The sequence below is a fragment of the Croceicoccus ponticola genome, assembly GCF_004004515.1.
GTDB lineage: Bacteria > Pseudomonadota > Alphaproteobacteria > Sphingomonadales > Sphingomonadaceae > Croceicoccus > Croceicoccus ponticola.
Genome location: NZ_RXOL01000003.1, coordinates 225,140 through 282,810 on the forward strand (window position 1 = coordinate 225,140; position 57,671 = coordinate 282,810).

Here is a 57,671-nt window from a genome sequence, read left to right on the forward strand (position 1 = left end):
CGCCGACGAGGCGTCCGCAGCGCCGACAACGGTTTCCAACGAAGCCCCCGAACGCCCGACGCCGCCCCCTGCGCCGTCTTCTGCTCCCACACCGACGCCCGCTCCGGCGAGCAAGCCTGCTGCGCAGCGCCCCGCGCCCGCACCGACCGCGACTGAACAGGCCTGCTTCCCGCTCGCCGCGCCGGCCACGCGCCGCCGTGCGGCAAAGCTGGGTATCGATCTGTCGAAAGTGCCCGGCACCGGTCGCCATGGCCGGGTCACGCCCGACGATATCGAAAATTACCTCGGCGGCGGCGATCCGCGTTTCGCGATGCGCGGCGGGGTGGACGAGATCAAGATCATCGGCCTGCGCCGCAAGATCGCAGAACGGATGGAAGAAACCTGGCGGCGCATTCCGCACATCACTTACGTCGAGGATTTCGACGTTACGGCGATCGAGGAACTGCGCGAAGTGCTGAACCGGGAGCGCAAGGACGGGCAGCCCAAGCTGACCTTCCTGCCCTTCCTCGTGCGCGCGATCGCCCGCACCGTGCCCGACTTCCCGCACATCAACGCGCATTACGACGATGACGCGGGCGTGCTGCGCCAGCACGGTGCGGTCCATGTCGGCATCGCCGCCGCAACACCGGCGGGCCTGATGGTTCCTGTCGTGCGCCATGCCGAATCGCTCGACGCGTGGCAGACGGCTGAAGAAATCGCCCGGCTTTCCACCGCCGCCCGCGACGGCAAGGCCAGCCGCGAGGAACTGTCGGGTTCGACAATCACGATCACCTCGCTCGGCCCCATCGGCGGCGTGGTGACGACCCCGATCATCAACCGCCCCGAAACCGCCATCGTCGGCCCCAACAAGATCGTGGAGCGGCTCGAACGCCGGAACGGCGAGATCGTCACGCGCAAGGTGATGAGCGTATCGTCCAGCTTCGACCATCGCATCGTCGACGGATACGAAGCGGCGAAGTTCATTCAGGCGCTGAAGCGGCTGATCGAGAACCCGGCCCTGCTCTATATGGACTGACCAAATCGGACTAAGCGGCACCGGCGGGCCCATCGCACTTTTCAAACGCGCGCGCGAACGCTAGGGGCTGCGGCTCCCAGTCACGCAGGAGCCCGACCCTTGTCCGACGTCAACCTGATTCTAGTTCGCCACGGCCAGTCGCAGTGGAACCTGGAAAACCGTTTCACCGGCTGGTGGGACGTGGACCTGACCGAATTGGGAGAGGCCGAGGCCAAGGCGGCCGGCGAATTGATGGCGGCGACCGGCATGATGCCCGAAGTCGCGTTCACCTCCTACCAGACCCGCGCGATCCGCACGCTGCACATCGCGTTGCGCGCCGCCGACCGGCTGTGGATTCCGGAGACAAAGGACTGGCGGCTGAACGAGCGGCACTATGGCGGGCTGACCGGCCTCGACAAGCAGGAAACCCGCGACAAGCACGGCGACGAACAGGTGCACATCTGGCGCCGCAGCTTTGACATTCCGCCGCCGGTGCTCGAACGCGGCAGTGAATTCGACCTGTCGAACGACCCGCGTTACGCCGGGATCGACGTGCCGATGACTGAAAGCCTGAAAGACACGATCGCCCGCGCGTTGCCCTATTACGAACAGGCGATCCAGCCGGTCCTCGCAGCGGGCAAGACGGTCATCGTTTCGGCCCACGGCAATTCGCTCCGCGCGCTGGTCAAGCACCTGTCGGGCATATCCGACGACGATATCTCCGCGCTGGAAATTCCGACCGGGCAGCCCATCGTCTATCCCTTTGCCAACGGTCAGGCATCGGGCGAACGCTATTACCTTTCGGACGCCTGAGGGCGGGAAACGGGGAACGAAGACATGACGGCACCGGTCGCAATCGTAATGGGCAGCCAGTCCGACTGGCCGACCATGCGCCATGCCGCCGACATGCTCGACGCGCTGGGCGTGGCAAGCGACTGTCGCATCGTGTCGGCCCACCGCACTCCCGAACGCATGTTCGATTTCGCCAAGGGCGCGGCTGACGAAGGGTTCAAGGTCGTCATCGCGGGCGCCGGCGGCGCGGCGCATCTCCCGGGCATGATCGCTTCGATGACGCATCTGCCCGTGCTGGGCGTGCCGGTGCAGTCCAAGGCGCTGTCGGGTCAGGATTCGCTGCTTTCCATCGTCCAGATGCCGGGCGGAATTCCCGTGGGCACACTGGCCATCGGCGACGCCGGGGCCAAGAACGCGGGCCTGCTTGCCGCCGCGATCCTTGCCATCGGCGACGACGCGCTGGCCGAACGGCTGAAGGCTTGGCGCAAGGCCCAAAGCGACAGCGTGGCCGAACGTCCGTCGGACGGGAACTGACATGCCGCAAATTCCGGTGATCAAACCGGGCAGCACGATCGGCATTCTGGGCGGTGGGCAACTGGGCCGGATGATGGCGATGGCGGCTGCGCAACTCGGCTATCGCTGCCACATCTATGCGCCGGAATCGGAAAGCGTTGCCGCCGACGTTGCCGCGGACTTCACGCAAGGCTCTTATTCCGACGAAGCCGCGCTGGCCGCTTTTGCCGCGCAGTGCGATGTTGTCACCTACGAATTCGAAAACGTGCCCGTCGGCCCGCTTGCCGCGTTGGGCGATGTGCCGTTGCGTGCCAATGCGCGCGCGCTGGAAATCGCGCAGGACCGGCTGGCCGAAAAGAATTTCGTCGCCGATCTTGGCGGCACGCCCGCGCCCTATCGCGCGCTTGCGGACGAAACCGGATTGTTCAAGGCAATCGCGGCGATCGGCACGCCCGGCATCCTGAAAACCCGGCGCGACGGTTACGACGGCAAGGGACAGTGGCGCATCCGCGATGGCTGCGACGCCGACGAACTGACCGTTCCGCCCATTCCGATGATCTACGAAGGGTTCGTGCGCTTCGCGACCGAATTTTCGGTCATCATGGTCCGCGGTCTCGACGGGCAAGTGCGATTCTGGGACAGCGCCGCCAACGAACACGATGGTGGTATCCTGTCCCGCTCCACCGTCCCTGCGGGCCGCGTCGTCGTGGCGCAGGTTCCCGCCGCGCGAAAACTGGCTGCCGCGGTGGCCGAAACGCTAGACTATGTCGGCGTGCTCACGCTCGAATTCTTTGCGACCGACGATGGGCCGGTGTTCAACGAAATGGCGCCCCGCGTGCACAATTCCGGGCACTGGACGATCGAGGGTGCGATCACCAGCCAGTTCGAAAACCACATCCGCGCGATTTGCGGTCTGCCGCTTGGCGATTGCGGTTTGCGCGTTCCCGGTGCAGTGATGGACAACCTTATCGGAACGACGGCGGAGGAAGCCCTGCCCATCCTGAAAGACCCTGCCGCCCACCTGCACCTTTACGGCAAGGGCGAAGCGCGCGAGGGGCGCAAGATGGGTCACGTCACGCGCCTTATCCTGCAAGAGGCTGACGAGTGAAGGGGCCCGAACTGTTCATCGTCGTCGCGCGGGCAGCCAACGGCACCATCGGTGCACAAGGGCGCCTGCCGTGGCACATCCCGGCGGACCTTGCGCATTTCAAGCGACTGACGATGGGCGCGCCGATGATCATGGGGCGCAAAACTTTCCAATCGTTGCCCGGCACACTTCCGGGACGCCGCCACATCGTGCTGACCGGCAATCCCGATTGGACGCCCGGTGACGAAAACGGCGACGGTGAAGACGACGACGTCGAGATTGCGTCGAGCCTCGATGCGGCGATAGCCCGCGCCAACGGTTCGCGGATCGCGGTGATCGGCGGCGCGGCGGTCTTTGCCGAAGCGCTGCCCCGCGCCAGCCGGATCGAAGTGACCGAAATCCACCGTGAATACGACGGCGATGTCGCCATGCCCGCAATACCCCAGGACGAATGGGAAGAAGTCGCGCGCGAACATCATCCCGAAGTTGGAAAGCACCCGGCCTACAGCTTCGTTACACTGCGCCGCCGGGCCTGACCAGCCGCAAACGGACGACATGGACGCTCGACACGCGATGATGCGGCTCTCCTCACTCGATCCCATGCCCCCGCAATTGCGCGGCGCGGTGATGGCTCTCGGCAATTTCGACGGTGTCCATGCCGGACACCAGGCCGTGATCGGCAAGGCGGTCGAACTTGGCCGCGCCGCCGGTCGCCCCGTCATCGTCGCAACGTTCGATCCGCATCCCGTGCGCCATTTCAAGCCCGATGCCGCACCGTTCCGGTTGACCTCTCTGGACCAGCGGCAGGACCTGTTCGCAATGCTGGGCGCTGATGCGATGCTGGTCTTCACTTTCGATGCGGCACTGGCCCAGACGAGCGCGGAAGATTTCGTCGGCGTGCTGCTCGCCGAAAGGCTGGGCGTTTCTGCCGTCGTCACCGGCAGCGACTTTACCTTTGGCAACGGCAAGCGCGGCGATGTCGCGATGCTGGCGCGGCTGGGCGCGGACAGCGGGATCACCGCCCATGCCGTCTCTCCGGTTGTCGAACATGGCGAAGTCATATCCTCCAGCCGTATCCGCGACGCGCTTTGGGCGGGCGATCCGCAGGAAGCCGCGCGCCTGATGACGCGTCCTTTTGCGATTCGCGGCCCGGTCCTGCACGGCGACAAAGTGGGTCGGACCATCGGCTATCCCACCGCCAATCTCGACCTCGGCAGCTATATCCGCCCGAAATACGGGATCTATGCGGTGACTGGCCACTTGCCCGACGGGCGCGTGCTGAACGGCGCGGCCAATCTTGGCATCCGGCCCACGTTCGACCCGCCCAAGGAATTGCTGGAGCCCTATTTCTTCGATTTTTCGGAGGATCTTTACGGTCAGGAGATCGAGGTCGCGTTCCACCATTTCCTGCGGCCCGAAGCGAAGTTCGACGATCTCGACGACCTGACCGCGCAGATGGAACGCGATTGCGCCCGCGCGCGCGAATTGCTGGGCGCATAAGCGCGCTTTATCCGCGCGCCGCTTTGTTCTAGGTGCGCCGGTTATGACCGATAAGCCCAGCGCCGAAACCAGAGATTTCAAAGATACGGTTTTCCTGCCGAAGACCGATTTCCCCATGAAAGCCGGGCTCCCCGCAAAGGAGCCGGGCATTCTGGCGCGCTGGCAGGACATGGACCTTTACGCCAAGCTGCGCGACGCGCGCCGGGGCCGCGAGAAATTCGTGCTGCATGACGGCCCGCCCTACGCCAACGGCGACATGCATATCGGTCACGCGCTGAACCACGTGTTGAAGGACATGGTCGTGCGCACGCAAAGCCTGCTGGGCAAGGACGCGCCCTATGTTCCGGGCTGGGACTGCCACGGACTTCCCATCGAGTGGAAGGTAGAAGAACAGTACCGCAAGAAGAAGCTCGACAAGGACCAGGTTCCGGCAAAGGAATTCCGCGCCGAATGCCGCGCCTATGCGCAGCACTGGGTGGACGTGCAGCGCGAACAGCTGAAGCGGCTCGGCATCAATGCCGACTGGGACAACCCGTACCTGACGATGCAGTTCGAAAGTGAGGCGACGATCGTGGCCGAACTGCTCAAGTTCGCCACCAGCGGCCAGCTCTATCGCGGCGCGAAGCCGGTGATGTGGTCGCCGGTCGAAAAGACCGCGCTGGCCGAAGCAGAGGTTGAGTACGAGGACATCACCTCGACCCAGATCGACGTGGCGTTCGAGATCGTGGAATCGCCGATCCCCGAACTGATCGGCGCGCATGCGGTGATCTGGACAACGACGCCGTGGACGATCCCGGTGAACCAGGCGCTCGCCTATGGACCGGACGTCGATTACGAGATCGTGGAGTGGGGGGCACCGACGAAGCGATATCTGGTCGCATCGCCTCTGGTCGATGATTTCATCAAACGCCTTTCGGCCGAGATGAACCGCGACGAGGCGATGGATATTCCAGACGTCCCGGAGGATGACCTGCTTGCCCTCGGCAATATGCTCGACGACATGCCGCCTCCGCCGCCAGCCCGGCGCTGGAAAGGCCGCGAACTGGCGGGCACGATGGCGCGCCATCCGCTTGCCGTGATGTTCGACGATACGATCATGGATGGCGATGCGCAGGAACGGTTCGAACGCGAGCGCGTCGACGAAAGTTTTGCCCGGCTGGTCAATATCCGCGAGCATGCCCGCTATTGTTCCGAACTGTTCGACGGCGTGCTGTCCCCAGATTCGCCCAAAGCCGAATTCTACCTTCGCCCTCGCCCCTTCCTGCCCGGCGATTTCGTAACCACCGATAGCGGCACCGGCCTCGTCCACATGGCGCCCGACCATGGCGAGGACGATTTCGACCTGTGCAAGGCGCACGGGATCAATCCGGTTTTCGCGGTAGAGGGCGACGGCCGCTATCGCGAGGATTGGGCCTGGCTCGGCGGCATGGGCAGCGTGATAAACCCCAAATTCAACGCTCCTGATGGCCCTATCTGCCAGACGCTTCGCGAAGTCGATGCGCTCGCCTCGGCCAGTGCCGACTACCGGCATTCCTATCCACATAGCTGGCGGTCGAAGGCGAAGATCATTTTCCGCTGCACGCCGCAGTGGTTCGTGCCGATGGATCAGCAGCGCGGCGACGATGGCACCTTGCGCGAAACCGCGCTCAAAGCGATCGACGACACGCGCTTCGTGCCCGCAAAGGGGCGCAACCGCATCGGTTCGATGGTCGAAGGGCGGCCCGACTGGGTGCTTTCGCGCCAGCGCGCGTGGGGTGTGCCGATCACGCTGTTCGTGGATCGCAAGACCGGCCAGTACCTTAACGATCCGGCGGTCAACGAACGCATCGTCGCCAACATCCGCACCCACGGCGTCGACGGGTGGGACGAAGAATACGCCGCCGACCTGCTCGGCCCCGATTACGACGTGGACGATTACGAACGCGTCGCCGACATTCTCGACGTCTGGTTCGATTCGGGTTCGACCCATGCCTTCGTGCTCGAATCCGGCCGCTGGCCCGACCTGCAATGGCCGGCCGACCTGTACCTCGAAGGCAGCGACCAGCATCGCGGCTGGTTCCAGTCTTCGCTGCTCGAATCGTGCGGCACGCGGGGTCGTGCGCCCTATAACGCTGTCCTTACCCATGGCTTCACCATGGACGGCAAGGGCGAGAAGATGTCGAAGTCGAAGGGCAACACGATCAGCCCGATCGACCTGATGCGCGATTACGGCGCGGACATCATCAGGCTCTGGGCGCTGTCGGTCGATTATACCGAAGACCACCGCATCGGGCCCGAAATCCTGAAGGGCGTGGCCGACACTTATCGCAAGCTGCGCAACACTTTCCGCTATCTGCTGGGCGCGCTCGATGGGTTCGATGACGCCGAACGCGTCGACGTGGCCGATATGCCCGAACTGGAACGGTATGTGCTGTCCCTGCTCGGCGCGCTGGATGCGAAACTTCGGCAGAGCGTCGACGATTTCGACTTCAACACTTACACTCGCGCGCTTTCGGATTTCTGCAACGAAGACCTGTCGGCGTTCTTCTTCGATATCCGCAAGGACATGCTCTACTGCGACGCGCCGACGGACATGAGCCGCCGCGCCTATCGCACGGTGCTCGACACGCTGTTCCATGCGCTCGTCCGTTACGCCGCGCCGGTGCTGGTGTTCACGGCAGAAGAAGTGTGGGCCACGCGTTACCCGCAGGCGGACAGCGTCCACTTCCTCGAATGGCCGGAAGTGCCGGCGGCGCAGGCCGATGCCGCCCGCTGGGATGGCTTGCGCGCCCTTCGCGAAAAGGTGAACGAGGCGATCGAGCCTTATCGCCGCGAAAAAACCGTCCGCTCCAGCCTTCAGGCCGAAGTCGAAGTGCCCGCCGCGGCTGTGCCCGATGGTTTTTCGGACAATGATCTGGCCGAACTGTTCATCACCGCGACAGTCACGCGCGGGCAAGGCGACGGCGTGATCGTGAAGCCCACCGACATGGCCAAGTGTGGCCGCTGCTGGCGCCATCTTCCCGAAGTGGCGGAAGACGGCGACGCTTGCGACCGCTGCGATGCGGCGCTGGCCGGGATGGAAACCGCCTGATGTCGTTCCTGACCGCAAACCGGACCAAAGGCATCGTCCTCGCGCTGGCGGTGATGGTCGCCGACCAATTGCTGAAATGGTACGTCCTTGCCGTGCTCCAACTGCGCTCGGTCGGGGTAATCGATCTCTTGCCGTTCTTCGACCTGCGCTATGCGGAAAACCGGGGCATTTCATACGGTTTCCTCACTGCCGAAAGCCTTGAGAGCCGGATATTCCTGTTCCTGCTGACCGGCACCATCGCGTTGGCCGTGTTGATCTGGATGATGCGGGAACACAAAATGGGCGATATCGCCGCGCTGGCGCTGGTGCTGGGCGGGGCGCTGGGCAATATCATTGATCGCGTACGGTTTACGTTCGTGGTCGATTATGCCGATTTCCACCTTGGCGTATGGCGGCCCTTTGCCGTGTTCAACCTTGCCGATGCGGCGATCACGGGCGGCGTCGTTTTGCTGCTTGCCCGTTCGCTGCTGATACGCGAAAAGCCTTCGGGCGACGACGATACCGATTTTCAGGCCGACCAAGTCACGACGACTTCGCGGCCCACGGAGTGACAATGATGCGTTTGAAATCCGCCCTGCTCGTCCTGGCTTCGTCGGCCACATTGGCCGGTTGCGGCGCCGGTCTGAACATCTTCAACCGTGACGCCCCCGACGAAATGGCCGTTTCGCGGCAGGCTCCTCTGGCTGTCCCGCCCGATTTCGCGCTGGTCCCGCCGACCCCGGGCGCCCCGCGTCCGCAGGAGCCGACAGCCAGCCAGCAGGCTCTCGAAGCGCTGTTCGGCGGCCCCGCCGCGCGCAGCGGCGTGGAAACGAGCGCCCTTTTGAAGGCTGGACAGGCCGAGCCCGGCATCCGCACCGCAGTCGGCGACTTCTCCACGCACACCGTGGACAAGGGGGTCGTGACGCGCGACATTATCGCCGCACCGTCGGGCGATGGCCGCGAAGCACGGGCCGTAATTCCCGGCTGATCCCGACCCGGCCCATCGCGGGCCGGGCAATTCCCGTTCAGATTTCTTCGACTGGCGCCGGGGCAGGCTTTTCGCGCGACGCGAGCAGCTTGTCGATCCGGCGCCCGTCCATGTCGACGATCTCGATCCGCCAGCCCTGTTCGCGGAAATATTCCCCCTCCACCGGCAGCCGTTTCATCATCCATAGGACATAGCCCGCCGCCGTGGCGAATTCGCGGCTTTCGGGCAGGTCGATGCCCAGCCCCTCGGCCAGCCGGTCCGCCGGCAAGGCCCCCGACAGCAGCAGCGATCCGTCCTCGCGCTCCACGATCAACGGATCGTCGCCATCGTCGGCATGGGCCACGAAATGGCCGACCAGCGCCGACAACAGGTCGGCAGGCGTCACGATCCCTTCGAAATGCCCGTATTCGTCGTGCACCAGCGCCATGGCGACATCGCCGTTGCGCATGATGCGCAAGGCATCGAGCGCGTCGATCTGGTCGGGGATGATTTCAGCTTTTTTCATCAGCCGGGTCAGGTTCGGCTTGCGCCCCTTCATCAGCGCGGCCAGCAATTCGCGCACCTTGATCACGCCGATGATGTTTTCCACCGACCCCTGACCCACCAGCAACAGCGAATGGGGGGACGCTGCGATGACCTTACGCATGTCCTCGATTCCGGCACGACGATCCAGCCAGTCGATCTCGGTCCGCGGCGTCATCAGTTCGCGCACCGGCCGATCGGCCAGCCGCAGCACTTCGGCCATGATGGTATGCTCGGCCTCCTCGATCGCGCCGGATCGCGTCGCCTCCAACATGATCATCTTGAGCTCTTCGGCCGTCACGCCCGAATCGCGATCCTTGCCCAGGCCGATCAGCCGCAGCAGGAGGATGGTGCTGTTGTCGAGCAACCAGACCACCGGCGCGGCCACCCGGGCCAGCATGGCCATCGGCGGCGCGGCGACCACGGCGATCTCTTCGCGTGCGCGCAGGGCGATCTGCTTGGGCGTAAGTTCGCCCGCAACCAGCGAGAAATAGGTCGTCAGCACGATGACCAGCGCGAAACCGACGTTGTTTGCGGTATCCTGCTCAAGCGGGAAGCCCATTTGCAGACTTATCACGGCCAGCCGTTCGCCGACCGGGCCGCCAAGGCTGGCGCCCGAATAGGCACCTGCGACAATCCCGATGAGAGTAATCCCGATCTGCACGGTGGACAAAAACTTGCCGCTGTCGGCGATAAGCGACAGCGCAACCTTCGCCCCCTTGCTGCCGTCATCCGCCATGCGGCGCAGCCGGGCGCTGCGCGAAGAGACGATCGCAAGCTCGGACAGCGAGAACAGGCCGTTGAGCACGATCAACCCGGCAATGATAAAAACGTCGGTCCAGGGAAAGGGGGACAAGAGGGTGCCTTGGGCGTTGTTGTCTGGGAAAGTCAGCAGATAGCGACAAACCAGCCCATGCCGCAAGAAAGACCGGTCGCAATCGCGACGGATCGTTCAGGAACCACCAAGCTGCTTCACGCGTTTCTGCTCACGACATCCGGATTGCGGCACGTTTCGTCCTGTCCGGAACCGATTTTTTTGAAGAAGGAATATTTCCTATGGCACGTCGCCGTTATCTTACCGCCGCTCTCGCTGCCGTTTCGCTTATCGGCGTATCCGCTTGCGTTACCGATCCCAACACCGGCGAAAAGAAAATTTCGCGTACGGTCCTTGGCACCGCTGGCGGCGCGGCTGCCGGTTATCTTCTGGGCGGCATCATCGGCGGCAAGACTGCCCGCATTGCCGGCGCAGGCATCGGCGGCGTCGCTGGCGGCGTGGTCGGTTACAAGATGGATCAGCAGATCAAGGAACTGAAGGAGCAGACTGCAGGTTCCGGCATCGATGTCACCGACGAAGGTGAATATATCAAGGTCAACCTGCCCGACGGCGTGACTTTCGCCACCGACAGTTCGACCGTGTCGCCTTCGTTCAGGGCCATTCTCGACGATATCGCCGCATCGCTGCTGCAGTATCCCGACAGCCTGATCGACGTGTACGGTTTCACCGACAGCACCGGTTCGGAAAGCTACAACCTTCAGCTTTCGGAACGTCGCGCCAAGGCCGTCGCCGACTACCTGATCTACAAGGGCGTGCCCGCAGCGCGCCTTGCGACCAAGGGCTTCGGTGAAGACCCGAACTACTTCGTCGCGACCAACGACACCGACGCGGGCCGTGCGCTCAACCGTCGCGTCGAAATCAAGATCGTTCCGATCAGTCAGGAAGAAGTGCAGGCCGCGAAGTAATTCCAGCCGGTACATCGCTTCCCGGTTAACAACCGGAAATACGACGGGTCAGGCGGACAACCGCCTGGCCCGTTCGCTTATCCGCTCCACCGCCGCGGCGTGGATCGCAGGGGCAGTCACCAACAGTCCGAACGAGCGCGGGTCGCGTTTGTTGTAGGCGAGCGGCTGGCCGTGTGCGTCGGTGACCGCGGCGCCTGCTTCCCGCGCTATCAGACCAGCGGCCCCGATGTCCCATTCGTAACCCCAGCGCAACGTGGCGACGAGATCGGCTTCATCCGCCGCGACCATTGCGATTCGCAGCGCGATGGAATTCGGCTTATCGACACAGACGAGGTCGATATCCTCCTTGGGCAGGGCATCGGCAGGCGTTCGCGACCCCGGCAGCGTTTCGCGCCGGCCAACCGCCAAGCGCTGCCCGTTGCGGAACGATCCCTGCCCCGCGCGCGCCGTCCAGTATTCCTGACGCGCTGGCGCGTTGAGCCCGGCGATGAGCGGGCGCCCTGCGCTGACCAGCGCGACGGAAACGGCCCAGCCGGTCCGCCCGCGCAGGAAATCGCGCGTCCCGTCGATCGGGTCGACCAACCAGATTAGCCCGCCGTCCAACCGTTCGGGCGCATCGACGGTTTCTTCGGACAGCCAGCCCGCCGACGGTAGCAAGTCGGTCAGGGCATCGCGCAAATATCGATCGACGGCCAGATCGGCCGCGCAGACCGGGCTATTATCGTCCTTGGCCCACGTTTCGGGCGCATGGCCCATGCCGGGCCATGAACCGAGCGCGATTTGTCCGGCTTTTGCCATGATGGCATCGAATTTGGTGCTATCGAGCATGGCCCGCCTTCTGATTGCAATTGCTTCGCAAAAGCAAATAAAACTCGCTTAAATGCGAGCTATGTCCGCCTTGCTTGAATTTGTAGACGATGCGAGGCCTTTTCAACAGGGCCACCATATGCTTTACGCACCTGCGAAAAGGGCGTGCTGGCCCTGCGGAGCAAAGGATCGGCGATGAACATTCACGAATATCAGGCCAAGGAACTGCTGGCCAAATTTGGCGTCGGCATTCCGGCAGGTCACGCAGCGCTTACGGTCGACGAAGCCGTCGAAGCCGCAAAGAAGCTTCCCGGGCCGCTCTATGTCGTAAAGGCGCAGATCCATGCAGGCGGCCGTGGCAAGGGCAAGTTCAAGGAGCTCGGCCCCGACGCAAAGGGCGGCGTTCGCCTCGCCAAGAGCCTCGACGATGTGAAGCATGACGCCGAGGAAATGCTCGGCAACACGCTCGTCACCATCCAGACCGGCGACGCCGGCAAGCAGGTCAATCGCTTGTACGTCACCGACGGCGTCGACATCGCGGAGGAATACTACCTCTCGATGCTGGTCGACCGTGCATCGGGCCGAATCGCTCTGATCGTATCGACCGAAGGCGGCATGGACATCGAAGAAGTCGCCCACTCGACCCCTGAAAAGATCACCACCATCACGATCGACCCGGCTGAAGGCTTCATGCCGCATCACGGCCGCGCCGTCGCTTTCGCACTCAAGCTTTCGGGCGACCTCAACAAGCAGGCGCAGAAGCTTTCGAAGCAGCTTTACGACGCCTTCGTCGCGCTCGACTGCGAGATGCTGGAAATCAACCCGCTCGTCGAAACCAAGCCCGATTCGTCGGGGGCCGCGCAGCTCCTCGTGCTCGACACCAAGATGAGCTTCGATGGCAACGCGATGTTCCGCCACCCCGACATCGAAGCGCTGCGCGACGAGAGCGAGGAAGATCCCGCCGAAGTCGAAGCCAGCAAGTACGACCTTGCCTACATCAAGCTCGACGGCAACATCGGTTGCATGGTCAACGGTGCCGGCCTCGCCATGGCGACGATGGACATCATCAAGCTCAACGGCGCGTTCCCGGCCAACTTCCTCGACGTCGGCGGCGGCGCGACGAAGGAAAAGGTGACCGAAGCATTCAAGATCATCCTGTCGGATCCTGCGGTCGAGGGTATCCTCGTCAACATCTTCGGCGGCATCATGAAGTGCGACATCATCGCCGAGGGCATCGTCGCGGCTGCAAAGGAAGTGAACCTATCGGTTCCGCTGGTCGTCCGTCTCGAAGGCACGAACGTCGAAAAGGGCAAGGAAATCCTCGAGACTTCCGGCCTGCCGATCGTTTCGGCCAACGACCTTGGCGATGCTGCACGCAAGATCGTCGCCGAAACCAAGAAGGCCGCCTGATCAGGACCGATCGTCCGGGCGGCGGCGCTGCCCGGATACGGTCTTCGCGGACCAGATGAATTACGACAGGGACGGCGGAAAAAGCCCGGATTCCGTAACGTCCTTGATTTCCCGGCAGGCGCATTCCAAACGCATCGCGCCGAATACTTTTCGAGCCGGCCAGAACGGCAGCTGACTGCCCCTCGCCGGCTGAAACTTGAGAGGACTTGCAGATGAAAGCCCTGGTGCCCGTGAAGCGGGTGATCGATTACAACGTGAAGCCGCGGGTCAAGGCGGACGGAACGGGTGTCGATCTCGCGAACGTGAAGATGAGCATGAACCCCTTCGACGAAATCGCCGTCGAAGAGGCGATCCGGTTGAAGGAATCGGGTGCGGTCACGGAAATCATCGCGATCTCCGTCGGCCCGGCCAAGGCGCAGGAAACGCTGCGCACCGCGCTGGCCATGGGCGCCGACAGCGCGATCCTGGTTGAAACCGATGACGAGGTCGAACCGCTCGCCGTCGCCAAGATCCTGAAGGCCGCAGCCGCCGAAGTGCAGCCCGGTCTCATCATCCTTGGCAAGCAGGCGATCGACGACGATTCGAACCAGACCGGCCAGATGCTCGCCGCGCTGATGAACCTGCCGCAGGGCACCTTCGCCAGCAAGGTCGTCGTCGAAGGCGATAGCGTGACCGTCACGCGCGAAGTCGACGGCGGTCTCGAAACGGTGAAGCTCTCGCTTCCCGCCATCGTCACCACCGACCTGCGCCTGAACGAGCCGCGCTACGCTTCGCTGCCCAACATCATGAAGGCGAAGAAGAAGCCGCTCGATGTGAAGACGCCCGCCGATTACGGCGTCGATATCACTCCGCGCATCAAGACGCTGAAGGTTGCCGAACCGCCGGTCCGTCAGGCCGGCATCAAGGTTGCCGACGTCGACGAACTGGTCGCCAAGCTCAAGAACATGGGAGTCGCGTGATGAAGACGCTCGTCTGGGTCGAACACGACAACAGCGCCATGGCCGACGCGACGCTGGCGGCGGTCACCGCCGCAGGCAAGCTCGGCGAAGTCCACCTGCTGGTCGCAGGGTCCGGCTGCCGCGCTGTGGCCGAACAGGCTGCGCAGATCGCGGGCGTGGGCAAGGTTCATCTTGCCGACAACGCCGCCTATGCCAACGCGCTGGCCGAAAACGTCGCGCCGCTGGTGGTCGATCTCATGAGTCACCATGACGCGTTCGTCGCGCCCGCCACTTCGCACGGCAAGAACATCACGCCGCGCGTCGCAGCCCTGCTCGACGTCATGCAGATCAGCGATATCCTGTCGGTCGAAGGCGAGAAGACCTTCACCCGCCCGACTTATGCGGGCAACGCCATCGCCACGGTCGAAAGCACCGATGCCAAGCTCGTCATCACCGTGCGCGGCACCGCCTTCGACAAGGCGGAAACGACCGGCGGCTCGGCCACGATCGAAGACGTGAGCGGTGCGGGCGATGCCGGCTTGTCCAGCTTCGTCGGCGCGGAAATCGCCAAGAACGAGCGTCCCGAACTGACCAGCGCGAAGATCATCGTGTCGGGCGGCCGTGCGCTGAAGGACAGCGAGACCTTCCAGCAGGTCATCATGCCGCTGGCCGACAAGCTGGGCGCGGGCGTGGGCGCATCGCGCGCCGCCGTCGACGCAGGCTACGTCCCCAACGACTATCAGGTCGGCCAGACCGGCAAGATCGTCGCGCCCGAAGTGTACATCGCCATCGGCATCAGCGGCGCGATCCAGCACCTTGCCGGCATGAAGGACAGCAAGACCATCATCGCCATCAACAAGGACGAGGACGCCCCGATCTTCCAGGTCGCTGACATCGGCCTCGTCGGCGATCTGTTCAAGATCGTCCCGGAGCTGACCGAAAAGCTCTGATTTCAGGCTACCACCGGATGAAGGGCGGCACCGGCGTGTGCCGCCCTTTTTCGTTCTGGGCCAACTCGCGCTTGGCCATGCCGCCCTGCCGTTCTATGTCCCGGCATATCCTTTTCGCGCCCGTTCGCGGTGCAACAAATTCCCCTGGGAGAGACATGACAGATCGCAAGGAACCGCCGCAGGAGCCCGGTGAAGCCGGACCCCACGGCAAGCCAGAACCTGCCGATCGCGCGCTCAAGCCGCGAAAATTCTACAAGGCCGAGCAGGAAGCCGCCTTTTCTGAAAGTTCGTTTACCCACACGCCGCAGACCAGCCACCCGGCTTATCGCCTCGCTTTTCGCGACACCGATTTCCTGTTGCGCGACGATTTGCGGCCGGTCCGCTTTCAGCTCGAACTGCTGAAGGCGGAAACCATGTTGGAAGAAGCCGGCGTCGGGTCGATGCTGGTCATCTACGGTTCGGCTCGCATCCCATCGCCCGAAGCAGCCGAGGCCTTGCTCGAAACCGCCGACACCGACCCGCGCGGGCGTGCCGTGATCGAAAGCCTGGTGGCGAAACAGCAATATTACCAGGAAGCCCGCAAGCTTGCCTATATGGCCAGCGCGGCGGCGATCGTCGAAAACGGCGAGCGGCATTTCGTCGTCTGTTCAGGCGGGGGTCCTTCGATCATGGAAGCGGCCAATCGTGGCGCGCATGAGGCGGGTGCCGAATCGGTCGGGCTGAATATCGTTCTGCCGCACGAACAGGCCCCCAACAGTTACGTCACGCCACGCTTGTCGCTGCAGTTCCACTATTTCGCACTGCGCAAGATGCACTTCCTGATGCGCGCACGCGCGCTGGCCGTGTTCCCCGGCGGGTTCGGCACGTTCGACGAATTTTTCGAGACCCTGACGTTGGTCCAGACGGGCAAGATGAAGCCGATTCCGATCTTCCTCTTCGGACGTTCGTTCTGGGAAAAGGTCGTCGATTTCGGAGCGCTCGCGGACGAAGGCGTGATCAGCCACGAAGACCTGCAACTCTTCCGCATCGTCGACACAGCAGAAGAAGCTTGGGAGCGGATCGTAAAGTTCTACAAGTTGCACCCGGCCAACTAATCGGTCCGGGTCAGCGCACGGCCTGATGGCCAATAGGGCCGTGCCCAGCGCCAAAGCCGGGTGCGGCCATCAGCGCTGAGCGAACGAAGCTGCGCGCCTGTGAGATGGCATCGACCAGTTCGAGGCCCGCGCCAAGTCCCGTAGCGATGGCGCTGGCCATCGTGCAGCCGGTCCCGTGGGTGTGGTGCGTCGCGATCCGCGCCGCCGACCATTCGCGCATTGCGTGTCCGGGGCGATAGAGCCGGTCGACGACCAGATCCCCTGGCGCATCGCCGCCCTTGGCCAGAAATGCGATCCCGCGCCGCTGCACGCCCGCCACATCGCCCAACGCCTGAAGCTCCGGCACGTTGGGAGTGGTCAATATCGCCAGCCGCATCAACCGTTCGAACGCGGCGATAGTATCGGCATCGGCCAGCACCGAACCGCTCGTCGCAATCATGACCGGATCGAAAACGACCGGGACTGAAATACCCTCCAGCAGATCCGCCACGGCATGGGCGATTGCGGGCGATCCCAGCATCCCGATCTTCACCGCATCGACGCCGATGTCGTCGATGCAGCTTTGTGCCTGCGCCACCACGATTTCGGGCGACAGCACTTTCGCCGCCTGAACGCCCGTGGTGTTCTGCGCCGTGATCGCGGTGATGGCGGTCATCGCATAGCCGCCCAGCATCGTGATCGTCTTGATGTCGGCCTGTACCCCTGCGCCGCCGGAACTGTCCGATCCGGCGATGGTCAGGATGCGGGGAGGCGTGGTCATGCCTGTCTGACGACTTTTTCCTGCGCCGCCTTGGACCGGGTGGGCCGGTCGACCAGTTCGCCGCCGCAATTGGGGCAAAGATCGTCCAGCGCATCGGCGCATTCGGCGCAATACGTGCACTCGAAACTGCAGATGAAGGCGCCCGGTGCTTCCGCCGGGGTCTGCGCGCCGCAACGCTCGCAACGAATGCGCATTTCCAGCATCAGGCGCTCCCGCTTCCGGCCTGTTTTACCGCGTCGCAGATGGCATCGACAACTTGCGCGACTTCGCCCGCATCATCGCCTTCGGCCATGACGCGGACCACCGGTTCCGTCCCGGATTTGCGGATCACGACGCGGCCCTTGCCCGCCAGCATGCCTTCGCCGTGGGCAATGGCGGTCTTGACCAGCGTGGTTTCGAGCGGCGCTCCGGTAAACCGCACGCTTTTGAGGATTTGCGGGACGGGATCGAACAAGTGCAGAAGCTCGCTCGCCCGCTTGCCCGACTGGACCAACGCTGAAAGCACCTGCAACGCGGCGATGGTTCCGTCGCCAGTCGTCGCGTGGTCGAGCAGGATCATGTGCCCCGACTGTTCGCCGCCGACGTTGAAACCGCCCGCGCGCATCGCCTCCAACACGTAACGGTCGCCAACCGCAGTGCGGACGAGGTTCAGGCCCTGCCCTTCCAGAAAACGCTCCAGCCCCAGGTTGCTCATTACCGTCGCGACCACTCCGCTGCCGCGCAAATGGCCATGCCGGTGCCATTCGGAACCGATCAGCGCCATGATCTGGTCGCCGTCGACGGTCTGGCCTTTTTCATCGACCACGATCAGCCGGTCCGCATCGCCGTCAAGCGCGATGCCGATGTCGGCGCCTTCTTCCACCACGCGGGCCTTGATCGCGGCCAGCGCGGTCGACCCGACATCGCGGTTGATGTTGTGCCCATCGGGGGACACGCCCATCGAAACGACTTCGGCGCCCAGCTCCCACAAGGCCGAAGGCGTCACGTCGTAAGCCGCGCCGTTCGCGCAATCGACGACGATTTTTACCCCGTCCAGCCGCACCTCGTTGGGCAGCGACGCCTTTACCGCATGGATGTACCGGCCGCGCGCATCGTCGATCCGGCGCGCCCGTCCGATGTCGCCGGGGGCGACGAGCAGTTGTTCCTGGTCGATCATCATCTCGACCGCGAGTTCGTCGTCGTCCGAAAGCTTGAAGCCGTCGGGGCCGAACAGCTTTATTCCGTTATCCTCGAACGGATTGTGGCTGGCGCTGATCATGACGCCGAGATCGGCGCGCATCGAACGCGCCAGGAGGGCAACCGCCGGGGTCGGCATCGGGCCGAGCAGGACCACGTCCATCCCCACGCTGGTGAACCCGGCCACCATCGCGCTTTCCATCATGTAACCCGACAGGCGCGTATCCTTGCCGATGACGACGCGGTGCTTGTGATCGCCGCGCAGGAAATATGTGCCCGCCGCCTGTCCGACCTTCATCGCCATCGATGCGGTCATGTTGCCCGAATTGGTCCGGCCGCGAATGCCGTCGGTGCCGAAATACTTGCGTCCCACGCCTGATGTCCCCGCTGTGATTGTCCGCCGCAGTGGCGATGCGAACCCGGCTTTCGCCGAATGTCATGGCACCGACATCTTCGCGCGTGAAGGGATAAGCCGCACGCCCTGCCGCGAAATATACTCAATTCTGCAACTTGACCCTCGTTGGCGCGTTAACATCTATGAACCCGAGATAACAGAACCCACTCAAGGAGCCCTTAATGGCCATTGCCTTTCCCGACCTGCCCTATCCCCACGACGCACTGAGCCCGGCGATCGGTGCCGAAACGCTGCACACCCATCATGGCAAGCATCACAAGGCTTACGTCGACAAGACCAACGCCGCCATCGAAGGCACGGACCTTGCCGACGCGTCGCTGGAATCGATCATCGCCGCCGCCGACGAAAAGGGCGACAAGGGCCTGTTCAACAATTCTGCGCAGAGCTGGAACCACGCATTCTACTGGCACTCGATGGCCCCGTCGAACGACGGCCCGTCCGGAGAATTGAAGACCGCGATCGAAACCGCATTCGGCTCAGTCGATGCCTTGGCGGAAAAGCTTCAATCAGCAGGTGCAGGGCACTTCGCCAGCGGTTGGGTGTGGCTTGCAGCAGACGGTGACGGCAAGCTTTCGATCGAGGAAACGCACGATGCAGGGACGCTTGCGATTGGTGGCAAAAACCCTCTCCTGACGCTCGACGTCTGGGAACACGCCTATTACCTCGACCACAAGAACGTGCGTCCGGACTATCTCAAGGCCGTGACGACGAAGCACATCAACTGGGACTTCGCGGCGGAAAATTATGCCCGCGGTTCGATCTGGTCCTATCCTTCGGCCTGATTTCGATTTCCCTGGATCGATTATCGGCAAACGCGAAAGGCCGGGCAGCGATGCCCGGCCTTTTGTCGTTCGGTTTATGGCGTCAGCCCGTCAGGCGGTTTCTTCGGCAGTGTCCCGCCGAAGGAAAAGCGGCTCTCCGAACAGGAAGCCGATGATGTTCGGGTGTCCCAGATGCTCGAACAAAGCGAGCAGAGTGATCAGAATGGGCATCGACAGGATCGCGCCGAGCACGCCCCAGATCCACGTGAAATAGCTGATCGCCAAAAGGATCAGAACCGGGTTCACTGTAAACCGCTTGCCCAGAATGGCAGGAGTAACAGCGTTCGCCTCCACCGCGTGAAGTGCGAGATAGGCGGCAGCCGGGATCAGGCCGGCGAAGATCGTATCGGCCCCGCCCAGCCCGACCAAAACAAGGATCCCGGTCATCGCAAGAGGGCCAAGGTAAGGCAGGAAGTTGAGCATCATGGCAAGCCCGCCCCACATGATCGGGGCCTCCATCCCCATGGCCCAAGCCCCCAGCGCCGCGACGATCCCGACGCCGAAGTTGATCAGGCCGACGGTGAGGATGTAGCTCGCGACCCGGTCCTGCACTTCGCGCAGCGCACGAGCCGCACGCAGCGAGGCACCGAATTCCGATCGTTCGAGTAGCAGCCGGCGGCGCATGCGCACCCGCGCCTCGATCATGAAAAAGGTCATCAGCAAGGTCAGCAGGGTTTCGAGCACGAACGTGGGCGTGGCCAGCGCCACGCGCTCGATCATCGAAGGTGTCGCGACAATCACTTCGCGCCCGGTCTTGGGCCCGGCCAGTTGTCCCAGTTGGCGGTTGAAGTCGTTGAGCCAGTCGAACTGACCGCGCAATTGCCCGAACGTCTGCTTGATCGAGGCCATCATTTCCGGAACGCGATCGAACATCACCACCGCTGGCTGCAGGATTGCCGCGGCGGCCAGCACGAGCAACCCGATGAACACCACCACCGCAAGCAGCGAGGCAAGGACATTCGGCACCCCGATGTGACCCAGCTTGTCGGCGAGCGGCGACAGGATGATCGTCAGAACCAACGCAGTCACCAGCGGCAGGAAAACGATCGACCCGATCGAAAGAACGAAGGGAAGGGCCAGAAACAGGCCAATGCCCGTCATCAGCAACATGGCCGAGAACAGGCGACCAATATCGAGATCGGGAATGGCGGCGGCTTCGCCGGAACCGGCATCGCCGGCCAGCCGTTCGAGCCTGCGCTCTGCAAGCCCCGGGGTGTCAGCGATACTGGCCGCGCCAAGTTCGCTTCCGTTCTGTTCCACGTCGCCCCCGTTCACGACGCCATCCGCCAGCGACTATCGCTCGGTGTTGGCTTGCGGCTCGGCCATACCGTCGAGCTCGCCCATGATAGCACCATGAGCGGCGACGTCATCAAGCGAACGATGCGGCACGGTCCCGTCTTCCATCATCGTGGTCAATGCGGCGCGCGCACGTCCGACCCGGCTTTTGATCGTGCCCACGGCACAACCGCAGATTTCAGCCGCTTCTTCGTAGCTGAACCCGCCGGCGCCGACGAGCAGCAGCGCTTCGCGACGTTCGGGGGGAAGAGTCAGCAGCGCACGATGCATGTCGGAAAGATGGATAGGTCCTTCTTGCGCAGCCGGTGCGACGAGAATGCGTTCCGCAACGCTTTCGTCGTAATCCGCCCGAAAACGGTTGCGGCGCATATCGGTAAGATAAGCGTTGCGCAGGATCACGAAAGTCCAGGCGCGCATCGACGTGCCGGGCTGAAAACGCTCTTGCGCTGCCCATGCTTTCATCAAGGCTTCCTGAACGAGATCGTCGGCAAGATCGGGACGTCCGCACAAGCCTCGCGCAAATGCGCGGAGATGCGGGATTACGTCCGTCAATTCTCGTTTGAAGTCGAAGTTGCGCACAGCCTCTTCATGGGCCGCGCCTTCGAGTGCGGGTTGCGCTCTCCGCTGGGCGTTGAAAGACATCAGTCTTCCGAATCGAGCTTCGAAAGGAGATCGCTGAAGCTGTCGGGCAAAGGCTCCTCTACGACAGAATCGTAAAGCTGACGCAAACCGGACGCCCAATCAGGCCGCTTTCCGGCTTTTTTGGGCGAGTGCATATGTTCGTCGTTTTTCTTCACGTCACTCATTCGCTTGCTAGCCATCGCCCGAACTGCGCCCCCGCCAAAAAATCGATCCTATCGACCGAACAGGCGGAAAGTGCGCGCTGGCGCCTGTTAAATGTTACCTTGCACAATGCAGGGAACGAAATGCGCGCCGAACGGTTCCCGAGCGTACCCCAATTAAGTGACGAGTACCAATTTGCCGAAGATCGAAGTCATGCATGCCCTTCCCCGCACTTCGCGGGAGGCTCGACCGGCTTGAACGCCGGGGCGGGGCAATAGGCTTATGGACAGCAGGACGAAGTCTGACCGCAAGGTCGCAGAAAGCCGGGGCCGGCGAGCTGACCCGAGCCTTGGGCGCGTCCTCAAGGGTTTCGTGCGTTTCCCGCGTGCTCTTCCGATCATTATCTTCGTCGCTATCTCCGCACTGACCGCCACGGGTGTCTGGGCCATCGAAAAGGCTCAGCGCAACGCCCGGCAGAACGAACTCGCCCAGATCGCCACGGCCGCAAGTTCGGCGCTGGAGCGTCGCGCCAATGCGAATGCCGCTTATTTGCGCTCGGGCGCTGCCCTGCTGGGTACGCAGGACGAAATCTCGCCTGCTCTGTTCCAGACGTTCGTCGGGCAATTGCGGCTCGATGCCAATTTTCGCGGAGCCGAAGGGATCGGCTGGGCTCCCCGCGTGGACAGCGGCTCGATCCCCAGCTTTGTGGCCGCGCAACGAGAGGCCGGACAGGACGATTTCACAGTCCACCCGATGCCGCGCCCCGATCAGGCCTACGCCGTACCCGTCACGTTCCTGCAACCGCTGACAGAGCGGAACCGGCGCGCGCTGGGGTACAACATGTTTTCCGAAGCCACGCGCCGTGCCGCCATGCTCGAAGCAGAGCGACTGGCGCGGCCGACCACGTCGGGTCGACTGGTGCTTATCCAGGAAGGGTCCACAAAGGCTGACACTGGCTTTCTCACGTACATGCCGGTGTTCAGCATCGACCAATTCGGCGGGCGCAGGCTCAAGGGTTATATCTACAGTCCCTTCAATGCGCAGGATTTCCTCGAATCCGCGGTCGAAGGAGAATTACCCAAACGGGCGCACATCGAAATTTACGACGGTCAGATCGCGCCTGAAAACCTGCTTGCCGAAATGAAGCTCGGCGAAACCGGCGGCACTTCGCTGGTCAGGCCAATCGTCATCGGCAACCGTCAGTGGACGATGCGTATCGAATCGCTCAAGACTTCCTTGTTGAGCGAGATTGCGGTCATCACGCTTCTGGCCGGACTGATCGTGGCGAGCCTTGCCCTTGCCATCGCATGGCTGCTGACGCGGCAGGCGGCAGAGGCGCGGCAGGTGATCGGCATTCTCGAAGAACAGGCGGCAATTCGCAATTCGCTGACGCGGGAGCTTAATCACCGGGTCAAGAACACCTTGGCCAATGTGCTTTCCATCGTCTCGCTGACGCGGCGCAGGGCGACCGACATCGACAGTTTCGCAACGTCGCTGGACGGGCGCATTCGTGCGCTGTCCGCAACACATGATCTGCTTACCCAATCGGAATGGGGGACCACTCCGGTACGTTCGGTGATCGAAGTCGAAATGGCGCCTTATGCGCTTGGTCGCGATGCTACGGTCGACATGGACGGACCAGATGTCGAACTGGCGCCGAATGACGCGCTATCGCTTGGTCTGGCCATTCACGAACTGGCGACCAATGCCGCCAAGTTCGGCGCGTTGAGCGTCCCTCAAGGCCGGGTCGAGGTCAATTGGGACCTAGTGTCATCGGGCCTCGTCCGGGTGCGCTGGCGCGAAACCGGCGGGCCGCCGGTGCCGCAGAATCGTCCGCGCGGTTTTGGCACCGAACTGATCGAAAAGATTGTTGCCCATGAACTGCGCAACCCGGTCGATCTCGTGTTCGAGCCGAGCGGCGTACGCTGCACTATGCTGATCCCGGTCCGCACCCGCAGCGAGTTCATGATCCGAGCTAAGGAAAACGCCCCTTCCTGAGACGGTTGGTTCGGGCGCGTGGCTTGCCGCTTATTCTGTAGTTGGCGCGGCTCACTTTTCGGCAGACCGACGTTCCCATTGCCGAACCATGGATTCGCGCCAGCTGATGCCCCGCTTCAGGCCGCGCGGGCATGCCGTCACGCGCTAATCCGACGTTGCCGCCGCTCCATACGCCGCAACCAGCAAAAAGCCCGCCATTCGCTTTGAATGACGGGCTTGAAGCCTGCTGTGTTTGCTCGATCAGGGCAGCGGTCGGCTCGACCCGAAGAACAGAGCCTGACTGATTGCGGCGCGTACCGTCGATTCCTGGAACGGCTTGGTAACCAGGTACGTCGGCTCCGGGCGGTCGCCCGTCAGCAGGCGTTCCGGGTACGCGGTGATGAAGATCACCGGCACTGACGCGATTTCAAGAATATCGTCGACCGCATCAAGCCCCGAGCTGCCATCGGCAAGCTGGATATCGGCAAGGACGAGGCCGGGCATGTTCTGTTCGATCACTTCACGCGCCTGAGTGCGCGTTGCGGCCGTACCGCAGATATTGTGGCCGAGCGAGCTGACCAGATCCTCAAGCTGCATCGAGATCAGCGGCTCGTCTTCGATGATGAGCACGCTGGTCGAGGATTCGCGGTCGATTTCCGCGACCGCTTCCTGAACCAGGTTTTCAACATCGCTTTCGGAGATATCCATGATCTCTGCCGCCTGCGCGATGGAAAAATCTTCCAGCGTAGTGAGCAACAGCGCCTGACGGTTCATCGGCGTGATGGCGTTCAGGCGATCCTGCGCGGCCGCTTCATGATCGCCAAGGATCGTGTCCCCATCGGCAATCTGCATATAAGCGCTGGACCAAAGCTTGTTGAACGCACGGTAGAGCGGAACCCGCCCACCTTCGCCTAGGCTTTGCTTCAGGTCGGAATCGGCGAGAACCGCTTCGAGCGTGGCACGGACAAAAGCGTCGCCGGTGCTCTGCGAACCTGACAAGGCCCGAGCATAACGGCGCAGATATGGTAGATTGGCGGCAACTTTGGCCCCGAGAGACATGCAAGCCCTTCCCGTAATTTGAATCAGGTGGCGAAACGTTCGCGCGCTAAGCCGGTTCCCGAAAATCTTGCCTGTGGCGACAAATCATAGCAAGGGCATGGCAGCGCGCGGCGTCGGCTGGATCGGCTTATCGCAGCGCCAGAGGTTAATGGACAGGGAAATTAACAGTTGAGCCTCGAAAAAGCGCGTCATGACTGCGTGAACTGCCCACTACTTGCTTGCCCCGGCCTGGACCAGCCGGAGCGGGAACGGCTTGAACAGATCCAGGAATTCAAGATTGGCGAAGTCGCGCTCGAACGCGGTGGCCAAGCCGTGATTCAAGGGGTGAGAAGCGCCCATGTCTATACCGTGCTCGAAGGTGTGCTTATCCGCTATCGCCTGCTCGACGACGGTCGGCGCCAGATCATCAACTTCCTTTTTCCCGGCGATCTGATCGGCCTGCAATCGGCATTGAACGAACCGATGACCCACGGAGCCGAGGCACTGACCCCGGCACGACTGTGCGCATTCCCACGGGACAAGTTCCGCGACTTCATCAGCCGCTTTACCGATCTCAGCTACGACCTCATCTGGTTGGCGGCCAAAGAGGAAGCCGCGCTCGAAGAGCATCTCGTTGCTCTCGGCCAGCGTAATGCGAAAGAGCGCATCGCCTATCTCGCCCTGTTCCTCATCGAACGGTCCGAAGCGACGGGGCGCACCCACGGCGATCACCGCATCGAACTTTCGGTCACGCAAAGCCAGATTGCCGACATGCTCGGCCTCTCGCTGGTTCACACCAACCGCTCGTTGCAGGCACTACGGCGCGAAGGATTGGTGACGTGGAGCCTCAACACCATCGAGATCCCCGATATGGAAGCAGTCCGGCAATATGTAAATTTCGACCGGTCGCTCGTAACGGTCCGCCCCTTCATATAATTTATAGTTATATTTCAAGATATTATAGGTTTTTTCGCGTTTCTGGCGAAAAAATCACGCGGGCATGGAACCCAACTTCGCATCGTGCATTCTATCCATGTCACCACTGAGACCCCCCCTCCCGTCCAAGCGGTGGTGATACGATCCCGAAAGGCCTTCACTCCCTTACCTGGGGAGTGAAGGCCTTTTAATTTGGCGCCTAGATATTGGGAAAGGCGGCCCAAGATTTAGTGTCGTGCCTGTCTTTCAAAATGACTGGTGAAACGTCAATTCGGCCGGCCCTGAAGGCCAGCCGGTAATTCCAATTATCAATTCGATTTTCTGGCGACAGGCCGTCAATCCGGCGAGATCGCACCTTTGATCCGGGCGAAAAGCCCCGTGCGCCGGGTGCCGGATACGGCCTCGATCAAAGCTTCGGGCGCGTATGGCTTGGTCAGCACGGTGCCGAGGCTCGCAATGGCCGGAGGGATGGCGCCGGGATTGCCGGTAGAAAACACGATACGCGGCGGTTGCGGGCCGAGTTGCGTGACGAGTTCGGCAACAGCCCAACCGTCGTCGCGATCGACAAGGTGTACATCGAGAACAAGGACATCGGGCTTTTCTTTTTCAAGAGCGGCGAGTGCCTGTCGCGTGCTTGCGCAAACGGTTACTTTCGGCGATCCCGCGCCCAGCAGGATGTCTTCGATCGAAAGCGCGAGGATAGGGTCGTCTTCCACGACCAGCGCCGTGCCGATGCGGTGATCGGTTTCCTGCGGCGACGGATTGGTGGACATCGGCGAACTTCCCTCAACTGGCTGCGATAGCCGTTTAGACGTGAACGCGGCGCAACTGCCCTCAGTTCCCGGTGCGGCGCTGCTGCCGCGAAATAATTCCACCCCCGGTCACCGCACCGCTCAAAGCGTCTTGCCGTAGATCGTGTATTCCTTGTTCACGCGTGCGTCGATGGCTTCGGCGATCGCGTTCATCCCCTGGTTGTCGTCGAGAATCCAGCCGATCTCGCTGCGCGTCGCACCATATTCGGTCAGCGCCGCGCGGCGGATATATTCGATCATCATGAAAGCTAGCTGGCTGGCCAGCCGCGAGCTTTGCAGATGCTTGCGCACCCCCATCAACGGAACGCGCATGTCCGCGTTCGTGGGCTTGCGGATCCAGTTGAGCAACTTGATGAAGCCAAAGGGAAACAGCTTTCCGCCGATTTCCTTGATCGGTTTGTTCACGTCGGGAAGCGTCATCATGAAGGCGACCGGCTCGCCATCGTAATCGGCGATCATGATCAGGTCTTCGCGGACCAGCGGTTTCAGCTTCTTGCCGGTATAGGCGACTTCGCGATCGGTGATGGGCACGAAACCCCAATTGGTCGACCAAGCATCGTTCAGGATGTCGAGAATGGTCGCCGCTTCGGCATCGAAATTGGATTTATCGACCTTGCGCACCGCAATGCGCGGGTTCTTTTCGCCCGAAGAAATCACCCGCTGGATCAGCTTCGGGAAATCCGCACGAATGTCGAGATCGTACGTGCGCAGCATTTTCGCCGGCGTATAGCCACGGGCTTCGACCCATGGCTGGTAATGCGCCGGATGGTGGCCCATCAGCACCATGGGCGGATGATCGTGGCCCTTGGTCAGCAGGCCCGGCTCTTCCCATACCGAAAGCGACATCGGCGCCAGCACGCGGGTCATGCCCTTGTCGCGCAGCCACGCTTCCGCGCGTTCGATCAGCGCAGTGGCGACGTCTTCACTGTCGGCATCGAACAGGCCCCAGTTGCCCGTGCCCGGACCCATGCCCTGTTTTGGCGGCATACCGAGCGCCAGCCGGTCGAAATGCGCCGAGATGCGCCCCACCGGCGCGCCATTGCGGCGGGCGATGAAAAACTGGACTTCGGCGTGATCGAAAAAGGGGTTTTTCGCGGGGTCGATCATCTCCGCCGCTTCTGCGCGCAGGGGCGGCACCCAGTTCGGGTCGCCTGCGTTCAGCTGGTAATGGACGTCGAGAAAAGCCTTGCGGTCACCCTTGGTGACGACCGGCTCTACGACGATCGCGCCGCGGATATCCCCCATAACTACTCCGAAAAATAAGCCCCGTCAGGCCGCGTTCGTATTTTCGACCGGCCCGGCATTGACCTTGGGGTCGAAGCCTTCCTTGCCCATCGCGCGACGACGCGGATGGCCCGACGCGATGCCGCCCGACAGATCTTTCACCCAAGGCCACTTAGCGGCGACATCCTCGTCATAGCCGAGGTTGAACACCGTGGGCGAACGCCTGGGGCGATCCTTCTTCTCATAATAAGTGCCGAGAATGCGGTCCCAGACATAGTTGGTGATGCCGAAATTGCCGTCTTCGTCGAAATAGTGATGCTCGACATGGCGCTGCTTCATCGTCTGCACCCATTTCCACTTCGGCTTGAAGGCGAGATGCTGGATGCAGTGCATGAATTCGTAATAACAAGTCGTCAGCAGACCGCCGGCAAAAGCCGCGGCCATGCCGCCGACGCCGCCGATGGCATAGCCGACCGGCATCGTCGCGATGGCGATTGGCGGCAACGTCGTGTGCAGCGCGCCGAACAGCACTTCGAGATGGTTAGGGTCCTGATGGTGGTCGTAATGGATTCGCTTCCACGTGCCGGCCAAAGGCTTGATCTTGTACATCCATTGCCCGTGCAGGACATATTGGTGCAACAGGTGCCAGACCAGCGGATAGACGACGAGCGCTGCAAGAAACGCGATCGCGGCGCGCAAGGGCGTCGTCGGCCAGATCACGAAAGCAACCACGCACAAAGCCGCCAGCCCCAGATAGGCGACGATCGTGTAATGCTGGAAATAGGCACCGACGAGGTCCCTGAAAGTCATCCGGTCGAGATAGTGCGACCGCTTCCAGAACGGCAGCTTCGCCTCGTCCAACGCGTCGGTGGTCTGGGTGTGGGCCATATTCGTCACAGTGCTCATGATCTCGCTTGTCCGCGCGCCCTTAGCACAAGGCTCATCCTCCGCGCCAGCAAAGGCGGGGCTGACTGGTCCGGGTCGCAAGGATTGTGCCTATCGTGCAACGCCTGAATGGCGCGTGAGCAGATGGCCTCACCGGGGACGGGCGACGGTTTTCCGTGCACCGCGCCATGCCTGCACGACGAAAGGGCCGCACCCGTTGCGGGGTGCGACCCTTCGTTTTCCGCGTCGACGTCAGCCGTTATCGGGCAGTCGTCGCATGGGCGGGTCAGTCGGTCTTGACGGTCAACGACGGCTTGCCATCGATGTTGGCGTCAACCGACGTTCCGCCGTCGTTGATGCTGGCATTCACGCCATCTTCGCTGATCGAGACAGTATCGCCGGTGTTGGCAGTGTCGGCGGTTTCGCCCGCGACGACCGGCTGCGTTGCCGTCGTGTCGGCGGTCATGGCACCGTCGGTCGTCGCGCCTTCGGCAGCTACGACTTCGTCGGTGGTGGCAACGGGCTCGCCGCCGTCACAGGCAGCAAGGCCGAGCGCGGCTACGGTGGCGAGGGCGGGAAGGAAAAACTTGTTCATCTTGGCGGCTCCATCAATTGTGGCCTAATTGTGGCCCAATTATGTGACAGACGCGCGAGCCGGCCCGATGGTTCCGCGAAAATTTATTCCTCGGTCCGCAACAGCACCAGCTCACCGATCAGAGCGAACAGGAAAAACGGCGCCCAGGCGGCCAGAAATGGCGGATATCCGCCGAAATTGCCGATGGCCAATGCCGCGTTGTCGACGACGAAATAAGTAAAGCCCAAACCCATCCCGATCACCGCGCGCACGAACAGCTGGCCCGACCGCGCCAGCCCGAATGCAGCCACCGCGCCCAATAAAGGCATCAGCATCGCCGATAGCGGGCCCGATATCTTGTGCCACCAGCGGCCCTTCAGCTCCTCGGTCCGCCGCCCTGCCGCATCCATCGCTGCGATCGACCGCCGCAGTGTCATCAGATCCTGCGCATCGGCATTGACCGAACTGATCGCGATTTCGCCGGGCGATATCCCCTCGCCGACAATCGTGTCAGGCGGAAAATCGAGCGAGGCGATGCCGACGGTAAAGCGCGACGGCTCCGTCATAAGCCAACCCGCGCCGGTCCATGTCGCCTTATCCGAACGCCATTGTTCGGTCAGCATGAGGTTGGGGTCGCGCCGGTACCATGTCACCCCGCTCAGAACCGTATCCGGTCCGCTGCCGCTGGCCGTGCGCGCCGCGAGGATCGCGTCACCTTCTGCGATATAGACGTTCGTCTTTACGTCGGAGGTGGGCGGAATCGGGCCGTAGTCGACCTTCTCCCACGCGCTCAACGTCGCGGTTGCACGGGTAACGACGCGTTCGTTGAACGCAAAACTCATCACCGAAACGATACCCGCGGTCAGGATCAATGGCGCAAGGATCTGGTGCGCCGAGAGGCCCGACGCCTTCATCGCGATGACTTCGCTGTTCTGGTTTAGCGTAGCGAGCGTCAGGATCGTCGCGAGCAGCACCGAATATGGCAGGAATCGCGCCATTAGCTGCGGAATGCGCAACGAAACGTAAGTCCACAACTCGGCTTCGCCGTTGCCTTCGACCGCGAGAATGTCGCCACTGGTGCCCAGCAGGTCGAGGATCTGCAACACCAGAACCAGCATCATCAGCACCGCGATAATGCGGACGATGAAAGACTTGGCGAGATAGATCGTCAAGCGGCGCGAAGGAAAGAAATCCAGCCTCACGTGTGGTCCTGCGCCATGCGTTTCAGCTCCTTGCGCCCGGTCAGCCGCATCAGTCGGAACAGGGCCACGATCTTTTTGGCAACGATGGCCGCAAACCGCTCAAGCCAGCCAATCGCCTGCCCGCCCGGGACATAGGCAACGCGCCAGTACATCCACAGGATCAGCGCGGCGAACAGCGCAAACGGCAGCCAAAGCGACAGGAACGGGCTTGCCAGCCCCAGCGCGGCGACATCTTCGCCGTACTGGTTGATCTTGTGATAGGCGACAACCATCACGATCGAAACAAAGACGCCAAGCGCGCTGCTCGATCGCTTTGGCGGAATGGCCAGCGCCACGGCGAGCAGCGGCAGCAACAGCATCATCACCACTTCCACCAACCGGAAGTTCAGGCTGGCCATGGTTTCATTGCGGGTCGCTTCGTCCACCCTCTCGCTCCAGCCGATCCGCAGCAGCTGTGGCAGGATATATTCGCGTTGGTCCCCGCCGCGATCGCGAAACGCCTCTATCTCGGGCAAATCGATCGGCAAGTCGTAGCTGCTGAACGACAGGACGCGCGGCGCGTTGAGATTGGCCTGATCCTGGATGATCGTCCCGTCGGTCAGGCGCAGGATGATCGTGTTCATGTCGTCGGCATTGGCAAGAAACCGCCCGCTGCGCGCGCTGATCGACAGCATGTCGCCGTCGGGATCGGTGACGCGGGCGAAAATGCCCTTCAATACGCGGCCGTTATCCTCGCTCTCTTCGATGCGAAGCGCGGTCTTGTCCTGTATCGTGTTGAATTCGCCCACATCGATGGACGCGCCCAGCGCACCCGAAGACAGTTCGAACGCCAGCCGCTGATAATCGTAGCGCGACACCGGCTGCACGAAGTAGACCAGCATGAAATTGACCACGACCAGCGCGAGCGTGATCAGGTACGGCACCCGCAGCAGCCGGGTGTACCCCAGCCCCACCGCACGCATCACGTCCAGTTCCGACGTCGTGGCCAGCGTGCGGAAAGCAAACAGGATGCCCAGCATCAGGCCCAGCGGGATCGCGAGACTCATGTATTCGGGCAGCAGGTTGGCCAACATCTGGAAGACGACGCCGATCGGCCCGCCTTCGTTCGCGACGACTTCGAACAGGCGCAGCATCTTGTCGAGGATCAGCAACGACGCCGCAAGCGCCAGCGTCCCCAGCATGGGCATGAGCACCAGCCGGAAGATATAGCGGTCAGTCGCGGTCAGAAAGGTCTTGAACAAGATGCTTGGTCAGTCCGTCGTGCAGGGGCCGCTATTGGCACAGAGCCAGCTTGGCAGCAACCGGCGACGCAAGTAACCAATTTTACGAAAAAACATATAGCCCGGAGCCAAAGACATCGGCTCTGACGCGCAATGCTTCAAAAGCGAAGGAGTTCAGGCCTTCTCCAGCGTGCATTGAAGCGGGTGCTGATTCTGCCGGGCGAAGTCCATGACCTGCGTCACTTTCGTCTCGGCGATTTCGTAAGGGTAGATCCCGCAAACGCCGACACCGCGCTGGTGGACGTGAAGCATGACCTGCGTCGCCTGCTCCATGTCCATACGAAAGAAGCCTTTAAGGACCATGACGACGAATTCCATGGGCGTGTAATCGTCGTTGAGCATCAGCACCTTGAACTGGCTTGGCTTTTTCGGCTTGGTGCGCGTGCGCGTGGCGATGCCGATCTGCCCGCCACCATTGCCGCCGTCGCCGCCGTCGCCCGGCCCGTCACCTTCGGGACCGGCCGCGACATGCGCCGACACGTCGGGGAATAGCCGCATGGTCACACCTGCACCGGTTTCAGAATCGTCGATCAGCTTCGCCATAGGATCAAGAATATCGTATCGATGCGGCTGACGACAAGGGGCTGTTCGCCATTGCACCATCCAGAAACGGAAAACCGGGCCAGAAACGGAAAACGGGGCCGGCGATGGTCTACCCATGCACCGGCCCCGTTCTCGTTCATGACATAGGGCAGGGATGCTGTCCGATGTCCGTATTGGTCGTGAAGAAAGCCGATCAGGCAGCCTTCATCTTTTCCATCGCAACCGAAACGCGGCTCGACAGCGGCTGAGCGGCGTCGTTAGCCAGCTTCAGCATCGCTTCGGTGTTCTTCGACGCGGCGGCAACCGACTTGTCGAAGTACTTGCGCATCATCGCGCTCTGCAGTTGGAAGAAATCGGTCGGCGACTTCACCGAAGCCAATTCCTTGACCTCTGACGTGATCGCTTCGAATTCAGCCTTCGAATCGGCGACGAGCGAACGGCTCAGTTCCTGCATGCCGGTGGCGAAGATTTTGCTGGCTTCGACCATGGCTTCGACGTTGCCCTTGGTGAATTCGCTGGCGCCGGACATCATGCCGGTGCTCTTTTCGAATGCTTCCTTCGACTTGAGCGTGATGTCGGACATGGCGTTCTTGAGGCCGGCGGCGAAGTTTTCGGGCGTATTCATTTTCACAAACTCCTGGACAATCTTGGTCGGTTTTTTAGCGGGCTCGGGTGCGACCGCCGCGATTTTCGGCGCGGGGGCAGCAACGGCCGCGACAACAGCGGCCTTCTGCGCGACAGGCTTGGGTGCAATTTTCTTTGCGACCGACTTGCGAGCAGTTTTCTTGATGATGGGCTTGGCGACGGCGGCCTTGGCCACCGATGCCTTGAGCCTCGGCTTATAAGTGCGCTTGACGGGCTTTTCCGCCTTCGGTGCCGGCTTTGCGGCAACGGCCTCGGGTACCTTGGCGGCAACCGGTTCCGTCTTCGGCTCGGGCGCCACTTCCGGCTTGGGCGAAGCAATCGATTTTGCTACAGCCGTCGGCTTGGTGGCGGCCGAGACGTTCGGCGTGGCGGTGGTGTCACCGGCCTTCGCCTTGATCGCCTTGTCGGCGCCTTCGTCCTTGGTCTGGGCCATTCGAGAATACCTCGTTTCGCTACATTTGCGGACGAAGCATTCGATGTCGCCTCTTCCGCAGCATTCCCACTTGTCGGGCTATGCTGCATTGCACAATAAGTGCCGAAACAAGTTATGTCAAGAAAAATTGTGCAGTGCACAAAATCTGTAATTTGGCCGCGGTTGCAGCATTATCGCGGTTTGCCGGCCAATGCTACGGGGTCTTTACGTAACGCCCCGGCGCATCTTCGATCACGCTGTCTCCGCGTCCGCCGGGCTTGCGCTTGCCCGTCGCCTTGACTTGCGTTGCGTCGAAACCTTCGATCCATCGGATCCAGTCCGGCCACCAGCTTCCCCGCGTTTCCACCGCGGCTTCGCGAAATGCGTCCAGCGTCGCGGGCGCGGTCTGCTTCGGATTGTCGGGCTCTCCGATGGACCAGTACTGGTACTTGCCCGCGGCCGGCGGATTGACGACGCCCGCGATGTGACCCGATCCCGCCAGCACGAAACGCTTCGGACCCGACAAATGCCCGGTCAGTTTCCACACGCTGTCGACCGGCGCGATGTGATCTTCGACCCCCGCCTGTATATAGGACGGCGTCACGTTTTCCCGCAGATCGATCGGCACGCCGCATGCCGAAAGCGCATCGGGCACGACCAGCAGATTGTCGTGATAGAGATTTTTCAGGTATTCGCGATGGAACCGGGCCGGCAGGTTCGTGGTGTCGCCGTTCCAGTGCAGCAGATCGAACGCGACATAATCCTCGCCCAACAGGTAATTGCGGATCACGTAGTTCCAGATGAGATCCGGGCTGCGCAGCAAGTTGAACGCAAAAGCGAGATAGCGGCCATCGACAAAACCTTCGCCGGCGAGCGAATCGACCATCGCCAATTGCTGCTCGTCGATGAAGGCTTTCAGTTCGCCCGCTTCGGAAAAGTCGACCTGCGCGGTGAAATAAGTCGCGCTCGCAACCTTGTCCGCTTCCCCGCGACGACCCAGCACCGCCAGCGCGGCAGCCAGCGTCGTGCCGCCGACGCAGTATCCGATGGTGTGCACGCTCGGCACCTTGAAGCGGTCGCGGGTCACGTCGATCGCCTCGATCATCGCGGCGATGTAATCGTCCCAGCTGATCTCCGCCATCGACGAATCAGCCGATTTCCATGACACCAGGCAGACCGTCAGCCCCTGTTCGACCGCCCATTTCACAAAGCTTTTCTTGGCGCCGAGATCGAGGATGTAGAACCGGTTGATCCACGGCGGAAAGATCAGCAGCGGCGTCTTCAGCACGGTTTCGGTGACCGGCGTGTACTGGATCAACTGGAACAGCGGCGTTTCGTAAACGACCTTGCCCGGCGTCGCGGCGATGTTTTCGCCCAAAACGAACGCATGCGGATCGGTATGCGTCAGCTTGCCCGCATCGAGGTCGGAGATCAGATGCTCCAGCCCTCTGACAAGATTTTCGCCCCCGGTCTCAATCGTCTTTTCCAGCACCAGCGGATTGGTCAGCGGGAAATGCGCCGGGCTCATTGCCTCGGTAATCAGGCGGGTGAAGAAGCGCAGCTTTTCCTTGCGCTCCTCGCTCAACCCCTGCGCGCTTTCGGCGGCAGCGATCATCTGCTCGCTCAACAACAGATAGGCTTGGTGCAGCAGGGCATAGACCGGCGTTTCCTGCCACTTCGGATCCTTGAACCGACGGTCCTGACGCGGCAGGCTCTTGCCCGCTGCGGCATCCGAACTGCCAAGGCCCATCTGGCCCAGCACACTCTCCCACATCGTCATCGAATCGGTGAGGAACTTGCCCTGCGCCTCTCCGCCGCCCATCGGCCACTGCTGCATCCAGCGCCCGGCCATTTCGGGCCAGTGCGCCGGATCTGCCACTCCGGAAGCGGCAATGCCCGGATGGCCATTCAGGAACTGCCCCCACATCTCGTTGAGCTTTGCGGCGATTTCCTCCCAGTGGGCCTTTTCGGGCTCCGAGCCTGCGCTGCCGGCGGCGTTGGTTTCCTCAGGCTTCGTCCCGCGCGAACCCGCGCCCAGAAACGCATCGAACATCGCTTGTGTCGCGCCGGTCTGCATCGCGACCATTTCGCGCATCGGGCCATCCATCATGCCAAGGAACGGACCTGCCAGAAGCGATGACAGCGCGCCCGGGCCCGACCCGCCCGTCGTCCCGTCGTCGCTTGTCGTCCGGGTCTTGTCTTTCGTGCCGGTGGCCATTCCAGTCTCCTGTCCGCCCATCGATAGTGCCGCGCAAAACGGGAAATGGCAATGACGCCTAATGGACAGCGAATGGCCGATAATTGCTCTTGCGCCGCGTAGCAGGAAACCGCATTGCCGCCGGTGTCCTGCCCGTATCGAGTGCAGGGCGCGGGCCCGAAACCCGCTTTGTCATGGGAAATTGCCGACCGATGGATACCGAGTTCTACCGCATGAAGCGCCTGCCGCCCTATGTCATCGCCGAAGTGAACGCGATGCGGGCAGAAGCGCGCCGCGCGGGCAAGGACATCATCGACCTCGGCATGGGCAATCCCGACCTGCCGCCGCCCGCCCATGTCATCGATAAGCTGTGCGAAGTCGCGCAAAAGCCCGATGCGCATGGATATTCCCAGTCGAAGGGCATTCCCGGCCTTCGCCGCGCGCAAGCCAACTATTACGCGCGCAGGTTCGGTGTCGAACTCAATCCCGAAAACGAAATCGTAGTCACCATGGGTTCAAAAGAAGGGCTGGCCAGCCTCGCCACCGCGATCACCGCGCCGGGCGACGTCATCATGGCCCCCAACCCCAGCTATCCGATCCACACGTTCGGCTTCATCCTGGCCGGCGCGACGATTCGCGAAGTGCCGACAACGCCTGATGACCGTTATTTCGAGGCGCTGGACAACGCGATGCGCCATTCGGTGCCGCGCCCCACGGTGCTGATCGTCAATTATCCGTCGAACCCGACGGCCGAAACGGTCGACATCTCGTTCTACGAACGGCTGGTTCCCTGGGCCAGGGAGAACAAGGTCTGGATCCTGTCCGACCTCGCCTATTCCGAGCTTTACTATGACGGCAAGCCGACCCGATCGATCCTCGAGGTGCCGGGTGCCAAGGAAGTCGCCGTCGAATTCACGTCGATGAGCAAGACTTATTCCATGGCCGGATGGCGCATGGGCTTTGCCGTCGGCAACCCGCACCTGATCGGCGCGTTGACACGGGTGAAGTCCTATCTCGACTATGGCGCGTTCACCCCGATCCAGGCCGCCGCCTGCGCCGCGCTGAACGGCCCGCAGGACATCGTCGAACGCAACCGCAACCTTTACCAGAAGCGCCGCGACGTGATGATCGACGCTTTTGCCCGCGCCGGCTGGGACATCCCATCACCCCCTGCATCGATGTTCGCGTGGGCACCGCTGCCCCCGGCGTTGAAGCACATGGGCAGCCTCGAGTTTTCCAAGCAGATGCTGACCGAAGCCGAAGTCGCGGTCGCACCCGGCGTCGGGTACGGCGAACAGGGCGAAGGGTTCGTGCGCATCGCGATGGTTGAAAATGAACAGCGCCTGCGACAGGCCGCGCGCAACGTGCGCCGCTGGTTCAAATCGATGGGCATCAACAACTGATCGGGACACCGAAAACGCGGTTTCTGCATGTTGGGGTCGGTTAAGGTCATTTGCCCGATTGCACCGCGCACAAAGACTCGCTAGTTGCGCCCCCTCACCAACGGTAGGGCCCGATGGCGGAGTGGTGACGCAGCGGACTGCAAATCCGCGCACGCCGGTTCGATTCCGGCTCGGGCCTCCATGGTGGGACGAAATGGCAAGCCGCCTTAGCTCAGTTGGTAGAGCATCGCATTCGTAATGCGGGGGTCACAGGTTCGAGTCCTGTAGGCGGCACCATCCTTCCCAAAGCCAGATAACTTCGAAAACACCGTAACTTACCGGCAAAGGCGCTTTGTCTTGGGTTTAGTCTGGGTTGCGGCTGGGTGTGCATCACCAGGAAATTCCGCTCGGACTAAGCAAAACTCTCTTCGAGGCACTGGTTGCTTGCAGGAATGACCGATTTTTTTCCTTTAGCTGGCGGACCAAGCTGCCACCCTCACTAGAAATGCCAATCCCGACCGTGGCAACCGAGTTACTGCGCTACGGTCAGGGCTCGCACGTCCAGGCAGCCAAAGTGATAGATGCTCGCGACCACTCTAGCGAGAGATTTTCGAAAAAGGGGCGCTTGCAATACCGCAAGCTGGCTGCCTAACATCAACCCCCAGACCAAGCCCCTACTAAGGTACTCTACACCACGAATGCCGATTGTTCTGGCCAACAGGGAGTGCGGATAAGATGGGCAGGATTGGCGTTGGTCTGATCGGTTATGAAGTGGGCCGAAGCTGGGCGGCGATGGCTCATGTTCCCGCCCTGCGGGGATTGCCCGAATTCGAGATCGTCGCCGTCAGCACCACGCGGGAAGAAAGCGCCCGCGCCGCTGCCACCGACATCGGCATCGATAGGTGGTTCACATCCGCACAGGACTTAGCCGCCTGTCCGCAGGTCGATCTCGTGGCCGTAACGGTCAAGGTTCCGCATCATCTGGCGCTGGTCGAAGCGGCGATTGCAGCGGGCAAGCACGTTTATTGCGAATGGCCGCTGGGCAACGGATTGGCTGAGGCAGAAGCTATGGCCGCTCACGTCAGCGCCGCAGGCGTGCGTGGCGTGGTCGGACTGCAAGCGCGCTGCGCGCCGGTGATGGCCTATGTGCGGGACATCGTGGCGGCAGGCGAGATCGGCGAGGTCCTGTCGACGACGATGTTGGGCAGTGGACAAGAGTGGGCCGACCGCGTCGATCCATACAACGCCTATCTGATCGACAAGCGCAACGGCGCCACGATGCTGACGATCCCGTTTGGCCATACGGTCGATGCACTTTGTCATTGCCTTGGCGAGTTCAGGCAAGTCAGCGCGACCAGCGCGATTCGCCAACCGTTCGTCAGGCGGACCGATACCGACGAGATGCTGGGCAAGACCAGCGAAGACCAATGGGCCGTCACCGGAACGCTGGAAAGTGGCGCGGTCGCTACGGTGCATTATCGCGCAGGATCGTCGCGCAGCGTCAATTTCCTATGGGAAATCAACGGCACCAAGGGGGACTTGCGTATCGAAGCGGATAGCGGCCACGCACAGATCTTCGACTTGCGCCTGTATGGCGGTTTCGGAGAGGAGCGTGCCGTGCGTGCGCTGGATGTGCCCGCACACTATCGCTGGGTGCCGCCGGGGATCGAAGGCGCTGGGACCAACGTTGCGCAGGTATATGCCCGCTTTGCCGACGACTTGCGCAATGGCACACGCACCGCGCCCGATTTTGCCGTCGCCGTGATGCGCCATCGTCTCATTGCAGCGATCGAAGCGGCCGCGGAAAGCGGACGTGCAACGCAGGTTTGACGGAAGCCTGTAGGTATCATGGACAGAAAATTGTGGCGTTCGCCCAGTTCGTCAGGACTGGCGAAAGCTATCGGATGGCACCCATCGGATACATACAACCCCAGATAACGCCTAGAACTAGGTTTTGCGCGACAGTTCAGCCGCAATTCCGAAATGGTCGCTGATCGTGATATGACCGATCGCTTTCCGCCCAGAAGAGTGAATTACCGGGCCCGTCGCAGCGGCATGATAAATTGGCCCAACCAGGCCGCATCGTGTCTCGGAGATAAAGCCGCTGCGACGGGGTCAGGCCGACAATCCCCATGTGACTACATGAAGGGATTGTCGGCCTTGCTCCTTAAGACCGTCTTGGTATTGCGGCCCCTGCCGAGACCATTACCTCGGCATCAACAGCCCGCCCTCAAACGATGGGGGCCAGTTGCTGCAGTTCCACCAAATCCGGCGCCACGAACGATGCCGTGATCGGGTTGCTGACCCCGCCGCTTCCGTCGCCGTCGATGCCGATCTGAAAACCGAAGTCTTCGAAATCGCCATCGCCATCGGTCAACCGGGCGTCGAATTCGAGCAGGTAGTCCGGCGGGTTGGTCAGGATCTCGATGTCGGACAGGCCTATCTTCACCGCGTTGCCGTTATCGTTGAGCAAGATGACGGTGTCGAAGAAATTGCCGGCCCCCAGATCGATCGTGATGGTACCGTTCTTACCGACAAAGCTGCTTCCGTCATCGACGAGATTCCCGTCGAGATAAGCTTCCCACGAATAGTTGAAGCCCTGTGCGGTCTTGGTGCCGATCTTGATGCCGGTAATGTCCTGGATCTGGTTGCTGGCGTTGTAGAGACTGAACGCCAGAGCTTCATCAGGATCAAGATTGCCGTTGGAAACCCCGACGTTGAGATTGCTCTCGTTGATCGCCGCGCCCTCTGTCGCAAGGTCGATCGTGCCCGAACCGTCGGTGTCAAAATAACCGGAAATCTTCACGTAGTCGGTGGTGTTCAACGCTCCGACATCAATGAAGTTGGTCTGCGGGCCGCCGGCCTTGATGTCGGTAACGTCGAGTTTGAGCGACCCGCCTGCGAGCTCGGCGAGCAATTCGAAGTGGTAGGTCGCCGTGCCGCTGCCGTCGTCATCGATATAGAGCGAATAGAGATCGGTGCCATTGAACGTGCCGATGATCTCGTGCTCTCCGACCTCGGCGTCCAGGTCGACGTCAGCATAGCGCCAACTGAAGCCGGTTGCCGGGAAGGGCGAGGTTGCGTCGAAGTCTCCCGGAGCGTCGATGATCGACCACAGGTGCACTGCATCGCTGACGTTGCTGAAGTCGAAGTCATCCTCGACCGTATCGCCGACCACGTTAGATACAAACAGGTTGGTTGCGATCGTCGTATCGTCGATTTCAGGTCCGTCATCCTCGATGTGGAAGACGTTTGCGGAAAGATCCATCTCGGCAAAGACCGAATCGCCATCCGCATCGGTGACGGTCTGGCGCAGCACGAAGGTTTCTGTTGTTCCGTCGACAAGCACCGAGACTACATCGTCATCGTCTGTCGTATCCCCGTGCCACACGTTCTGGGACTGGCTGAAGGTTACCTTTCCGAAATCGATGCTGGCGTCGTCGTTGTCTACCGAAATGGTAAAGTAGACGTCGGCCGCATCGTTCGGATCACCGACGTAACCGACGATGTTGTTACCAACCTTCGCCAGCAGGATTTCGGCTCCCTTGCCGTCGGTTTCCGAAGCATCGAGCGAGAACAGGCCCGAACCGATGCCATTCCCGCTCAGCAACAGCGAGTAGGCTGTTTCGCCGGCCCCGTCGGTTCCGTAACCCTCGCCCGTAAACAGCGCGCCGAGATTGGCAGTGGCCGACGTATCCCCTGCGTCGGCGTTGTTGACGCCATCGGGATCGGGCGAATCGTCCGATTCGTCGACATAAAGCGCCGTCGGCGTGCCAGCGGTGCCAGCCACCGGTCCGTCGTCCTCGACGAAGAAGACCCCGCTGCCGAGATCGCGATAAGCCGAGGAGGATTCGCCGTCGCCATCGGTCAGCGTCTGGACGATGCGCAGGTGCTCGCTTCCTCCGACGTCAAGTTCGACCGCATCGTCCGCATCGCCGTCGCCATTTTCCGGGTGCCACAGGTTTGCATAGTCCGCGCCGAACGCGAAGGTTACTTCACCGAAGTCGCTGCTGGTGTCGTCATTGTCGACCGTGATGGTGAAGATCGTGTCGAACGTCGGCACGGGATCACCGGGGCTGTCCCCGACATAACCGATGATCGTCGTGGCGTTCAACTGGTACAGCAGGACTTCTGTGCCCTTGCCGTCCACCGTCGTGTTGTCGAGCACGAAAAGCCCCGAACCGATGTCATCGTTGCTGAGTTCCAGCGCAAAGTCGGTCGAGCCTTCCTTGTCGCTGCCGAACGAACCGTTAAACAGGGCCGCGATCCCGCTGGTTGTTGCCGTGGTTGTGCCCGCGGGCGCCGCATTGTCGCCATCGGGATCGGGACTGGTCGCCGCGTCCGTTTCATCAAGAACCAGTGCCTCGGGCGTTCCGGTCGCGCTCGCCACCGGGCCGTCGTCATCGCCCAGCAGATCGGAACCGATCGCCTGGGTGTAGGTCTCGCCCTGTTCGATGTCGATCCGGCCGATGTCGAACGCGTTCGTACCGGCCATGCCCTGCACGGTGAAACGGTTGAACGTGCTGCCATCCTCGGCGTTAAAGGAAACGGTATCCGCCGTCATGATGCCCGTCACTTCGAAAGTGCTGTCCACAATCGTGATCGTGACGCCAGTGAGCGAGCCAGAGGTCGTTCCGTCGCTGTTCTTCGTGTAGAATTCTGCACCTCGCGTCACGGTGACCGATGCGACGTCCACCTCTGTATCGTCATAAAGCTCATCCTCGGTCGCAGGCGGGACGTCGGAATAGATATAGCCGAAGCTTTCTTCGGGCGTGGTTCCGCCGCCGGCTTCGAGCAATTCCACGCGGAAGCTGGCCGGCCCGCCGGTGCTCTGCGAAATGAATATCGACGCATTCCCGGTGTTGATGTAGCCGTCGTAGTCGATGTTCTCGACATCGATACCCGTAGCCTGCTCGTTCAGGGAGGTTTCGAGAGGTGCAAAGCCCGTGACCAGCGTGAACACGCCGACCGGGCCATCAATGGGAACGCCCTTGTCCTTGTTGCCGGTGAAGTGCTGCGACAGGATGCCAATGGTCGCGCCGATGCCGCCCTGACTGGTGTTCACGGTGTCAGACGGATCCGCACCGCCCTTGATGATTTCGCCGTACTTCGATGAAGCGGCGTCTCGATTGACGTTCAGGTCCTGTCCCGTGACCAACAAACCGGCATCGCCGTCGCCGACGGCGGCCCACAGGAAACTGCCGGATTCGAGATTGTCGAAGTCGAAGCTGAGACTGCCCGACACGCTGACGTTGAGCAGGTCGGTAAAGTTGATCGCATCGTCCGGATCGGTCGCGTCGGGATGTTCGAACGGAACGAAGAAGACCGATTCTATCTTCACCGGGAATTCGGGCGGATCGCCGCTCGTCGCTCCCGGTTCGAGGTAGAAGGCCGCAACCAGCGTGCCGCTGGACGCATCGACGCTGCTGGTCGTCGCCAGCACGATCGAGCCACCCGCGACGGTCCAGAGATAGACGTTGTCGCCGTCGATGGTCTGCAACGGATCGGTGGTCGCCGGGTAATCCAGCCAGACCTGGTCACCGTTGAGTGGATTACCGTCCGGGTCGGAGAAGAACACGCTATTGGCGCTCTCGCCCCCCGTAGCGGTGACAGTGAGGAAATCGGCATCGCTCGCCCCGCCGATTCCGGCTGCGTACGCCATTTGCGCATCGCTCAAGAACGTGCCGTTGTTCAGCCCGTTGAGGAATGTCAGGAACGTGGAGTCGAGCGCGCTGGTGGTGGTGTCGAAGGCATCGCCGGCAAGTGTGACGGTCAGCACGACATCATCGTCGTCGTTGTCGTCCAGCACACCGGATGCTTGCGGATCGGGGTCGTCATCGACGGGATCCTGAAATTGTATGCCGCCGCTCTCGTCGAGCTTGAGGACATCGCCTGAAACGGTTGTCTCGATCAGAATCGCCATGACACTACCCCCTTTAGGAAAGGCAACCCACAGGATGGACGCAGCATGTCGTCTTCACTCGAACCGGGAATTTCCGTCAGGCATTTTAAGGATGGCGGAAACGCACAAAAACCCACCCTGCCGGAAAAGAATGATCTTTTCACGGTCAGTTGCAAGTTCATGACGACTCAGTTACGCAGTGCGCTAAGTTAACTCTAAAGTTAACCAATGGTCAATAATCTAACATTACCTGTAATGTTACGTATTGATTTACTAAAAGTGCTGCTCCTAGCTTCCGAACGCTACGTCCCGTGGAGTCCCTTATTTATCCGACTCCGGTACAGAGCGATGATTGGCTCAGACCGATTCAGAATAGAATCCCTCCAAAGCACGTACACATCAACATCATCGGTAGGTTTACGCATGCAACTCGCGGCGATCGCGACCTACGCTCAACTGTCACTGGTCGGAGGGCAACATGATCCAATTGCTCAACGCTGTCGCCCTGTTCGACGAGCATTCGTTCGAGAATGCGCTACCCATTCCGGGCGTAATCGACACTTCGGCGCGATCAAAAATCACTGTCCAGGTCCGAGAGTATACGCAGTTTCTGGGGTTGTTCGATCAGGACGGGAACCAGTTGGAAACGACAGTCTGGGGTTACGAAGCGGGGAGCTATGGAGGGTATCCGGGTCCTACGATAGTTGCCTATAAGGACCATCCGATCACCATCAAATGGCAGAACCAACTCCCGGTGGATGGGCATTTGCTGCCGATCGATACGAGCATAGATCTTGTGCAACCGCTCAACCGGCCACTGAGCGCCGGTTTTGTGCCCATCGTGAGCCACCTGCATGGGGGGGCACACAGCGTCTGCCTTCGATGGTTTACCCGAGCAATGGTTCACCCAGAGCAAGAGCGGACCTGGCGGGAAAGGGCCGCGAGAGGTCGGTCCAGACTTCGTCAGTTCGACGGCCGAGTACCCTAATGACCAGCAGGCAGCCACCCTCTGGTATCACGATCATGCGCTCGGGATCACCCGGCTGAATGTGTATGCCGGCTTGGCGGGCTTCTACCTGCTCAAGGATGATGAGCGTCTGGAATTGGAGGACCGAGGGGTTCTTCCGAGCGGATCGTATGACCTCGGGATGGCGATCCAGGATCGCGCTTTTACAGCTGACGGACAGCTCTACTATCCGGCATACAAGAACGATCCGCTGAACGGCGCTGATCAAACCGTAGCCGACGTGGTGCCCCAGGCTTTCTTCGATACCTACGGTGAGGACGCTCCATCGATCGTGCCCGAATTCTTCGGAGATACGATCCTTGTGAACGGAATGGTCTGGCCGAACCTGAATGTCACGGCGGGAAGCTACGAATTCCGCATCCTCAACGGATCCGACTCTCGCTTCTATGTGCTTACCGCCAGCAATCCGGCCGTGGCCATTTACCTGGTCGGCACGGACGGGGGGTTGCTCCCGCATGCCGTAACGATCAGCGATGGCGACGGCGAACAGGAAACGGGAGAGTTCGTTCTGGTTGCCCCGGGTGACCGGGTCGAACTCGTGTTTGACTTCAGCAGGCTTTCCGCTGGCGACACGGTCAAACTGCTCAATTCCGGACCGTTGTTCGAACCTTTCAAGGGAGTTGCTGCAGATGGTCAACTGCTCGGAGATGCCGAAGCAGCCACCGCCGACGATCCAGTCGGCAACATCATGCAGTTTACCGTAACGTCAGGGGTGACGTTCCACGCGGAGCTTTTCGATGGCGCGGATGCAGTGCTGCTGGCCGCCAACTTCTCACGTCTTGCCGCCGATGAGAATGGCGATGGCGTCGCCGACGCGGCTAGCAACATTCGCAATCTGGGGCTCTTCGAAGGAGCGGATCAGTTTGGACGAGTGACCCCCATGCTCGGCAAGGCCGAGCCGGGCACCATTACGACGAGCGACGAGGACGCTACCGCTGACTTTGGCCCTCTATCATACAACGCGGAAGCTACCGAACGGCCCTTGCTTGGATCGACCGAGCAGTGGAACATCTTCAATTTCACGGCAGATACCCATCCGGTTCACCTGCACCTCGCGCAGTATCAAGTAGTCGAGAAGCGAGAGATCTTCTTCCTGGATGAAGACGAGAACGGGGTCCCAGACGACACGACCGGTGACGGAAATATCAGCTACGGCGTAGGCTCATCTCCGGATTACGCCGCCGCCGACATCTGGATCGGTGACTTAATGGCACTCCGACCCGAAGAGACTGGCTGGCAGGATACGGTCCATGTAGACCCAAATACGATGATGTCCCTTGTCGCAACCTTCGACTTGCCTGGTGAATACGTTTGGCACTGTCACATTCTGTCCCATGAAGACAACGAGATGATGCGACCACTGATAGTCGACAATCTTGTCTAACCCGTGGACAGGCCCAAGGTGGCATCGGTTTTCCATGAGTGTGATAGCTTCCTGGACGGTTTAAGCCATGCTCGTCGAGACAAGCCTGGCCGAGTGACGTCAGCTTGTCCCCGCCTCTCGCCTCCGCAGAATTCGCGGGGGTCACAGGTTCGAGTCCTGTAGGCGGCAGCATCAGCCCAAAGACAGATAACTTAGGAAGCGTCGGCGGTTGCCGGCGAATGCGCTTTGCCGTGGGTCGGGTTCGGGATGCGGCTGCGTGTGTTTTTGATAGACGAGCGGGGATTTAACCGCGTTGTGCCCCTTCCAACGCCGACAGCATGGCTCAAGGTGGTCAGCGCATTGACGGGAATGGTCACGACGAGAACTGCGTCCCATTCGGCACTTATTCAAGCCATACAGGCCTAGCCAGCATTTTGGCCTATGACTTGTGCGATCAACGCCTGCGATACGGCTCGCATGCGACGCCATCGTTATCGCCGTCCATGTCGGGGCGATAACCGGGCTGGCCGCGATAGAGTGGGGCGGCCCCGGCTGCGCGGGCGGCGTTACAGTTCCTGTAAAACACTCCCGATGGCCCCCCGCCCGATCCCGCTTGCGGCTGGCGCGCATAGCGGGGTGCGGCCAATGCCTTGGGATTTTTCGGCGATGGTATCGCATGGGGATTGGCCGCACGAAATTCTGACGGAGTTGCGAACGTTGAATTCCAGATGCCCGCCTTGCGATTGCGGGCGTGTTCCTCAATCTCGACATAGGCGGAGCTGAATTGAGGAAGGGCAATCGCCAATCCCGCATCGACCATGATTTTGCCAACGTCGCGACCGCCAGCGTTACAGACCGCGACCATCCGGCTAAACTGGTCCCTATCCATGTGTTGGCACTGCAATGACTGCCCCGCAATCAATTCGGCAAGCAATTGCTTGGCTTCGTCGCCGCAAGCCCACTCGGCATTGTCACGGGTACACGTCTGCTTTGCTTCCACGGCATCGATGCCGAACAACCGGACACGTTCCTGTCCAATATCGAGCGTGTCGCCGTCCAAGGCGGTGCCAGTGCCATACATCACCTGCGCATGGGCTAGTTGCGTGGGGGCGATAATGGCAAGAATGAATAGGGCGATGCGCATGGTGCTCGCACTCTTATCGCCGGAAAGTTACCAAATCCAATTCGCTTCCGTCCGCAGGCCAGGTTGACGTTAGGTCTGGCGGCGTGGTTGGATTGTGCCCCGTCAGTCCACGCGCGGCGATGGCCCGCCATATTGACTTCCGATTTGAGCGCAGGCCAAAGAAATGCCGCTAGCGTGGGGGGCAATTGTTCATTTTCGGAGTGGCGAAGACTTTGGGACAAATCGTTGTCACCCCGATCGGCACATGTCGGATCCACACGCCATTGCGCCGGGCGGAGGCGTGCTACGACATCACATGTAGCCGTGCGCGAAATTATGGCTTTACCCATACTGCAGCAGAAGCATTGCAGCAGTTGCGATTCATGATCGGGGAAAAGACCTTCGATCATCGGTCCTTGCCGGTGATATTTCGAGACAACAGCGATCTCGAAGCGTTGAATGCGAAGAACTGGAAGCCCGGCGACCTGCATATCGTGGAGATCAGTTCCGCCAAGCGGCTGACAGCGTTCGGGGACGAGCTGCAGTCCAATTATTTCACCAGAACCGTCAGCAACCTGTTTTCGGAACAGGCCACCGCCGCCAAATACTGGGCGTTGATGCGCACACAGGATCATGCCGCTCTCGAACATCTGGTGGCTGCGATGGATGCCGGTCGCGCGATGGACCCGCACCTTCGTGAATTGCTGGGCTCGGCGCGGCTGACAACTCAGGATGAAACTTCGATAGCGCGGGACTTGGCCGCGATCGTCGATATTCTGGGCGCAGACCGAACCGTTTTCGTAACGCACGTCGATGGAAGAAAGCCTGACGGGAAACCCATCGCCATGCGATCCCGCTTGATCGAAGCGGTAAAGGTCGCGGCGCGCCGACTTGGTGTCGCCTGTTTCGACCCGACCGAAGCGATGCTGCGCGTCGGACAGGATGTCGCTCTGCTCAGGGGCGGCGCCGATCTTACGCATTACACGACCGGTTTTTCGGATCTCGTGTTTCACGAAATCCAGAGCCAATTCATCCGGCCCCGCTTCGGTGAGATAGGTCACAAACCGGACGATCAGATCAGGCGCGACATCGCCGATCAGATCCTTGTCGAAAACATCACACTCGTCGCGAGCCGGAATTGGCGAGACGGCGATGACATGCTGACGAAGGCCTTGGCCGAACGACCTGACGCGGCCGGCCTCCTTGAGCTCAAGGCGCAGCGTTTGCTGTCCGAAGGCGAGCCAGAGGAAGCCGCGGCCATGCTCGCCGATCTTGCCGCGCGCCAACCGCTGTCTTCGAACGGCCAGAAGGTATTGCTTCAGGCCTATGTCCATCTGAGAAAGTGGGCTGAAGCACTCGATTGTCACAAATCGTTGCTCGAAGACGAGATCGACGATGCGATCGTGCTGGCGAACGCCGGGCTGGCACGGGAAAATCTCGGCCAACCGGAAACCGCGCTCGACCTCTATTTGCAGGCCTATGGCAAAGATCCGTTCCAGATCGGCGCGGCACTCGCGGCCCTAGCCTTGCTTGAACAGGCGGGCGATATTGCCAGGGCCGCGTCGCTCCGCGACAGAATTGCCCGCAACAGCGAAACCGGCTGCTCCGAAGCTGCCATCCTCATGGCATGGGCCGATCGTCATGGTGACGCCGGCATGAGCGAACTGGGCCAACGGATCATGCCCGCACCGGCTTTCGCGCCGCAGTGCGCCGAGGCCGAAGCCGCCCTCGCGGCTGGCAATCCCCGATTGGCGGCAGAGGCTATTGCCACGCTGGCAAACCAAGCGGCACGCGATGCAGCGGCGCATCGTCGCGTGCAACGACTGGCCGATGACATCGTGCGCAGCGCCAACTCGGCCGTGGCCGATCGCGACTATGCGCTCGGCCTTGCCCTCTATGACGCCGTAACGCCGATCGTGGGCGCGAAGGCCAGCGCCGCACGCCAAGCCGCCATGCGGGAATTTCGCACCGCGTTCTTCGCCTTGTTCACCGACGGCCAGTTCGAAGCGGCGGCCCGCTTCGCCGCGAAGGCTCCAGACCTCGTGCAAGAAAGCGCTGAGCTTGCATTGCGCTGGGCTGTCTCCCTGCAAAAGCTGGGGCGGATCGACGAAGCGTTGGATGTGATTTCCGTGACGCATGAAAAGTCGCCCAAGGATATCGCCGTCCTTCGCATGTATGCCCGGCTTGCCGCGATCGGCTGGCGCTATGATCTCGCCTATCCGCTTTTCAGGGATTTACAGAACAACGAAAATCCCGAAGCGCGGCAGCATTCCGTTGAAATCGAACGCTTCTTCGACAATGCCGAACGACGGGCGCTCAAGAACTTGCGTGACCGGACCGAGGCTTGCGAATTCGATATTGCGGTTGCCATCTGGCAAGAGATCGGGAGCGATATCGTCGACGTCGAACGCCATCGGACCTTCACTCACGATCTCGTACTGGCGATGCAGGAGCACTTGCAGACATTGCAGCCGGATGGCGCCGACGACGACAACCTCGGCCCACGCCTTTTACGAAACATTGCGATGATGGGCAGGGAACATGGACCCGCCATGTCGCCATCATCCGGACTCTCGCAAATCGGCCATGTCCAAGACTGACGAGGGTAGCCCGTCATCCCGGGCCGTGCGCCGCCAGCGTTGACCCGCGCGCTGGTTGTCTGCGGGTGGGGGATCTGATCGATCCTCGCCCGCCCCCCCGATCGGCATCCGCCCTGAACGACTTCGTAGCGTGGCGCATCGACGAGCCACTTTAGCAATGTTCAGGGGTTCTCGGATTTTGGGGCGAGAATGGAGCGGTAGCGGGAATCTAAACATTACATCAATATATTGATAAATATATGATTGTTGGAGTTTGATTTTGAATTGACCCCCAATGTGACCCCCGCACTCGTCTGCGACCCCATGCGTTCAGGTCAAAGCGGTACGCTCAGCCGTAGCCGGCCAACGCTCCCGCCGGGTAGTTCATCGGCAAACCGTTGGCCCTAAACCACCAGCCGAAACTCCAATTGAAGGCCAAGCAACCGACTACTGTGCTGGGAGGGGCCGGACGGTATGGCCAGAAAAAGAATTCCTTTTCCGGCCGGGACCCTGAGGGGGGATTCGATCTTGCCCAAGGGTAGGGGGCTTCATGGTGTCTCACAAAATTTGGCCAGAAATTTCCGGACAACTATCCAAAGAACGGAAAATTTCCTTTGGATGTGCTGAGCACGCTTTCCTAATCACACCTGCCGTAGCCATCAAAGTGGTCTGAGCTGCGGCTTCCGCCCATCCGCGCAATATTCCGCATCGTTGGATGACACGCTGAGACCTACCTCGTCCTTCATAAAGTAAGTCACGCAGACATTCGCCTCACGCGCGTCCGCGATCGCCTGGACGAGCCCTCGGGCCTTCGGGGCGGGATCATTCCGACCCAATTGGGCATCAACCTCCACGAGAGCGTCACGATATGCCTTAGCGCGGCTCTCTTCTGACTCAGGTAACACGCCTTCAGCCTGTTCCAGAGCAAGGAATTGGTCCTGAATGTTTTTCCTAAGCGCTTCGCGCTGCGCTTCGCTGTCGACACCCTGCAAGAATGGGCCCATGAAATCAGACACATTGCGGTCGAATTGTTGAGAGACTTCAACAAATTTGGTAACTGATGCCGAGCGCTGGGTTTGCTCTGCCTGATAGGAAAACATGAACGATTGGCCGATCAAACCGAGCACGGTTGCACCCACGGCAGAAGCGATCGACACAGCCCAAGTCCGCGCGTTCATGCTCCAGTTATCGGAGCCGTTGGAGCTGGCAGCACTGGCAGACACAGCAATCAGCTTTCCCTCTGGGCACGCATGGTTGTCGAAAGGCCAGTAGCATTATGCGCGTCTTGGGCCGCTTCGCATACCATTTTCCAATCCTCAAGTCGCATGAGCTTCAGCGCCCCTTCGACCTTTTTCGAGACCATTATAGTGCATTCGTCACCTTCGCCGCCGATGGTGTTGGACACTTCGATGGTCGGTGGTGCCAGCTGGGCGCTCGCGCCCGGCACCAAGGCGGCAGATAAAAGCGCGGCGATGACGAGGGGCTTAACGGTCTCGGCGATAAGGCGCTGGAAACCGATAGAGTTGATGTTGAGCTTCAGCTCAGGCGCCTCATCGGGCTGCTTGCGGAGACGGTCTATCGCATCCTTGAACGTGATCTCGCGCGTTTGGCCTTCTTCGAGGGCCAGCAGAACGCCGCTCACGTAGTTGACGAAGGTCTGGATATTGTAGTCGTCAAGGCTGGAGAAATCGTCCTGGGTCGTGTTCAGGCGGGCCGTGAACTCATTGTCGAAAGCGTACTGGTCGTACCCCGCTCGCAGGATTTCCTTCCGCAAGCTGCGGTCCAGCTGCATAATAGGGTTGGGGGTACCAAACCTGTCGCGGACATCGCGGGAGAAGGCCGCACGCGGCTTGGATCGCAGCCATTTGACCTCGCGGGCGGGTGCCATGTAGCCGGGATAGATCGCTTCATTACGAAGCATCGTTGGCGTGCCGACGATTTCCCCGATCAGGACATCATCATCGAAATTCGGCCCGGGCACGACGATGATGGTGCCGGGCTTCATGCCCCAATAGAGCCGCTTGATTGCGCCCACATATCGACCAAGACGCCTGCGCTTGTCCTTGCCGACGTAGGCTTTCAGGTCATCAGCGGGCTGCACACCCTTCTTGCCATCCTGAAGCCACTCGGAAATCGCGAGGGATCGAACGACCATTTGCCGAAGCGCCCGGTCTAATGGCGCAGGCTTGGAAAATTCGAGGTCCAAACCGGGGAAGTCGAGAAAGACGTGCTTCGAGCGCTTGTAGTGCTCATAAAGCCAGTACTTCCGCCCCGGCTGCACGATAAAGATGTCTTCCTCGTCACCGACCATGCGAGTGGCGATGTCAACGGTAACCCTGCCCGCGAAATCAGACTGCTTCAAGGTATGCTTCTCCAGCGGATTTCGCGGGTGCCCCGGTCCGTTCAGTGTCAGTTGAAAGGGAGTAATGCAAGACCGCCTCAAGTAATTTGGAACGAACTTTTTCAGAAATATCAAGACTGGCTTGGAGGTGATCACATAGCGTCATCAGCTCATCCACCTTCGCGACTATGCGACGCTGTTCGGCGAGCGGAGGCAGAAGAACTATAAGGGTTTCAACGCCGCCGACACGTAGATGCTGCACGGTCATGCCTATCGGTTTGTCTTGAACGCGATCCATCAAGTCAGGGTCCATGAGCGAATATAACATGAAGCGTGGGTTGATCGTGTCGGGCACCAGACGTGCAAGCATCATCCTTTGCCCAAGGCAAATCGTGGTATCATTAGGTATCAGGCAGACTTCACCCATGGGTGCTTCACGGGTGATCAAAATATCGCCGGGCTGTGACTTGGCCCTTGCGCTCCAGATTTCGTAGGTTTCCGGACTCACATACCGCTGGTCAATCGTGTTTAGCTTCCCGTCACGGACATTTGTGGTTCGGATAAGTCGAATACCGTTCTGGGTGTAGGGCGCTGTCTTGTTTTTGCAGTCGATGACCATCAACGCGCACTGCTGCAAGGTTGCATACTGCCATCCTCGTGGAAGCGCGGGCAACTCAATCGGCAAGGCTTGCTCGGCGACCTTTCGCTGTTGGGTTCGCGCCTCAGACACGTTGGGATAACCGGACCTCAACAAGGCCGAGCGGCTTGTCTCGATCTTGGCCAGCAGTTTCGAGGCTGGCTCGTCCATTTCATCTTGGTGGGTGAGTTTGCCCGCCAACGCCAACCGCAAAATGGTTTGGCGCAGTAGCTTGATCTGGTCGGGGCGCGTGGTCAGTGGGGCGAGGTTGGCAAGCGCGAAGCTGGCGTCCTGGTCGAAAGTTGCGGGATCGGTGTTGAGTTTGGCCAAAGTAGACAGCGTGAACGTGTCGCGCGCCGCCTCGCGCTCTGCCCGCGCCGCCTCAAGCTGATCGCACAGGGCCATCAACTCATCGACCTTGGCTACGATGCGGTGCTGTTCGGCCAGAGGGGGCACACCGATGGTTAAGGCGTATGCATCGGATCGACTAAGCCCCGGCTTTACCCCTTTGCCGAGGTGGTCGAGTCCGAGCGCGGACAACGCAAGCAGCAGATAATGAATGCTGAAATACGTGGGCGCTTCAACAAAATACGCGACATCTGTTGTCCATGATGGACTTGTGCAAAGGTTGAGTGCGCCCGCTGACCCTTTCCGCCCGACTATGATGGACGGCTTCTCGGTCAAGGCTGTGTGGGTGTAAGCGACAATGCCATTTGAGCCAAAGACCGGAACAGCACCGTTCTCCCGTCGCTCATTTGCATGCAGGCCCTTACCATACTGAAATTGCAGTAATTGTCCGAGTTTCGCTTCTGCCCAGCCGACTAGCTTTGAGTGGTGTTCAAATTCCTTAACCTTCACCGCCACCAGCAGTCCAGTTGCAGCTTCATCGCCTGCATCCTGCTCGACCAGCTTTCCGCGCACGGCCAAGTCCAACACAAACCGCCGCAACCGGGCGATGGCATCGGGCGCGTCGGCAATTCGCGCATAGTGATCGAGCAATAGCGCGGCATTCATTGGGCCAGCGCCTCGGCCAGAATGGCCTGCAATTGCGCGCGCAGGTCTGCCGCCTTGGCTTCGGCCTGATCCAGCTTTTCCAGCAATTCCGCCGGATCGCCGTGGTCGGCCTCCTCGCTGTGCGGGTTCTTGAAGTCGAGGTTATAGCCGCGCGCCTTCACCTCATCTGCGCTGACCTTCCACGCCTGCGGACCTTCTTTGCGGCCTTGGCGCTCCCCCCCGCCCCACCATTCGACGCAAGGGGCGAAATGCTCCACGCGGATCGGTTTCGTCATGGAATAGGCCTTCTGCCCTTCCGGCACCTGATGCTCGTAAAACCAAATGTCCTTGGTCGGCTCGCCCTTCTCGAAGAAAAGCAGGTTGGTGCCGATGGAGGCGTAGGGCTTGAACACCGAGTTAGGCAGGCGAACGACGGTGTGGAGGTTGCACTCTTCGAGCAGCGCCTCTTTCAGCCGGGTCTTCACGCCTTCGCCGAACAGGCTGCCGTCGGGCAAGACGATGGCCGCGACGCCGCCCTTGCGCAGCAGGCGGATGAACAGGGCCAGGAACAGGTCTGCCGTCTCACGCGTGCGATAGTGCTGCGGGAAGTTGCTTTCGATGCCGTCCTCCTCCTTGCCGCCGAACGGCGGGTTGGTGAGGATCACATCGACCCGGTCCTTTTGCTCCCAGCTGATGTAAGGCCGGGCAAGCGTGTTATCGTGTCGCACGAAGCTGGGGTCCTCTACCCCATGCAGCAGCATGTTGGTGACGCAGAGCATATGCGGCAGCGGCTTCTTTTCCACCGCCCGCAGCGATTGCTGCATCAGCGCTTCATCTTCGGGCCGCTTAACGTAGCGATCGCGCATATGTTTCATCGCGCAGGTCAGGAACCCGCCAGTGCCGCAGGAAGGGTCGAAGATAATCTCACCGGGTTTGGGATCGATGCGGTCGACCATGAAGGTAGTGACGGCGCGGGGAGTGTAATATTCACCCGCGTTGCCAGCGGATTGCAGGTCATTCAGGATCTGCTCGTAAACGTCGCCGAAGTGCTGGCGCTCGGTCAGGTTGTTGAAGTCGATGTCGTTGATCTTGTTGACCACCTGCCGCAGAAGCTGTCCGGACTTCATGTAGTTGTAGGCATCCTCAAACACATCGCGGACAACGCGGCGGCGGTCGCCCGGCTGGCCGGTTCGCTTGAGACCTTTGAGCGCCGGGAACAGCTGTTCGTTGATGAAGGCAAGTAGCGCCTCGCCCGTCAGTCCCTCAGGATCGGCAGCCCAATTGCGCCACTGGAATGGCTGAGGAACCGGCGATTGGTAGCCATCGCGCATCAGCTCCAGCTCCTGATCCTGATCGTCGATGATCTTCAGGAAGAACAGCCAGCAAAGTTGGCTGATGCGCTGGGCATCGCCATCGACGCCGCTGTCCTTGCGCATGATGTCCTGAATGGATTTGACAAGGGTACGGACTGACATGGATTAGGCAACTTCCTGATAGATTTCATGCTGAAGGGCGTGGACGGCTTCCTCGAAGCCAGCCTTCCCACCGAAGGCTTTGAGAAGCTGAAAGGGGGTGCCCATCTTGTTCAAGGGCGGGATGCGAAGCACATTGGCATCGTCGAGGTTAAGCACGCCTTCGTCAGCATACTTGGCTAGGAGCGCATCGAGTACGTTGCGAGCTTGCTCACCGTACTTGCCAAATATGTCCCGTTTTTTGACCTGCTCCGCCCTCTCGTGGCGGGTGAGCGGCTTGCGGTCGAAGGCGATGTGACAGATCACGTCAAAGGGGTCGAGGCCTTTGCCGAGCTCGTCCGCGATCACTTCAAGTGACAGGCCTTCGTCTGCCAGTTCATCCACTATGGCCTGTTTGCGGTCGGATGAGTTCCATCGCTTCAGGAAGTCGTCGAGGCTGGCAAAGTGCTTACGCAAGGCCTTCTTGCTGAAGTCCCGCAGGCTTTCCGTGACCAACTTGCCGCTCTCGTCGAGATATTCGACCCGTTCGGCCACGATGACCACCGGCACACCATCGACATAGACCTTGCCCTTCTTCTGCTCACCACCGTCGATGGAAATGTCTGTGCCACTGCCATCGTCGATAATGGTCTCGCCGTCGCCGGTGATGGCGTCTTGATCAGTATCCTCGTCGGCAATGTCGGTTTCGTCATCAGGGGGCGTGACCGGATCGTCTGCACTCGGCTCATAAATCTGGACGGGCTCGCCATCGAAGTCGGGGTCAGCAAAATGGTTGGTCGCTCCCCGGAAATCCATGAGCGTGAAGAAGAATTTGTGCGTATCCTCATGCACGCGGGTGCCTCGCCCGACGATCTGCTTGAACTCGGTCATGGACCCTACTTCGCGGTCCAGAACAATCAGGCGGCATGTTTGGGCATCGACCCCTGTTGATAGCAGGCGCGACGTAGTAACGAGCACTGGATAGCGGCTTTCCGGATCGATGAAGTTGCCAAGCTGCGCCTGCCCGTCCGGATCGTTGCCGGTGATCCGCATTACGTAGCGATGGTTCTCGGCAACGAGGTCGGCATTCTCGTTTATCAGCGCCTGCCGCATTCGGGCGGCGTGTTCCTGATCGACGCAAAACACGATAGTCTTCTGATAGCGGTCGCCGCTCGCCTTGAGGAACTCCGTCACCTTCTTGGCGACCAGCTTGGTCCGGTCGTCCAGCACCAGATTTCGGTCGAAATCCTTGGTGTTGTAGATACGATCCTCAACCTCGTTACCCTCCCGGTCGACCTGTCCCTTCTCCGGACGATAGCCCTCCACATCGCGGTCGATGTGAACCTTGATGACCTTGTAAGGCGCAAGGAATCCGTCGCGGATGCCCTGCTTCAGCGTGTAGCTGTAAACCGGTTCCCCGAAGTAGTGCATGTTGGACGCGTACTTGGTCTCCTTGGGGGTCGCCGTCAGACCGATTTGCGTCGCCTCCGAGAAGTGCTCCAAGATTTCACGCCATGCGCTGTCCTCTGCCGCACTTCCCCGGTGGCATTCGTCGATGACAATGAGGTCGAAGAAGCCCGGCGAGAATTCCTTGAACAGCTTCTGGCGCTCTTCCGGCCCGGTTATCGACTGATAGAGGCCGAGATAGATTTCATAAGCCGTGTCCACTCGTCGCTTCTTGTCCATGGCGAGTGTCAGGTCGATCTTAGTGCCGTCATCGCGCTCGATGGTCTTTGCATTGGCCGAGAGCTTGGCCATGGCGGGGCCGAACGGACGGAAGTCATTCACCATAGTCTGGTCAACAAGCACATTGCGATCGGCGAGGAAAAGGATGCGCTTCTTTTGTCCGCCCTTCCAGAGCCGCCAAATGATCTGGAACGAGGTGTAGGTCTTGCCGGTGCCAGTGGCCATAACCAGAAGGACGCGCCGCTGTCCTTTAGCGATCGCTACCATGGCGGCGTTGACCGCATTGACCTGATAGTAGCGGGGCGTTTTCCCGCTTCCGTCGTCGAAGTAGTCTTCCAGCACGATGCCTTCGGCTTCAGGCGTAAGCCCTTTCCATGCCGCATATCGCTGCCACAGCTCTTCGGGCGAGGGGAATGCGTCCAGGCCAAGCGTAGTTTCAAGCGCCTCACCGCTTGCCGTTCGGTCGTGGAAGACGAAGCCGTCGCCGTTGGAAGCGAAGACAAAAGGAATGTCTAGGGTCTCCGCGTACCCGAGGCCCTGCTGGATGCCCGCGCCTATCGGCTGGCGGTTGTCCTTGGCTTCGATGAGCGCCAGCGGAATGTTGGGCCTGTAATAGAGAACGTAATCTGCGCGTTTGCCCTGCCCGCGGCTGACCATCTTGCCGCGAACAATAATGCGGCCCTTCGTGAAGCTGACTTCCTCCCTGATCTGCGTCATCTCGTCCCAACCCGCCTCTTTCACGGCGGGTGTGATGAACTTCGTGCAGATGTCGCGTTCACTTAGCGATTGTTTGTCGAGCATAAAGGTCCACCCTGTGCGGCAGACACTAGGGCCGAAACGGCTATTTCGCCAAGACCTGCTTAATTTGCCATGCTTTATTTCTCGGTAGGAAACCAGAGCGATCGGAAACCGTCATCGTCGGACCACTGCCGTCGCCGGACGAAGCCGGCCTTTCGCAGCGCCACACCTAGTTCACCGGGATGGCACGAACCACGCCAGCGCCCCTTGAGCCCGACTTGCAGAGCTGAAAGCGACACGCCCCCTGCCAGCACCTCTGCGGGGATAGTCGCCAGCAACCGTGCCAGCCTGTCCTGAAGTGGGGTGAGGCGCTCCCGTGTGTCTTCAACCTGCGTCGCTTTCTGGCTGGCCAACTCCGCTTCTTCACGTTCGCTGGCCTCAATCAGCCGCGAAATGTAATAGCTCACGCACACCTCCTGTTGTGATTGGCAGCGAAATTCAGCGCCCCGGAAACCCGAAACGGGGCCGTTTCGGGATGAAGTCCATTCCCCGGAACCCCCGAATTCCCTTTAGGGATTCGGGGGCGGGAAGACTTTCGGGGATCAGGCAAGGCAGACCCCCAATTCATTGAGAATGATGTTGCCCTTGCGTAGCAGTGCCTGCACCGCTTCCTTAGCCCGGTCACCCTTCTTGATGGCGGGAGCATCCAGCGCAGCCGCCACTAGGGCTAGCGCGGCCTTGTAGTCGACGCCTTTTCCCGGCTGCTGGAGTTGATTGCGCAACGCAGCAAGTGCCGCCTTCTGGTGCTTCGTTTTCGGTTCGGTAAGTGTCAGGGCAGCAGCGTGAACGGCGTGCTGGACGGCGCAGCTCGTCACCGGGTCACCATACTCATCCTGATCGACGGTGTAGGAAATGAGGTCGAATTCCCGCTTCACGTCCGAGCTGTCGTCTTTGGCCTTGGTAATGGACCATGCTTTGTGCTTGCCCTCCACCGTGGCGACTTCGATGACCGCATCCATCGCGGCGTGCAGGGATGAGTGCCCACGCAAACCCATCGTACGGTTCTTTCCGGCATGATGGACCAAGATG

The 57,671-nt window shown here is 60.9% G+C and carries 48 protein-coding genes and 2 tRNA genes (2 of these 50 running past the window's edge); 23 read left to right on the forward strand and 27 right to left on the reverse strand.

What is annotated here, in order from left to right; translation table 11 throughout:
• From EKN06_RS09100 to EKN06_RS09140, 9 genes are all read left to right on the forward strand, one after another.
• A protein-coding gene (locus EKN06_RS09100; RefSeq protein ID WP_127612584.1) for a dihydrolipoamide acetyltransferase family protein crosses the window boundary here: on the forward strand, positions 1 to 1,015 show its 3' portion. 254 nt of this gene lie to the left of the window's left edge; the window shows 1,015 of its 1,269 coding nt (coding positions 255-1,269); the start codon falls outside the window, past its left edge; its stop codon occupies positions 1,013 to 1,015.
• 99 nt (positions 1,016 to 1,114) lie between these two features.
• On the forward strand, positions 1,115 to 1,807 hold the full coding sequence (gene gpmA / locus EKN06_RS09105; protein ID WP_240654708.1) for a 2,3-diphosphoglycerate-dependent phosphoglycerate mutase: 693 nt from the start codon (positions 1,115 to 1,117) through the stop codon (positions 1,805 to 1,807).
• 24 nt (positions 1,808 to 1,831) lie between these two features.
• Positions 1,832 to 2,320 carry a 5-(carboxyamino)imidazole ribonucleotide mutase gene (gene purE, locus EKN06_RS09110; protein WP_127612585.1) on the forward strand — a complete coding sequence of 163 codons (489 nt, stop codon included), beginning with the start codon at positions 1,832 to 1,834 and terminating at the stop codon, positions 2,318 to 2,320.
• 16 nt (positions 2,321 to 2,336) lie between these two features.
• The gene (locus tag EKN06_RS09115) at positions 2,337 to 3,407 is read left to right on the forward strand and encodes a 5-(carboxyamino)imidazole ribonucleotide synthase (RefSeq protein ID WP_127612727.1); all 1,071 of its coding nucleotides are present in this window, start codon (positions 2,337 to 2,339) and stop codon (positions 3,405 to 3,407) included.
• Complete coding sequence (locus EKN06_RS09120) at positions 3,404 to 3,922, forward strand: dihydrofolate reductase (RefSeq protein WP_127612586.1); 519 nt, start codon at positions 3,404 to 3,406, stop codon at positions 3,920 to 3,922. Before EKN06_RS09115 ends, EKN06_RS09120 begins: the two co-directional genes overlap by 4 nt.
• Positions 3,923 to 3,959: 37 nt before the next feature.
• Positions 3,960 to 4,886, forward strand: a complete 927-nt coding sequence (locus EKN06_RS09125; RefSeq protein ID WP_127612728.1) for a bifunctional riboflavin kinase/FAD synthetase — start codon at positions 3,960 to 3,962, stop codon at positions 4,884 to 4,886.
• A gap of 43 nt (positions 4,887 to 4,929) precedes the next feature.
• On the forward strand, positions 4,930 to 7,956 hold the full coding sequence (locus tag EKN06_RS09130) for an isoleucine--tRNA ligase (RefSeq protein WP_127612587.1): 3,027 nt from the start codon (positions 4,930 to 4,932) through the stop codon (positions 7,954 to 7,956).
• Entirely contained in the window at positions 7,956 to 8,507 is a 552-nt protein-coding gene (lspA, locus tag EKN06_RS09135; RefSeq protein ID WP_127612588.1) for a signal peptidase II, read from the forward strand. Before EKN06_RS09130 ends, lspA begins: the two co-directional genes overlap by 1 nt.
• Before the next feature lie 5 nt (positions 8,508 to 8,512).
• The gene (locus EKN06_RS09140; protein ID WP_127612589.1) at positions 8,513 to 8,923 is read left to right on the forward strand and encodes a DUF3035 domain-containing protein; all 411 of its coding nucleotides are present in this window, start codon (positions 8,513 to 8,515) and stop codon (positions 8,921 to 8,923) included.
• A gap of 37 nt (positions 8,924 to 8,960) precedes the next feature.
• Here EKN06_RS09140 and EKN06_RS09145 read toward each other — a convergent pair whose 3' ends face one another.
• Positions 8,961 to 10,301, reverse strand: a complete 1,341-nt coding sequence (locus tag EKN06_RS09145; protein WP_127612590.1) for a hemolysin family protein — start codon at positions 10,299 to 10,301, stop codon at positions 8,961 to 8,963.
• Positions 10,302 to 10,501: 200 nt separating this feature from the next.
• Between EKN06_RS09145 and EKN06_RS09150 the strand changes: the two genes are divergently transcribed.
• Positions 10,502 to 11,185, forward strand: a complete 684-nt coding sequence (locus EKN06_RS09150; protein WP_127612591.1) for a YiaD family glycine zipper/OmpA-like lipoprotein — start codon at positions 10,502 to 10,504, stop codon at positions 11,183 to 11,185.
• A gap of 48 nt (positions 11,186 to 11,233) precedes the next feature.
• Here EKN06_RS09150 and EKN06_RS09155 read toward each other — a convergent pair whose 3' ends face one another.
• Positions 11,234 to 12,013, reverse strand: a complete 780-nt coding sequence (locus EKN06_RS09155) for a 3'(2'),5'-bisphosphate nucleotidase CysQ (protein ID WP_127612592.1) — start codon at positions 12,011 to 12,013, stop codon at positions 11,234 to 11,236.
• A gap of 174 nt (positions 12,014 to 12,187) precedes the next feature.
• On the opposite strand from EKN06_RS09155, the gene sucC reads away from it, so the two are divergent.
• The 4 genes from sucC to EKN06_RS09175 all read left to right on the forward strand — a co-directional run bounded on the left by sucC (position 12,188) and on the right by EKN06_RS09175 (position 16,384).
• On the forward strand, positions 12,188 to 13,402 hold the full coding sequence (gene sucC, locus EKN06_RS09160) for an ADP-forming succinate--CoA ligase subunit beta (RefSeq protein ID WP_127612593.1): 1,215 nt from the start codon (positions 12,188 to 12,190) through the stop codon (positions 13,400 to 13,402).
• Between the two features lie 212 nt (positions 13,403 to 13,614).
• The gene (locus EKN06_RS09165; RefSeq protein WP_127612594.1) at positions 13,615 to 14,361 is read left to right on the forward strand and encodes an electron transfer flavoprotein subunit beta/FixA family protein; all 747 of its coding nucleotides are present in this window, start codon (positions 13,615 to 13,617) and stop codon (positions 14,359 to 14,361) included.
• Positions 14,361 to 15,290, forward strand: a complete 930-nt coding sequence (locus EKN06_RS09170) for an electron transfer flavoprotein subunit alpha/FixB family protein (protein WP_127612595.1) — start codon at positions 14,361 to 14,363, stop codon at positions 15,288 to 15,290. The genes EKN06_RS09165 and EKN06_RS09170 overlap by 1 nt, the downstream gene beginning before the upstream one ends.
• Before the next feature lie 155 nt (positions 15,291 to 15,445).
• Positions 15,446 to 16,384, forward strand: coding sequence for an LOG family protein (locus EKN06_RS09175; protein WP_127612596.1), 939 nt, complete (start codon positions 15,446 to 15,448; stop codon positions 16,382 to 16,384).
• Between the two features lie 10 nt (positions 16,385 to 16,394).
• Here the strand turns inward: EKN06_RS09175 and thiD are convergent, their stop codons facing one another.
• Genes thiD through glmM form a run of 3 tightly spaced genes read right to left on the reverse strand, consistent with a single transcriptional unit; the run spans position 16,395 to position 18,693 of the window.
• Entirely contained in the window at positions 16,395 to 17,144 is a 750-nt protein-coding gene (gene thiD, locus EKN06_RS09180) for a bifunctional hydroxymethylpyrimidine kinase/phosphomethylpyrimidine kinase (protein WP_127612597.1), read from the reverse strand.
• On the reverse strand, positions 17,141 to 17,347 hold the full coding sequence (locus EKN06_RS09185; protein ID WP_127612598.1) for a DUF1272 domain-containing protein: 207 nt from the start codon (positions 17,345 to 17,347) through the stop codon (positions 17,141 to 17,143). Before EKN06_RS09185 ends, thiD begins: the two co-directional genes overlap by 4 nt.
• The gene (gene glmM, locus EKN06_RS09190) at positions 17,347 to 18,693 is read right to left on the reverse strand and encodes a phosphoglucosamine mutase (RefSeq protein ID WP_127612599.1); all 1,347 of its coding nucleotides are present in this window, start codon (positions 18,691 to 18,693) and stop codon (positions 17,347 to 17,349) included. Before glmM ends, EKN06_RS09185 begins: the two co-directional genes overlap by 1 nt.
• A gap of 203 nt (positions 18,694 to 18,896) precedes the next feature.
• Here glmM and EKN06_RS09195 point away from each other — a divergent pair, with 203 nt between their 5' ends.
• Positions 18,897 to 19,517: a superoxide dismutase gene (locus tag EKN06_RS09195; RefSeq protein ID WP_127612600.1), complete on the forward strand. Its 621-nt coding sequence runs from the start codon at positions 18,897 to 18,899 to the stop codon at positions 19,515 to 19,517.
• 90 nt (positions 19,518 to 19,607) lie between these two features.
• Here the strand turns inward: EKN06_RS09195 and EKN06_RS09200 are convergent, their stop codons facing one another.
• From EKN06_RS09200 to EKN06_RS15675, 3 genes are read right to left on the reverse strand one after another with little or no spacing between them, the layout of a single operon-like run.
• On the reverse strand, positions 19,608 to 20,831 hold the full coding sequence (locus tag EKN06_RS09200) for an AI-2E family transporter (RefSeq protein ID WP_240654710.1): 1,224 nt from the start codon (positions 20,829 to 20,831) through the stop codon (positions 19,608 to 19,610).
• Between the two features lie 18 nt (positions 20,832 to 20,849).
• Positions 20,850 to 21,494, reverse strand: a complete 645-nt coding sequence (locus EKN06_RS09205; protein ID WP_127612601.1) for a sigma-70 family RNA polymerase sigma factor — start codon at positions 21,492 to 21,494, stop codon at positions 20,850 to 20,852.
• The gene (locus EKN06_RS15675) at positions 21,494 to 21,658 is read right to left on the reverse strand and encodes a NepR family anti-sigma factor (RefSeq protein ID WP_240654712.1); all 165 of its coding nucleotides are present in this window, start codon (positions 21,656 to 21,658) and stop codon (positions 21,494 to 21,496) included. Before EKN06_RS15675 ends, EKN06_RS09205 begins: the two co-directional genes overlap by 1 nt.
• 259 nt (positions 21,659 to 21,917) lie before the next feature.
• On the opposite strand from EKN06_RS15675, the gene EKN06_RS09210 reads away from it, so the two are divergent.
• Entirely contained in the window at positions 21,918 to 23,633 is a 1,716-nt protein-coding gene (locus EKN06_RS09210) for a CHASE domain-containing protein (RefSeq protein WP_127612602.1), read from the forward strand.
• 240 nt (positions 23,634 to 23,873) lie between these two features.
• On the opposite strand, the gene EKN06_RS09215 is transcribed toward EKN06_RS09210, so the two are convergent.
• Positions 23,874 to 24,671 (reverse strand): response regulator, encoded by a 798-nt coding sequence (locus tag EKN06_RS09215; RefSeq protein WP_127612603.1) that lies wholly within the window; start codon positions 24,669 to 24,671, stop codon positions 23,874 to 23,876.
• Positions 24,672 to 24,839: 168 nt separating this feature from the next.
• On the opposite strand from EKN06_RS09215, the gene EKN06_RS09220 reads away from it, so the two are divergent.
• Positions 24,840 to 25,586 (forward strand): Crp/Fnr family transcriptional regulator, encoded by a 747-nt coding sequence (locus tag EKN06_RS09220; protein WP_127612604.1) that lies wholly within the window; start codon positions 24,840 to 24,842, stop codon positions 25,584 to 25,586.
• 335 nt (positions 25,587 to 25,921) lie between these two features.
• Here EKN06_RS09220 and EKN06_RS09225 read toward each other — a convergent pair whose 3' ends face one another.
• From EKN06_RS09225 to EKN06_RS09265, 9 genes are all read right to left on the reverse strand, one after another.
• Complete coding sequence (locus EKN06_RS09225; RefSeq protein WP_127612605.1) at positions 25,922 to 26,359, reverse strand: response regulator; 438 nt, start codon at positions 26,357 to 26,359, stop codon at positions 25,922 to 25,924.
• Between the two features lie 120 nt (positions 26,360 to 26,479).
• Complete coding sequence (locus EKN06_RS09230; RefSeq protein ID WP_127612606.1) at positions 26,480 to 27,643, reverse strand: N-acetyltransferase; 1,164 nt, start codon at positions 27,641 to 27,643, stop codon at positions 26,480 to 26,482.
• Between the two features lie 24 nt (positions 27,644 to 27,667).
• A complete protein-coding gene (locus EKN06_RS09235) occupies positions 27,668 to 28,528 on the reverse strand; it encodes a sterol desaturase family protein (RefSeq protein WP_240654714.1) in 861 nt (286 codons plus the stop codon).
• Positions 28,529 to 28,793: 265 nt separating this feature from the next.
• Positions 28,794 to 29,102, reverse strand: a complete 309-nt coding sequence (locus EKN06_RS09240) for a hypothetical protein (protein ID WP_127612607.1) — start codon at positions 29,100 to 29,102, stop codon at positions 28,794 to 28,796.
• An 83-nt stretch (positions 29,103 to 29,185) separates the two neighbouring features.
• Positions 29,186 to 30,283, reverse strand: a complete 1,098-nt coding sequence (gene lptG / locus EKN06_RS09245) for an LPS export ABC transporter permease LptG (protein ID WP_127612608.1) — start codon at positions 30,281 to 30,283, stop codon at positions 29,186 to 29,188.
• Positions 30,280 to 31,524 carry an LptF/LptG family permease gene (locus tag EKN06_RS09250; protein ID WP_276317279.1) on the reverse strand — a complete coding sequence of 415 codons (1,245 nt, stop codon included), beginning with the start codon at positions 31,522 to 31,524 and terminating at the stop codon, positions 30,280 to 30,282. Before EKN06_RS09250 ends, lptG begins: the two co-directional genes overlap by 4 nt.
• 153 nt (positions 31,525 to 31,677) lie before the next feature.
• Entirely contained in the window at positions 31,678 to 32,061 is a 384-nt protein-coding gene (clpS, locus tag EKN06_RS09255) for an ATP-dependent Clp protease adapter ClpS (protein ID WP_420810787.1), read from the reverse strand.
• Positions 32,062 to 32,299: 238 nt separating this feature from the next.
• Positions 32,300 to 33,184: a phasin family protein gene (locus EKN06_RS09260; RefSeq protein WP_127612609.1), complete on the reverse strand. Its 885-nt coding sequence runs from the start codon at positions 33,182 to 33,184 to the stop codon at positions 32,300 to 32,302.
• A gap of 193 nt (positions 33,185 to 33,377) precedes the next feature.
• Positions 33,378 to 35,216: a PHA/PHB synthase family protein gene (locus EKN06_RS09265; protein WP_420810788.1), complete on the reverse strand. Its 1,839-nt coding sequence runs from the start codon at positions 35,214 to 35,216 to the stop codon at positions 33,378 to 33,380.
• 356 nt (positions 35,217 to 35,572) lie between these two features.
• Here EKN06_RS09265 and EKN06_RS09270 point away from each other — a divergent pair, with 356 nt between their 5' ends.
• From EKN06_RS09270 to EKN06_RS09285, 4 genes are all read left to right on the forward strand, one after another.
• On the forward strand, positions 35,573 to 36,763 hold the full coding sequence (locus EKN06_RS09270) for an LL-diaminopimelate aminotransferase (RefSeq protein WP_127612734.1): 1,191 nt from the start codon (positions 35,573 to 35,575) through the stop codon (positions 36,761 to 36,763).
• 107 nt (positions 36,764 to 36,870) lie between these two features.
• Positions 36,871 to 36,944: transfer RNA gene (locus EKN06_RS09275), tRNA-Cys, on the forward strand.
• A gap of 19 nt (positions 36,945 to 36,963) precedes the next feature.
• Positions 36,964 to 37,039 (forward strand) — tRNA-Thr (locus EKN06_RS09280).
• Between the two features lie 438 nt (positions 37,040 to 37,477).
• Positions 37,478 to 38,572, forward strand: a complete 1,095-nt coding sequence (locus tag EKN06_RS09285; RefSeq protein WP_127612610.1) for a Gfo/Idh/MocA family protein — start codon at positions 37,478 to 37,480, stop codon at positions 38,570 to 38,572.
• 400 nt (positions 38,573 to 38,972) lie between these two features.
• Here EKN06_RS09285 and EKN06_RS09290 read toward each other — a convergent pair whose 3' ends face one another.
• Positions 38,973 to 42,665 (reverse strand): DUF5801 repeats-in-toxin domain-containing protein, encoded by a 3,693-nt coding sequence (locus EKN06_RS09290; protein WP_127612611.1) that lies wholly within the window; start codon positions 42,663 to 42,665, stop codon positions 38,973 to 38,975.
• 833 nt (positions 42,666 to 43,498) lie between these two features.
• Between EKN06_RS09290 and EKN06_RS09295 the strand changes: the two genes are divergently transcribed.
• Entirely contained in the window at positions 43,499 to 45,055 is a 1,557-nt protein-coding gene (locus EKN06_RS09295) for a multicopper oxidase family protein (RefSeq protein WP_127612612.1), read from the forward strand.
• 433 nt (positions 45,056 to 45,488) lie between these two features.
• Here the strand turns inward: EKN06_RS09295 and EKN06_RS09300 are convergent, their stop codons facing one another.
• Entirely contained in the window at positions 45,489 to 46,178 is a 690-nt protein-coding gene (locus tag EKN06_RS09300; protein WP_127612613.1) for a thermonuclease family protein, read from the reverse strand.
• A 362-nt stretch (positions 46,179 to 46,540) separates the two neighbouring features.
• Here EKN06_RS09300 and EKN06_RS09305 point away from each other — a divergent pair, with 362 nt between their 5' ends.
• Positions 46,541 to 48,757 carry a hypothetical protein gene (locus EKN06_RS09305; protein WP_127612614.1) on the forward strand — a complete coding sequence of 739 codons (2,217 nt, stop codon included), beginning with the start codon at positions 46,541 to 46,543 and terminating at the stop codon, positions 48,755 to 48,757.
• Positions 48,758 to 49,395: 638 nt separating this feature from the next.
• On the opposite strand, the gene EKN06_RS09310 is transcribed toward EKN06_RS09305, so the two are convergent.
• The 7 genes from EKN06_RS09310 to EKN06_RS09340 all read right to left on the reverse strand — a co-directional run.
• A complete protein-coding gene (locus tag EKN06_RS09310) occupies positions 49,396 to 49,875 on the reverse strand; it encodes a hypothetical protein (RefSeq protein ID WP_205693859.1) in 480 nt (159 codons plus the stop codon).
• A gap of 89 nt (positions 49,876 to 49,964) precedes the next feature.
• On the reverse strand, positions 49,965 to 51,098 hold the full coding sequence (locus EKN06_RS09315) for a hypothetical protein (protein ID WP_127612616.1): 1,134 nt from the start codon (positions 51,096 to 51,098) through the stop codon (positions 49,965 to 49,967).
• Complete coding sequence (locus EKN06_RS09320; RefSeq protein WP_127612617.1) at positions 51,085 to 52,728, reverse strand: restriction endonuclease subunit S; 1,644 nt, start codon at positions 52,726 to 52,728, stop codon at positions 51,085 to 51,087. Before EKN06_RS09320 ends, EKN06_RS09315 begins: the two co-directional genes overlap by 14 nt.
• Entirely contained in the window at positions 52,725 to 54,182 is a 1,458-nt protein-coding gene (locus EKN06_RS09325; RefSeq protein WP_127612618.1) for an HsdM family class I SAM-dependent methyltransferase, read from the reverse strand. The genes EKN06_RS09320 and EKN06_RS09325 overlap by 4 nt, the downstream gene beginning before the upstream one ends.
• 3 nt (positions 54,183 to 54,185) lie before the next feature.
• Positions 54,186 to 56,645 carry an EcoAI/FtnUII family type I restriction enzme subunit R gene (gene hsdR / locus EKN06_RS09330; RefSeq protein ID WP_127612619.1) on the reverse strand — a complete coding sequence of 820 codons (2,460 nt, stop codon included), beginning with the start codon at positions 56,643 to 56,645 and terminating at the stop codon, positions 54,186 to 54,188.
• Between the two features lie 74 nt (positions 56,646 to 56,719).
• Positions 56,720 to 57,049, reverse strand: coding sequence for a hypothetical protein (locus EKN06_RS09335; RefSeq protein WP_127612620.1), 330 nt, complete (start codon positions 57,047 to 57,049; stop codon positions 56,720 to 56,722).
• 135 nt (positions 57,050 to 57,184) lie between these two features.
• Positions 57,185 to 57,671: the end of an AAA family ATPase gene (locus EKN06_RS09340; protein ID WP_127612621.1), read on the reverse strand. It continues 1,463 nt past the right edge of the window; 487 of the gene's 1,950 nt are visible here — the last part of the coding sequence; its start codon lies beyond the right edge, outside the window — the gene reads right to left on this strand; it ends in the stop codon at positions 57,185 to 57,187.

Excerpts from the sequence above, each read along its gene's own strand:
- EKN06_RS09290 (WP_127612611.1), bottom strand. The coding sequence starts at position 42,665 with ATGGCGATTCTGATCGAGACAACCGTTTCAGGCGATGTCCTCAAGCTC.
- sucC (WP_127612593.1), top strand. The coding sequence starts at position 12,188 with ATGAACATTCACGAATATCAGGCCAAGGAACTGCTGGCCAAATTTGGC.
- EKN06_RS09140 (WP_127612589.1), top strand. The coding sequence starts at position 8,513 with ATGCGTTTGAAATCCGCCCTGCTCGTCCTGGCTTCGTCGGCCACATTG.
- EKN06_RS09185 (WP_127612598.1), bottom strand. The coding sequence starts at position 17,347 with ATGCTGGAAATGCGCATTCGTTGCGAGCGTTGCGGCGCGCAGACCCCG.
- EKN06_RS09230 (WP_127612606.1), bottom strand. The coding sequence starts at position 27,643 with ATGGGGGATATCCGCGGCGCGATCGTCGTAGAGCCGGTCGTCACCAAG.
- hsdR (WP_127612619.1), bottom strand. The coding sequence starts at position 56,645 with ATGCTCGACAAACAATCGCTAAGTGAACGCGACATCTGCACGAAGTTC.
- EKN06_RS09210 (WP_127612602.1), top strand. The coding sequence starts at position 21,918 with ATGGACAGCAGGACGAAGTCTGACCGCAAGGTCGCAGAAAGCCGGGGC.
- EKN06_RS09175 (WP_127612596.1), top strand. The coding sequence starts at position 15,446 with ATGACAGATCGCAAGGAACCGCCGCAGGAGCCCGGTGAAGCCGGACCC.
- EKN06_RS09270 (WP_127612734.1), top strand. The coding sequence starts at position 35,573 with ATGGATACCGAGTTCTACCGCATGAAGCGCCTGCCGCCCTATGTCATC.
- lspA (WP_127612588.1), top strand. The coding sequence starts at position 7,956 with ATGTCGTTCCTGACCGCAAACCGGACCAAAGGCATCGTCCTCGCGCTG.
- EKN06_RS09285 (WP_127612610.1), top strand. The coding sequence starts at position 37,478 with ATGGGCAGGATTGGCGTTGGTCTGATCGGTTATGAAGTGGGCCGAAGC.
- EKN06_RS09235 (WP_240654714.1), bottom strand. The coding sequence starts at position 28,528 with ATGAGCACTGTGACGAATATGGCCCACACCCAGACCACCGACGCGTTG.
- EKN06_RS09165 (WP_127612594.1), top strand. The coding sequence starts at position 13,615 with ATGAAAGCCCTGGTGCCCGTGAAGCGGGTGATCGATTACAACGTGAAG.
- EKN06_RS09325 (WP_127612618.1), bottom strand. The coding sequence starts at position 54,182 with ATGTCAGTCCGTACCCTTGTCAAATCCATTCAGGACATCATGCGCAAG.
- EKN06_RS09130 (WP_127612587.1), top strand. The coding sequence starts at position 4,930 with ATGACCGATAAGCCCAGCGCCGAAACCAGAGATTTCAAAGATACGGTT.
- EKN06_RS09155 (WP_127612592.1), bottom strand. The coding sequence starts at position 12,013 with ATGCTCGATAGCACCAAATTCGATGCCATCATGGCAAAAGCCGGACAA.
- thiD (WP_127612597.1), bottom strand. The coding sequence starts at position 17,144 with ATGACCACGCCTCCCCGCATCCTGACCATCGCCGGATCGGACAGTTCC.
- EKN06_RS09295 (WP_127612612.1), top strand. The coding sequence starts at position 43,499 with ATGGGGGGGCACACAGCGTCTGCCTTCGATGGTTTACCCGAGCAATGG.
- EKN06_RS09125 (WP_127612728.1), top strand. The coding sequence starts at position 3,960 with ATGATGCGGCTCTCCTCACTCGATCCCATGCCCCCGCAATTGCGCGGC.
- EKN06_RS09305 (WP_127612614.1), top strand. The coding sequence starts at position 46,541 with ATGATCGGGGAAAAGACCTTCGATCATCGGTCCTTGCCGGTGATATTT.
- EKN06_RS09260 (WP_127612609.1), bottom strand. The coding sequence starts at position 33,184 with ATGGCCCAGACCAAGGACGAAGGCGCCGACAAGGCGATCAAGGCGAAG.
- EKN06_RS09195 (WP_127612600.1), top strand. The coding sequence starts at position 18,897 with ATGGCCATTGCCTTTCCCGACCTGCCCTATCCCCACGACGCACTGAGC.
- EKN06_RS09300 (WP_127612613.1), bottom strand. The coding sequence starts at position 46,178 with ATGCGCATCGCCCTATTCATTCTTGCCATTATCGCCCCCACGCAACTA.
- EKN06_RS09240 (WP_127612607.1), bottom strand. The coding sequence starts at position 29,102 with ATGAACAAGTTTTTCCTTCCCGCCCTCGCCACCGTAGCCGCGCTCGGC.
- EKN06_RS09215 (WP_127612603.1), bottom strand. The coding sequence starts at position 24,671 with ATGTCTCTCGGGGCCAAAGTTGCCGCCAATCTACCATATCTGCGCCGT.
- EKN06_RS09225 (WP_127612605.1), bottom strand. The coding sequence starts at position 26,359 with ATGTCCACCAATCCGTCGCCGCAGGAAACCGATCACCGCATCGGCACG.
- EKN06_RS09205 (WP_127612601.1), bottom strand. The coding sequence starts at position 21,494 with ATGTCTTTCAACGCCCAGCGGAGAGCGCAACCCGCACTCGAAGGCGCG.
- EKN06_RS15675 (WP_240654712.1), bottom strand. The coding sequence starts at position 21,658 with ATGAGTGACGTGAAGAAAAACGACGAACATATGCACTCGCCCAAAAAA.
- EKN06_RS09320 (WP_127612617.1), bottom strand. The coding sequence starts at position 52,728 with ATGAATGCCGCGCTATTGCTCGATCACTATGCGCGAATTGCCGACGCG.
- EKN06_RS09265 (WP_420810788.1), bottom strand. The coding sequence starts at position 35,216 with ATGTTCGATGCGTTTCTGGGCGCGGGTTCGCGCGGGACGAAGCCTGAG.
- EKN06_RS09170 (WP_127612595.1), top strand. The coding sequence starts at position 14,361 with ATGAAGACGCTCGTCTGGGTCGAACACGACAACAGCGCCATGGCCGAC.
- EKN06_RS09150 (WP_127612591.1), top strand. The coding sequence starts at position 10,502 with ATGGCACGTCGCCGTTATCTTACCGCCGCTCTCGCTGCCGTTTCGCTT.
- clpS (WP_420810787.1), bottom strand. The coding sequence starts at position 32,061 with ATGCGGCTATTCCCCGACGTGTCGGCGCATGTCGCGGCCGGTCCCGAA.
- purE (WP_127612585.1), top strand. The coding sequence starts at position 1,832 with ATGACGGCACCGGTCGCAATCGTAATGGGCAGCCAGTCCGACTGGCCG.